Source organism: Mesorhizobium silamurunense (genome assembly GCF_014843905.1).
Taxonomy (GTDB): Bacteria; Pseudomonadota; Alphaproteobacteria; order Rhizobiales; family Rhizobiaceae; genus Mesorhizobium; species Mesorhizobium silamurunense.
Genome location: NZ_LPVS01000055.1, coordinates 1 through 44,472, shown reverse-complemented (window position 1 = coordinate 44,472; position 44,472 = coordinate 1). Strand labels below are relative to the sequence as shown.

The 44,472-nt window shown below is 60.6% G+C and carries 54 protein-coding genes and 2 pseudogenes; 37 read left to right on the top strand and 19 right to left on the bottom strand.

Annotated elements, in window-relative coordinates:
• On the bottom strand, positions 1–238 hold a 238-nt coding region (locus AU465_RS16330), incomplete at its 3' end, for a hypothetical protein (RefSeq protein WP_192249539.1).
• A 367-nt stretch (positions 239–605) separates the two neighbouring features.
• On the opposite strand from AU465_RS16330, the gene AU465_RS16325 reads away from it, so the two are divergent.
• The 4 genes from AU465_RS16325 to AU465_RS16310 all read left to right on the top strand — a co-directional run bounded on the left by AU465_RS16325 (position 606) and on the right by AU465_RS16310 (position 3,561).
• The gene (locus tag AU465_RS16325) at positions 606–1,433 is read left to right on the top strand and encodes a bis-aminopropyl spermidine synthase family protein (RefSeq protein ID WP_312891268.1); all 828 of its coding nucleotides are present in this window, start codon (positions 606–608) and stop codon (positions 1,431–1,433) included.
• A complete protein-coding gene (locus AU465_RS16320) occupies positions 1,430–2,020 on the top strand; it encodes a hypothetical protein (protein ID WP_192249536.1) in 591 nt (196 codons plus the stop codon). Before AU465_RS16325 ends, AU465_RS16320 begins: the two co-directional genes overlap by 4 nt.
• Positions 2,021–2,143: 123 nt before the next feature.
• Complete coding sequence (locus AU465_RS16315; RefSeq protein ID WP_192249533.1) at positions 2,144–2,980, top strand: bis-aminopropyl spermidine synthase family protein; 837 nt, start codon at positions 2,144–2,146, stop codon at positions 2,978–2,980.
• Entirely contained in the window at positions 2,977–3,561 is a 585-nt protein-coding gene (locus tag AU465_RS16310; protein ID WP_192249530.1) for a hypothetical protein, read from the top strand. The genes AU465_RS16315 and AU465_RS16310 overlap by 4 nt, the downstream gene beginning before the upstream one ends.
• Here AU465_RS16310 and AU465_RS16305 read toward each other — a convergent pair.
• The 3 genes from AU465_RS16305 to AU465_RS16295 all read right to left on the bottom strand — a co-directional run bounded on the left by AU465_RS16305 (position 3,541) and on the right by AU465_RS16295 (position 5,958).
• Positions 3,541–4,203: a hypothetical protein gene (locus AU465_RS16305; RefSeq protein ID WP_192249527.1), complete on the bottom strand. Its 663-nt coding sequence runs from the start codon at positions 4,201–4,203 to the stop codon at positions 3,541–3,543. The genes AU465_RS16310 and AU465_RS16305 overlap by 21 nt on opposite strands.
• Entirely contained in the window at positions 4,196–5,143 is a 948-nt protein-coding gene (locus tag AU465_RS16300; RefSeq protein ID WP_246506167.1) for an ImmA/IrrE family metallo-endopeptidase, read from the bottom strand. The genes AU465_RS16305 and AU465_RS16300 overlap by 8 nt, the downstream gene beginning before the upstream one ends.
• A gap of 68 nt (positions 5,144–5,211) precedes the next feature.
• Entirely contained in the window at positions 5,212–5,958 is a 747-nt protein-coding gene (locus tag AU465_RS16295) for a hypothetical protein (RefSeq protein ID WP_192249524.1), read from the bottom strand.
• A 316-nt stretch (positions 5,959–6,274) separates the two neighbouring features.
• On the opposite strand from AU465_RS16295, the gene AU465_RS16290 reads away from it, so the two are divergent.
• The gene (locus tag AU465_RS16290; protein WP_192249521.1) at positions 6,275–6,658 is read left to right on the top strand and encodes a hypothetical protein; all 384 of its coding nucleotides are present in this window, start codon (positions 6,275–6,277) and stop codon (positions 6,656–6,658) included.
• A 434-nt stretch (positions 6,659–7,092) separates the two neighbouring features.
• Here AU465_RS16290 and AU465_RS37460 read toward each other — a convergent pair.
• A pseudogene (locus AU465_RS37460) lies at positions 7,093–7,308 on the bottom strand (IS481 family transposase); the annotation flags it as partial.
• Positions 7,309–7,682: 374 nt separating this feature from the next.
• On the opposite strand from AU465_RS37460, the gene AU465_RS37455 reads away from it, so the two are divergent.
• The 5 genes from AU465_RS37455 (at position 7,683) to AU465_RS16260 (ending at position 9,669) form a co-directional block, all read left to right on the top strand.
• Positions 7,683–7,889 (top strand): ribbon-helix-helix domain-containing protein, encoded by a 207-nt coding sequence (locus tag AU465_RS37455; RefSeq protein ID WP_192249518.1) that lies wholly within the window; start codon positions 7,683–7,685, stop codon positions 7,887–7,889.
• Between the two features lie 96 nt (positions 7,890–7,985).
• On the top strand, positions 7,986–8,399 hold the full coding sequence (locus AU465_RS16275; RefSeq protein ID WP_192249516.1) for a hypothetical protein: 414 nt from the start codon (positions 7,986–7,988) through the stop codon (positions 8,397–8,399).
• Between the two features lie 140 nt (positions 8,400–8,539).
• A complete protein-coding gene (locus AU465_RS16270) occupies positions 8,540–8,836 on the top strand; it encodes a hypothetical protein (protein WP_192249513.1) in 297 nt (98 codons plus the stop codon).
• On the top strand, positions 8,836–9,009 hold the full coding sequence (locus AU465_RS16265) for a hypothetical protein (protein ID WP_192249510.1): 174 nt from the start codon (positions 8,836–8,838) through the stop codon (positions 9,007–9,009). The genes AU465_RS16270 and AU465_RS16265 overlap by 1 nt, the downstream gene beginning before the upstream one ends.
• Positions 9,010–9,273: 264 nt before the next feature.
• Entirely contained in the window at positions 9,274–9,669 is a 396-nt protein-coding gene (locus tag AU465_RS16260) for a hypothetical protein (RefSeq protein WP_192249507.1), read from the top strand.
• Here the strand turns inward: AU465_RS16260 and AU465_RS16255 are convergent.
• From AU465_RS16255 to AU465_RS36580, 3 genes are all read right to left on the bottom strand, one after another.
• Positions 9,659–9,871 (bottom strand): hypothetical protein, encoded by a 213-nt coding sequence (locus AU465_RS16255; protein ID WP_192249504.1) that lies wholly within the window; start codon positions 9,869–9,871, stop codon positions 9,659–9,661. The two genes, AU465_RS16260 and AU465_RS16255, sit on opposite strands and share 11 nt — an antisense overlap.
• Before the next feature lie 45 nt (positions 9,872–9,916).
• On the bottom strand, positions 9,917–10,369 hold the full coding sequence (locus AU465_RS16250; RefSeq protein WP_192249501.1) for a YybH family protein: 453 nt from the start codon (positions 10,367–10,369) through the stop codon (positions 9,917–9,919).
• A gap of 445 nt (positions 10,370–10,814) precedes the next feature.
• Positions 10,815–11,057 carry a hypothetical protein gene (locus AU465_RS36580; RefSeq protein ID WP_246506162.1) on the bottom strand — a complete coding sequence of 81 codons (243 nt, stop codon included), beginning with the start codon at positions 11,055–11,057 and terminating at the stop codon, positions 10,815–10,817.
• A 293-nt stretch (positions 11,058–11,350) separates the two neighbouring features.
• On the opposite strand from AU465_RS36580, the gene AU465_RS16240 reads away from it, so the two are divergent.
• Positions 11,351–11,536 (top strand): hypothetical protein, encoded by a 186-nt coding sequence (locus AU465_RS16240; RefSeq protein ID WP_192249498.1) that lies wholly within the window; start codon positions 11,351–11,353, stop codon positions 11,534–11,536.
• On the opposite strand, the gene AU465_RS16235 is transcribed toward AU465_RS16240, so the two are convergent.
• On the bottom strand, positions 11,533–11,892 hold the full coding sequence (locus tag AU465_RS16235) for a hypothetical protein (protein WP_192249495.1): 360 nt from the start codon (positions 11,890–11,892) through the stop codon (positions 11,533–11,535). The genes AU465_RS16240 and AU465_RS16235 overlap by 4 nt on opposite strands.
• Before the next feature lie 100 nt (positions 11,893–11,992).
• Here AU465_RS16235 and AU465_RS16230 point away from each other — a divergent pair, with 100 nt between their 5' ends.
• Complete coding sequence (locus AU465_RS16230; protein ID WP_192249492.1) at positions 11,993–12,370, top strand: hypothetical protein; 378 nt, start codon at positions 11,993–11,995, stop codon at positions 12,368–12,370.
• 333 nt (positions 12,371–12,703) lie between these two features.
• Here the strand turns inward: AU465_RS16230 and AU465_RS16225 are convergent, their stop codons facing one another.
• The 3 genes from AU465_RS16225 to AU465_RS16220 all read right to left on the bottom strand — a co-directional run bounded on the left by AU465_RS16225 (position 12,704) and on the right by AU465_RS16220 (position 14,834).
• The gene (locus tag AU465_RS16225; protein ID WP_192249489.1) at positions 12,704–13,087 is read right to left on the bottom strand and encodes a DUF768 domain-containing protein; all 384 of its coding nucleotides are present in this window, start codon (positions 13,085–13,087) and stop codon (positions 12,704–12,706) included.
• A gap of 178 nt (positions 13,088–13,265) precedes the next feature.
• Positions 13,266–13,514 (bottom strand): DUF6894 family protein, encoded by a 249-nt coding sequence (locus AU465_RS37830; protein WP_376774861.1) that lies wholly within the window; start codon positions 13,512–13,514, stop codon positions 13,266–13,268.
• 420 nt (positions 13,515–13,934) lie between these two features.
• Positions 13,935–14,834, bottom strand: a complete 900-nt coding sequence (locus AU465_RS16220; RefSeq protein ID WP_192249486.1) for an ATP-dependent DNA ligase — start codon at positions 14,832–14,834, stop codon at positions 13,935–13,937.
• 82 nt (positions 14,835–14,916) lie between these two features.
• On the opposite strand from AU465_RS16220, the gene AU465_RS16215 reads away from it, so the two are divergent.
• Together AU465_RS16215 and AU465_RS16210 are read left to right on the top strand one after the other, a co-directional pair.
• The gene (locus AU465_RS16215) at positions 14,917–15,102 is read left to right on the top strand and encodes a hypothetical protein (protein WP_192249483.1); all 186 of its coding nucleotides are present in this window, start codon (positions 14,917–14,919) and stop codon (positions 15,100–15,102) included.
• Positions 15,103–15,185: 83 nt separating this feature from the next.
• Positions 15,186–16,016 carry a thermonuclease family protein gene (locus AU465_RS16210; protein WP_192249479.1) on the top strand — a complete coding sequence of 277 codons (831 nt, stop codon included), beginning with the start codon at positions 15,186–15,188 and terminating at the stop codon, positions 16,014–16,016.
• 220 nt (positions 16,017–16,236) lie between these two features.
• On the opposite strand, the gene AU465_RS16205 is transcribed toward AU465_RS16210, so the two are convergent.
• Positions 16,237–16,500 (bottom strand): hypothetical protein, encoded by a 264-nt coding sequence (locus tag AU465_RS16205; protein ID WP_192249476.1) that lies wholly within the window; start codon positions 16,498–16,500, stop codon positions 16,237–16,239.
• Between the two features lie 525 nt (positions 16,501–17,025).
• Between AU465_RS16205 and AU465_RS16200 the strand changes: the two genes are divergently transcribed.
• Positions 17,026–17,703 (top strand): aldo/keto reductase, encoded by a 678-nt coding sequence (locus tag AU465_RS16200; RefSeq protein ID WP_210325126.1) that lies wholly within the window; start codon positions 17,026–17,028, stop codon positions 17,701–17,703.
• A gap of 30 nt (positions 17,704–17,733) precedes the next feature.
• Here AU465_RS16200 and AU465_RS16195 read toward each other — a convergent pair whose 3' ends face one another.
• Positions 17,734–18,099, bottom strand: coding sequence for a nuclear transport factor 2 family protein (locus AU465_RS16195; protein ID WP_192249474.1), 366 nt, complete (start codon positions 18,097–18,099; stop codon positions 17,734–17,736).
• On the opposite strand from AU465_RS16195, the gene AU465_RS36575 reads away from it, so the two are divergent.
• The 3 genes from AU465_RS36575 (at position 18,098) to AU465_RS16180 (ending at position 19,996) form a co-directional block, all read left to right on the top strand.
• Positions 18,098–18,646, top strand: a complete 549-nt coding sequence (locus tag AU465_RS36575; RefSeq protein ID WP_246506159.1) for a hypothetical protein — start codon at positions 18,098–18,100, stop codon at positions 18,644–18,646. The two genes, AU465_RS16195 and AU465_RS36575, sit on opposite strands and share 2 nt — an antisense overlap.
• A gap of 137 nt (positions 18,647–18,783) precedes the next feature.
• On the top strand, positions 18,784–19,431 hold the full coding sequence (locus AU465_RS16185; RefSeq protein ID WP_192249471.1) for a helix-turn-helix domain-containing protein: 648 nt from the start codon (positions 18,784–18,786) through the stop codon (positions 19,429–19,431).
• 49 nt (positions 19,432–19,480) lie between these two features.
• Positions 19,481–19,996, top strand: coding sequence for a GNAT family N-acetyltransferase (locus AU465_RS16180; protein WP_192249468.1), 516 nt, complete (start codon positions 19,481–19,483; stop codon positions 19,994–19,996).
• Positions 19,997–20,002: 6 nt separating this feature from the next.
• Here the strand turns inward: AU465_RS16180 and AU465_RS16175 are convergent, their stop codons facing one another.
• Together AU465_RS16175 and AU465_RS16170 are read right to left on the bottom strand one after the other, a co-directional pair.
• Positions 20,003–21,199, bottom strand: a complete 1,197-nt coding sequence (locus AU465_RS16175) for an acetate/propionate family kinase (protein ID WP_192249465.1) — start codon at positions 21,197–21,199, stop codon at positions 20,003–20,005.
• A 63-nt stretch (positions 21,200–21,262) separates the two neighbouring features.
• Entirely contained in the window at positions 21,263–23,644 is a 2,382-nt protein-coding gene (locus AU465_RS16170) for a phosphoketolase family protein (protein ID WP_192249462.1), read from the bottom strand.
• A gap of 290 nt (positions 23,645–23,934) precedes the next feature.
• Between AU465_RS16170 and AU465_RS16165 the strand changes: the two genes are divergently transcribed.
• Positions 23,935–24,150, top strand: a complete 216-nt coding sequence (locus AU465_RS16165) for a DUF1858 domain-containing protein (RefSeq protein ID WP_192249549.1) — start codon at positions 23,935–23,937, stop codon at positions 24,148–24,150.
• Here the strand turns inward: AU465_RS16165 and AU465_RS16160 are convergent.
• Complete coding sequence (locus tag AU465_RS16160; RefSeq protein ID WP_192249459.1) at positions 24,147–24,851, bottom strand: Crp/Fnr family transcriptional regulator; 705 nt, start codon at positions 24,849–24,851, stop codon at positions 24,147–24,149. The genes AU465_RS16165 and AU465_RS16160 overlap by 4 nt on opposite strands.
• 205 nt (positions 24,852–25,056) lie before the next feature.
• Here AU465_RS16160 and AU465_RS16155 point away from each other — a divergent pair, with 205 nt between their 5' ends.
• From AU465_RS16155 to AU465_RS16130, 6 genes are all read left to right on the top strand, one after another.
• A complete protein-coding gene (locus AU465_RS16155; RefSeq protein WP_192249456.1) occupies positions 25,057–26,274 on the top strand; it encodes an NnrS family protein in 1,218 nt (405 codons plus the stop codon).
• A 126-nt stretch (positions 26,275–26,400) separates the two neighbouring features.
• The gene (locus AU465_RS16150) at positions 26,401–26,847 is read left to right on the top strand and encodes a pseudoazurin (RefSeq protein ID WP_192249453.1); all 447 of its coding nucleotides are present in this window, start codon (positions 26,401–26,403) and stop codon (positions 26,845–26,847) included.
• 267 nt (positions 26,848–27,114) lie between these two features.
• Complete coding sequence (gene nirK / locus AU465_RS16145) at positions 27,115–28,218, top strand: copper-containing nitrite reductase (protein WP_192249450.1); 1,104 nt, start codon at positions 27,115–27,117, stop codon at positions 28,216–28,218.
• 66 nt (positions 28,219–28,284) lie between these two features.
• Entirely contained in the window at positions 28,285–29,148 is an 864-nt protein-coding gene (locus AU465_RS16140) for an SUMF1/EgtB/PvdO family nonheme iron enzyme (protein ID WP_192249447.1), read from the top strand.
• Between the two features lie 216 nt (positions 29,149–29,364).
• Entirely contained in the window at positions 29,365–29,622 is a 258-nt protein-coding gene (locus AU465_RS37450) for a group III truncated hemoglobin (RefSeq protein WP_312891266.1), read from the top strand.
• Positions 29,623–29,699: 77 nt separating this feature from the next.
• Entirely contained in the window at positions 29,700–30,131 is a 432-nt protein-coding gene (locus AU465_RS16130) for a potassium channel family protein (protein ID WP_192249430.1), read from the top strand.
• A gap of 21 nt (positions 30,132–30,152) precedes the next feature.
• On the opposite strand, the gene hemN is transcribed toward AU465_RS16130, so the two are convergent.
• Positions 30,153–31,532, bottom strand: coding sequence for an oxygen-independent coproporphyrinogen III oxidase (gene hemN / locus AU465_RS16125; RefSeq protein WP_192249427.1), 1,380 nt, complete (start codon positions 31,530–31,532; stop codon positions 30,153–30,155).
• 106 nt (positions 31,533–31,638) lie between these two features.
• Here hemN and AU465_RS16120 point away from each other — a divergent pair, with 106 nt between their 5' ends.
• The 9 genes from AU465_RS16120 (at position 31,639) to ccoS (ending at position 40,675) form a co-directional block, all read left to right on the top strand.
• Complete coding sequence (locus tag AU465_RS16120; RefSeq protein ID WP_192249546.1) at positions 31,639–32,352, top strand: Crp/Fnr family transcriptional regulator; 714 nt, start codon at positions 31,639–31,641, stop codon at positions 32,350–32,352.
• A 251-nt stretch (positions 32,353–32,603) separates the two neighbouring features.
• Positions 32,604–34,214, top strand: coding sequence for a cytochrome-c oxidase, cbb3-type subunit I (ccoN, locus tag AU465_RS16115; protein WP_192249424.1), 1,611 nt, complete (start codon positions 32,604–32,606; stop codon positions 34,212–34,214).
• Between the two features lie 10 nt (positions 34,215–34,224).
• Positions 34,225–34,956: a cytochrome-c oxidase, cbb3-type subunit II gene (ccoO, locus tag AU465_RS16110; protein ID WP_192249421.1), complete on the top strand. Its 732-nt coding sequence runs from the start codon at positions 34,225–34,227 to the stop codon at positions 34,954–34,956.
• A gap of 12 nt (positions 34,957–34,968) precedes the next feature.
• A complete protein-coding gene (locus AU465_RS16105) occupies positions 34,969–35,118 on the top strand; it encodes a cbb3-type cytochrome oxidase subunit 3 (RefSeq protein WP_192249418.1) in 150 nt (49 codons plus the stop codon).
• Positions 35,119–35,120: 2 nt separating this feature from the next.
• The gene (ccoP, locus tag AU465_RS16100; RefSeq protein WP_192249415.1) at positions 35,121–35,984 is read left to right on the top strand and encodes a cytochrome-c oxidase, cbb3-type subunit III; all 864 of its coding nucleotides are present in this window, start codon (positions 35,121–35,123) and stop codon (positions 35,982–35,984) included.
• A gap of 170 nt (positions 35,985–36,154) precedes the next feature.
• Positions 36,155–37,714: a cytochrome c oxidase accessory protein CcoG gene (gene ccoG / locus AU465_RS16095; RefSeq protein WP_192249411.1), complete on the top strand. Its 1,560-nt coding sequence runs from the start codon at positions 36,155–36,157 to the stop codon at positions 37,712–37,714.
• Positions 37,711–38,226, top strand: a complete 516-nt coding sequence (locus AU465_RS16090) for a FixH family protein (RefSeq protein WP_192249408.1) — start codon at positions 37,711–37,713, stop codon at positions 38,224–38,226. Before ccoG ends, AU465_RS16090 begins: the two co-directional genes overlap by 4 nt.
• Positions 38,223–40,508, top strand: a complete 2,286-nt coding sequence (locus tag AU465_RS16085) for a cation-translocating P-type ATPase (protein ID WP_192249403.1) — start codon at positions 38,223–38,225, stop codon at positions 40,506–40,508. Before AU465_RS16090 ends, AU465_RS16085 begins: the two co-directional genes overlap by 4 nt.
• Positions 40,505–40,675, top strand: a complete 171-nt coding sequence (gene ccoS / locus AU465_RS16080) for a cbb3-type cytochrome oxidase assembly protein CcoS (protein WP_192249400.1) — start codon at positions 40,505–40,507, stop codon at positions 40,673–40,675. Before AU465_RS16085 ends, ccoS begins: the two co-directional genes overlap by 4 nt.
• A 33-nt stretch (positions 40,676–40,708) precedes the next feature.
• Here the strand turns inward: ccoS and AU465_RS16075 are convergent, their stop codons facing one another.
• Positions 40,709–41,257 (bottom strand): hypothetical protein, encoded by a 549-nt coding sequence (locus AU465_RS16075; protein ID WP_192249397.1) that lies wholly within the window; start codon positions 41,255–41,257, stop codon positions 40,709–40,711.
• Positions 41,258–41,619: 362 nt separating this feature from the next.
• On the opposite strand from AU465_RS16075, the gene AU465_RS16070 reads away from it, so the two are divergent.
• The 3 genes and pseudogenes from AU465_RS16070 to AU465_RS16060 all read left to right on the top strand — a co-directional run.
• Positions 41,620–43,107 carry a PAS domain-containing sensor histidine kinase gene (locus tag AU465_RS16070; protein WP_192249543.1) on the top strand — a complete coding sequence of 496 codons (1,488 nt, stop codon included), beginning with the start codon at positions 41,620–41,622 and terminating at the stop codon, positions 43,105–43,107.
• Positions 43,097–43,708, top strand: coding sequence for a response regulator FixJ (gene fixJ / locus AU465_RS16065; protein WP_312891264.1), 612 nt, complete (start codon positions 43,097–43,099; stop codon positions 43,706–43,708). The genes AU465_RS16070 and fixJ overlap by 11 nt, the downstream gene beginning before the upstream one ends.
• Positions 43,709–44,232: 524 nt before the next feature.
• A pseudogene (locus AU465_RS16060) lies at positions 44,233–44,472 on the top strand (5-aminolevulinate synthase); the annotation flags it as partial.

The following is a 44,472-nucleotide window of genomic DNA, read 5'->3' as shown; positions in this document are numbered from 1 at the left end:
CGCGATCGGCAACCTCGCGCCGGTCCGGGTTTTTCGGCCGCGCGGCCGAAACGGTGCCGCCGTCCGCCATCTCTTGCCAAGTCGCGACGAATTTCTCAGCCCGCCGAAGCTCAACGGCGTCGACGCGGATTTGCTCCTTCAGTGTGGCGATCGAAGCCTCCGCCGCCGCGATCGCAGCGCGCAGTTCCACGACCCGCCGCGTGGCGTTCGCCAGAGCATTGTTTCGCTTCTTGCCCATCGAATCCGTGCCACCTAGCCAGATACATTCACGCTTGTATCTTGATGATGATCAAGATACAACACATAGACCGGCAGCTACCGCTGCCGGTCCGACCGGGGTGGGCCCGGCCGGGTAATTTGAACGGAATATCACGCAGCGGGAGCGACTGATCCCGCAGACTGGAGCGCCCGGGATGACAATCCCCGTCGGCGTCGAGGACTGGCGGCTGCCACCGTCAGCTCCGACGCGCTGGCTCTTGTTATAGGAGCCGCGTCCCGCGCGGCCTTTTGGCCGCGCTGGACGCCCATAGCACCGTTCGCGGGCTGTGTCAGCCATGCGGTGTTTTTCGAACGAGCGATTGTTTGGCTTTAGGAGACCGGCCGACGTGAACGACGATCAATGGGTTGACGCGATGAACGCGATTTCCGAGGTGGTGATGAACCGCCCGGCGCCTATTCGCGCCTTCGACCAGATCTACATGCGAGCCGGCGACATGGTTCGCCAAGCCGTGCGCGTAGCCGAATGGGCGAGCGGCTCGTCACTTGCCTTCATCGGTGACGGCGACGGCATTGCCCTGTCGGTCGCCATGCTCTGCAAGCTCGGCATCGTCACGCCCGGCCCCGCGCGCATCAAGGTGTTCGATTTCGACGAGCGCATCGTCAACTCAGTTCGCCGCCTTGCGAACAAGACCCGGCTCCCCAACATCGAGGCGTCCTTGTACAACTGCCTAAAGCCGTTTCCCGAAAAGGGCGCGTTTGAAAAGTTCTACACCAACCCGCCTTGGGGCGAGAGCAACGATGGCAGCAGTGTAGTCGTCTTCGCGCGCCGCGGCATCGAGGCTATCAACTACGTTGGCGAAGGCATGGTAGTGATCGCAGACGACCCCGAACTCGAATGGCCTCGCAAGGTCCTGCAGAAGGTCCAGGCCTACGCCATCGGTCGCGGCTTCTACGTCGCCTCTATGGAACCCCGGCTCCACGGCTACCATCTTCCTGAAGCCGAGCACTTGCGCTCGTGCAATCTGGTCGTGGGTTCGGTGCCCGGCATGGCCCGCGCGCACGACCAAGACACGATCGAGGAGGCGCAACTCTCCAATTTCTATGGGCGCTCGAAGGAGCCCCGGGTCCGCTACGTTCTAGATCGCGCTCGGCCGGGTCGCGACCGGGCGGTCGAGGAGGATTACGAACTCGATATGTGGGAGAAGTTGCGTTGACGGTGCTCGAGCAAGGCGCAGGCCTCGTGTTCATGCGGGTCGGTACCCACGCCGGCGAGACGATCGAGGAGATTGTCGCGCGCAAGCGTAAGGAGATCGAAGATGCCGGTCAGGCCTTCTGGGGCTACGGCGGCCAAAACTGCCATCCCCGCGCGATCGTGCAGCCCTATGCCGAGGGCGTCGCAGCGGCGGGCAATGTCGTCCGGCTTTGCCTCGAAACGGTCGCGCCCGAAAAGGAGACCTATTGGGCCGAGGCGAGCGAGGCGCGCGAATGGTCGATCGATGGCGTGAACTTCCGGCCGCTGCCCAAAGGCATCAGAGTGACCGGCTCGCGCTACGCCTTCGTGATCACGGGGTTGCGCGCGGAGCGCTTCGAACTGCCGCTCACAAGCGCACGGGTGGCGGTCGGGCCAAGCCGCGGCCGGCTCGGCGCACGCTACATCGACGAGATCGGCGGGCCTGTCGACAAGGCCGTCCTGCGTGTAGAGGATCCGTCCGACCAGCGCCTCGAGAAAGGCGACGTCGAGACCATTTTGATCCAGTACGTCGCCGAACTGCATCGGCCTTATGCCGTGTTTCTCAGATAACCGCAGCCCGGGAACGGGACTAAGAAGGCGAAGATACTCACCAGCGGCCCGGCCTGACCATACGAGGCACCAGAACGAGTGCAGAAGCGATAGATAAAATAGCCGCACGCGAAGGGGGATTACATGCGCAGGCAGGTGGACTTGCAGGAGGCGGTCAACGCAGTTTCGGATGTCGTTCAGAACCGCCCGCGACCGATCCGCGACTTTGACCAGATCCACATGAAGGTTGGGGACATGGTTATGCAAAGCGAGATCGTCGCGGATTGGGCCGATGGCAAGCGCCTCGCATTTATCGGCGATGGCGACGCTATCAGCGTGTGCACCGCTTATCTCAGGACCCGCGAGGTCCTCGATTTCGGTCCCACCCGGATCACAGTCTTCGATTTCGACGAGCGGACGGTACAGTCGGTGAAGCGCTTCGCCGACAAGGAGCGCATCGAGCATTTGGACGCACAACTCTACAACGTCCTAGATCCGTTCCCGGACACAACGCAGTTCGACTGCTTCTACACGAATCCGCCTTGGGGTGCTTCCAACCAAGGGGAAAGCGTCAACGTTTTCGTTGATCGCGGTATCGAGGCGATCAGGGGCACAGGCGAGGGCATGATCGTCATTGCCGATGACGACGATAGAGACTGGCCGAAAATCGTGCTCGCCAACGTCCAGCGCCACGCAAACCGGCAAGGGTTCTTCGTTTCCCGTATGCAGCGCAAGCTGCACCAGTATCACCTAGACGACGACCCCGACCTCCGGTCATGCAATTTGTTCGTCACTTCACTGCCCGAAAACCCCGCTCCCTCGGTGCCTAGCCAGCCCATCGTCGCTGAGCGGCTCGCCAACTTCTACGGCATGGCGCAGCCGCCGAAGGTTCGATACATACGGGAGAGGAAAAAACCCGACTACGGGAAGGCACCCGACGAGGAATACTACGTGGAATACCTGAATGGAGAGAAGCCATGAATGATATCTTCAGACCCGGGTCCGGCGTCCTCTTCATGAAGGTCGGCACCCATGCCAACGAGGGGCTGGACGACATCATCGCGCGCAAGGCGAAGGAGATCGATGATGCCGGCTACGCTATGTGGGGGTATGGCGGCAATACCTGTCATCCCAGCTCTATGGTGCAGCCGTTCGCTGGCGCCTTCGAGGCCAAGGGAACACCCATCCATCTAGTGATGGAGCAGATGCAATCCAACCATTTTGCCGAACCTCTCGAGGCCGCAGAGTACTCTCCCAACAATGTAAATTGGATGGAGATCCCGCCTAAGATCCGGGTGCGTGGCTCAAGGTTCGCCCTGGTGATTGAAGACCTCAAGCAAGTCGACATGACTCTGCCGCTTGACCAGACCCGGGTCCCCGTCGGCCCGAGTACCGGCAGGATTGGAAGCAAGTACATCGCGGGGAAAGTGGATAAGGCCTGCCTCGAGATCCTCGACGCGCCTGTGTTGCTGAACGATCAGGAACCCAAAGAGCGCAAGATCAGCTTGGTGGCAACGCTACGCGCACCCTACGCTGTCTTCTTACGCAACTTCCGCACTTGACATGCCGGCGCTCTTGACCAGCAGCCGGCCCGTTTCCGACCGGAGCGATCTCAAGTAGCTCTCAAGAGCCTGTAGGACCGACGGTGCCTCGACCTGCTGCGACGAGCACTGAAAGCAATTGGTCACCGCACGGTCCGATGACTTCTCGCGGCACACGGATGAACGCAACGGTTCGAGGCCAAACCGGGCGATGATCGAGTGCAAAACTTGTTCCAGGCAGACTAGTCGCCTCTCCAACTCGGGCACGACCACGCTCATCGCCTTCGCTGCTCGCTTGTCCCCGCTGACCAACGCTACCCCACCGCGGGCCATAAGCATGGCCACCAGCTGGCTCTCGCCCGCATCGAAAGAGAGGTTGGCTTTTGTTGCCGCCGCCTCGAAATCCGCAGCAATCTCGACCTCTTCGGGTGTCGGTTCCAGAAACCGGAGCTGGGCGAGTATCGCATCAAGCTGCGCCGAGGCGTTTTGGGCGTCGACCAGAACCCTAGACCGCTCGACCCTTGACCTAAGCGTGAAGCGGGCCAGCGCTAGAATCGCGGGGGCGAGATTCCCAGTGGTACTCAACTCGACTAGCTCTGCGCCGGCCCCATAAGAGCAAGTCTTCAGGACCACGTCGTTGTCGAGATAGAACCCGTCAGACATCGTCGAGATTGAGAAGCGCGTACACGAAGTCCCTGTCGTCTTCCATCAGGGCGCTCCAGTCGATTTGGGTGCGAGCCAATGCGTTGACCGCCTTCCAGACCGCCACAGGCTGCGGGTAGATGAAACTCAGCGCAGACATGACTATCGGCCAGTTGCGCTGCAGGTGTCCGACACAGAGCGCTAGTGTGCCCGGCTCGATACGGTGCTGCGGACCTGCCCTGACGACCGCAGCGGCCAAGGTGGGCGCATTGTACTTCTTGAATTCGGTAGTGATCTCCGGCTTGGGAGAACCTGTGAGAAGCGTCAGAGCGTATGCATCTGCCTCCTGCTCCTCCTCATCACGGTCTTTGGCCAGAGCTGGGTCCTCGACGTCGACCAGCGCATTGCCGGGTCGTACATGCCCAAGCGCAAGGTGGCCGATCTCGTGCGCGAGTGTGAAGGCCAATGGCGCCGGGTAGCTCGCATCCCGTCCAAGCATGATTGCGCCAATGTCCCCTTCGGCGATCACCATCGCATGCATGGCCTTCACCGCTAGGGGAAAAACTCGAAGATGCACCGCCGGCACGCTAAGCGCCCAACACGCACCTAATAGGGTACGGAGGTCGACGTATTGGGACGACTTGAGGATCGAACTCCGGAGCTCCTCGGCAGCGATACCCTGGAAGCCCTTTCCCGCCGGGACCGTCCGGGTCAACAGCCGACCTACGGACATCGCAAAGGAACTGAGCACCATCTGGTCCGCTTCGGTCTCGGCGCCGAGATGCTTGAATCGAGCCTTATCCATCCAGACGAATTCTACGCGCTCGCCCAGCAGTGGCTTTGGAGCCAGGCCGAGCTTGCGGGCCAGCGCAAAGCGAAGCTCGGCATGGGCAGACGGACTCTCGGAAAGATCGTCATTCCACCAGGTCGGCCAAGCAGCATCGATCGCAGCGGAGCTCAACCCCGACCGGCGCAATTCCTTCCGAAGCCTAGTGGAGGAATTCTCCGCCAAAGTCGATCGCGCCTCCCTCAGATAAAGCTCTGTTGCAACGCCTGGCGTTCGATCTCGCAGGCTCCTCTTCGCAGGTCGGCGACCATCCGGATCCACTCATTGGTCGTGGCGACGCGGGCTGACTGCTCGACCCTGGCGATTTCTCCGGTCCACAGTGCGACGGGATCGGTCAACCTGACCCAGTAGCTACAGGTTAGCTCGGCTGTCAAATTGGCCTCGTAGTCGCCAGAGGTCGCTGGGGCAACGCGTTGCAAGAGCGCGGTCACCTGCGAGGCCCCCACAGGGCCGGCGTTGCCGCCGACGTTGCGATAGGCCGTGGGATCGAAGCCGACGCCATGCTCAATGCGCAATGGCGTGGCGCTGCGGCACATCAGGGCGTAGTGCCGCTTCTTCTCACCGCCCTCCGTTACGCCGCGGCTAGTGACCAGTGCCTGGGGCGGGAGTTCGCGCTCGACGCCGTACATGTCGAGGTAGCGGCGCCAGACCAGCAAGCTGCTCGGAGCCACATCGGCCACTCGTGGGCGACCTTTCATGATTGAGAAGACGACCTTCACCGGCACTCGAAGGCGGGCATAGGCGGACGTGCTGACGGCGGGAGCATTTCCCACACCCCAGAGGAACACGCCATTGCCGGCCCGGCGCTCCATCTCTTTGCGCGCGACGATGTCTGCAAGGCCCTGGCCCGCTTCGGATTGCATGCGTGTCCAGCAGATCAGGTCCTGCATATCGTCAAGCGCAGAGTGGTGCTTGGCGGCGAGCGACATCGATTTTCCGTAGACATTATCCCAATTGATCCCAATGTGCCATTTAGCACGCGGCTTCGCAAGCGAAGCTACGCCAATATCTTGGCCTTACCTTTGAGGAAACCCTGTGGAAAACGTGTGGGTATCCTGTTAGTGTGTTTCGCCCGACTTATTCCCATTTCGGCCCATGAAGTCTGGAAGACCGCCCACTTGGAACCCAGTCGCCTCGTTGACCGCGTCGACGTGGACGGAGGTTGTCGCGCTAACGAGTAAGTCTCGCTTGCAGCTACCGGCGGCGGTCAGGAGGCGATTAAATTGGTCCCGGACAGACCGTCCCGTGGGCCTGCTAGCCAGGATCGAACCCGGTGGCCATGCGGAACTCGTGCCTTGGGACCCGGTGGGCGACGCGATCATGCGGGGCCTCGATAGATTGCTGTTCGAGGAGGACGAGGTGGACCGTGCAGGGCTCGCCCTGATCGCTATGGATCGATACCTACGGCTGACTTTAGATCCGGATGGTCGTATGTCCTTGCCAGTGAACCTGGCGCATCACCTAGATGCCATCGCACACGATGCTGTCAGACTGGTGATCGATGCCGGTCGATTGCTGCTTTGGTCAGAGAGGGTTTGGCAGGACGACCGATCGAGCCGATTGGAGTCGGTCGCCGAGAAATTGCGCGCCATGGAGGCGGCTGCAGTTCTCGAGTCAGAGAACGGTTGAAGCGCCAGACGACGTGTGGCGTTCCCTCGTAGCGCAAAAGTGTTCTCTGGCGAGGTCTGGTGTTGGGCGGTGGCAAGGCCGCACTGTACGTCCGACATTAGGCGCAAAGCAGTCGTTCAGGATTTTGCCCGCAGAGCTCGACTCTGGCCAACTTGCGCCATCGCGTTGGCAAATACGTGTGATCCGATTGTCGACGAGATCGGTGATAAGTAGCTGCGATGCTCGACTGCATCTAAGATACGGCGCCGTCGGACCGATAGGCAATGTTCGGGAACCGAACCAATCCACAGAAATATTTTGTTGGTATTTTTGTTGGTCCGCGCTGCTGTTGCTCCATGCCCAGGCGATTGAAAACAAAGTCAGATTTTCCCTACTTGGATTCCGCCTCTGGGCACCATCACTTCATGGTCCATTCTGGACACATAGGTTACGGTTCATACCGGAGACATGGGTAACACTTTTGGCCCGAAGGGGTTTTGGAGTGGTTCGAGCCTGCATGTCTCATCGTCGAAATATCCCAGATCATAGTCCATGAAGCTGGCCAGCCAGATGTGGTCCTCGACCTGTTTGATGCCGACGGTCTGGCCGGCGAAGACGAGGCTGAGGTTGATCTTCTTGCGATTGTAGCAGATGCGGCCGCAGGTGGTGACGTGCGCGACCCATTGCGGCTTGTCGCCGGGCAGTGTCATGAAGCCGTTCATTGCCTCCGACAGTTCGCTCGCAAGGCGAACGGCGCGCTCGTCTGGCGTCTCGGCGGCCGACAGCACGGGCGAAGCATCCGCGGGTTGTGAAGTGGCGGACGAGGCAAGCGCGCTTGCTGCGCCTCGCATGGCCGGAACAGAGGCGATTGAGCCGAGCAGGGCGCGGCGGGAAAAACGGCCGATGAAGGCGGTGGGCTTGGCAGCGGGCATGCCTTCGGCGGCTGCCCGAACATAGGTGTTCGGCATCGGATCTTCTCCAATTCGGGTTTTGTGTGAGGTCCTAGCGCTTCCGCAAGAACGGGAATTCTGATATCAGAGTTTTTATGCCAAAGCAAGAAACCGTGATATCAAAGAAACGGCGGGGACCGGCGCCAACTGGAAAGGGTGTGCCGATCATGGTCCGCCTTCAACCGAACATGCTCGCGGGCGTCGATCAATTTGTTGCCGAGCATGATGTTTCACGACCTGAAGCCGTCCGATTGATCATTCGTGATTGGCTGACCAGACACCAGGTACTGAAGGCTGAGTGAAGAACCGGCGACGTCCGCTTGGCCTTGAAGGGGCCGGCGTCGAGTTCATCCCCGAAAACGGCGGCGGCGCCGGGGTGAGGCTGCGGAAGGCATAGCTTGCCTGTACGCAACTATTGCGCGATGCTGACAGCGGCTTGGGAGGCCTTCAGCAACATGCGATACATGGGACTGTTACTTGCGCTCGTTGCCACGAGCGCCTTCGCACAAGATAAGCCGATTGATCCGGTGGATTTCCTGGTCGACTGGCAATCGGAGATTGGGCAGCGATTTCGCATCCACGATATTACGATCTATGGTGCGACGCCGGAGGTTGCGACAGGCGTCCTCGACAAGCAGTATGTCACCCTTCATGAGCCATGGCAGGACATGAACGATATGCGCTTCATCCTGCGCAACTGTGCGGCGTTGCTCCCTTCCGACACATGCAAGATGACCATCACGGCGACTGTAGCGAAGGATTTTATCGGCAAGCTTCAGCTCGTCGATGTGGATTTCGAAATCCCGAAATAAGGAAGCCCCGCTGGCGCGCGTCCTAGCCGGCCGCTGTCCTACACCGCCCGCATCGTCAAGCGCGCCCTTCCGGGGCCCGTTAGCGTGCACGCCTAGTTTGCGCAATTGTGAGGAGAGAAATAAACAGGGGGGATTACACTATGCCGCACATAGAGCGCATCGAGAAACGCGAGCGCAGTTTCTTCGGGATGCTGTTTTGGTGGATGTTCTTGGCCTTCAACGTCCCTATGGGCCTGTGGATGTTCATGACGATCAAGCTTTCGAGCGAACAATTCCAGTCGTCGACCGATGCCGCCTACCAAGCCGGGACTGCTGTCGGCGGAACTATCGCCGTCGGCGTATTGCTCTGGATTTGGCTATTCGGTGACATCATTCTAGGGCTGCTTGTGGCTCTCTCTCGCGGGAAGAAAGTGACGATCGAGAGGACGGTCCCGTGATGGCCACGAAGATCGAAATCCAGAGCCAGCAAAATTTCACTAGCATCGGCAGCGCCGGCGTCCTGATGTTCTTGGGTGGGCCGATCGCCAGCGCCATAGGCTACAATGGCGTGATGCGAAACGCCCTGCTTGAATACGCTGGCGACACATCGGGGTACTGGATCCTCCTCTGACTCGGTGCGATCGCGTTCCAGGTCGGTTGCGTCTTTATGCTGGTTGGGAGAACCTGTGACCATCAAGTGGTCGTGCATCCGGTGCAAGGGTCCGCAAAAAAGCAGAAGCTGAATGGACCTAAGCGGGAATCCGCCGGCGTCGAGTTCATCCCGGAGAATGGCGGCGGCGCGCTGGGGTGAGGCTGCGGAAAAGATAAGTCGCCAGGTCGTAACAATAGGAGTACGATCGACCGGATGCTGGCGGTTGATCGGAGGACGTTTGGTATGATTGCAACTGCCGACCAAGAAAACCTCACCAGAGATCAGCAAGTCGCACTGACGAATGCTCGACTTGGCCACTATATGGCGGTAATGGGCATAACATTCGCGGTCACGGTCGTGAACCTATTTCTGATATTCAGCTTCGCTCACACAGCGCCAGCTTCAGCAAAGCTGGCGCTAGCCTTGTCAGTTTTTAACATATCCTGTTTTGGCGCTCTCGCAGGAGGGTCAACTCTCCAGGAGATCAAGGCACTCAACCAAGACTATAACGAGGCGAAACTGGCAACCCACCACGCGAAGTACGTCGCCGAGGTCCCGACAGATTTGTTCGCCGCGCTGACGGTAGGTCTCATCGTCTTGATTGGGTTTGTACAACTCTGGATGGTGTTTACTGTTTGAGGTGACTGAATGGGTCGTAGAGCAGCAACACCTGATAGTCCATCAGCGGCTCGATCTTTGGCCATTCATCCGCCCCTGGCCTGGCCTTTAGGCCGTTCGGGCTGGTGTCGAGCGTGTAAATCAGCCCGACGCGCTTGCCGCCGCATTTGGCGCATTTCAGCTTGGGAATGATGCCCCATTCCATGGCCGCCGGCCGGTACATCCGCGGCGCGACAGGGTGCCGCGCCCTAGTACGGGGGCAATGCCTTTATTTCGCGGGATCGGAGTTCCAGATATCGCGATAGATCTGCCAGTTGCCGTCCTGTGCCTTCTTCCAGACCACTATAGACTTGCCGGTGCCGTCCACGGGTTTGGAGTCTTTGCCCGGCATCTTGAACGAGAAAGCGCCTGATTCAAATGCGAAATCTCCGCTCTCTTCCACCTCAACCGTTGTGAGCTTGAGGTCGGAAACGCCGTACTCAATCGCGCCCTGCCAAAACTTTTGAATGTTCTCCCGCCCGTCGACTCGCTTCATATCCGGTGGGAATATGACCGCGTCCTCAGCATAGTGCGACGCCACGCCCGCGGCATCCTTGCTGTTGAGCGATTTCATGTACTCGGCATTGCTGGCTTCAATGGCGTCTTTGGCCGACTGGGCATTGGCTGGTCCGAGACACAGCGCGGTGATGGCGACGACCAGCATGCAAAGCTTGAATGTCATTTCATCCTCCCTTGCTGGATGTTTCTAATTGCCCCCGCGACAGGTTATATCGCCGTGCTGTTGCTTGGCAATCTAACTACAGGAGCCCAAACATAGCTGCCTGGTGCGCTAACCGGCTACTCTCGCTTTCGTCTTTATGGATGGCGTCCCGCTTATAATGGATGTGTTCACCCTGCATTAGCAGGAGCGTATATTTCCATCAGCCGGTACCGAGTTTTTCTCTATGTCCCCGCCGGTTAGGCCCGGCCGATCCATGGCCTCCCCCCGAGGTCCGCCGGGCCGCTCCCGTGGTAGGCTTCCTACTCCTCATCCCGCCAAATAACTCGACGCTCCCACCGGATTTCGACAAGGCGCCGGAAACGGATCTTGTGTGCCTGCTCTCCCGTCGGGTGGAACAGTTCCGCAACCATCCACTCGCGGCTCTTGCACTGCTGGCAGCGACCGATCACAACTCGATCGGCTTGTAGTAGCGCGCGACGTTGCAGCGAGCGCAGCGGATGCCAGCCACCTGCCCCGTGTCACCGCGCCAGCGTGCCGGCGGCAGGAATTGGCGGGCGTGGTCAGAAGGGGTTTCCGCCGGCCGCTGTCCCGTACGGAAGTCCGCAAAGACGATGCGCCGGCGATCACTGGATGCGTCGGGTCCGCTGTCGACGGCTCCAAAGCGCAAAAGTTGCGCATCTGAACGCATCCGGGAGACAGCGGACTCCAACTCGGACCAAGAGGGGACATGGCCCTTTATAATCCCTATGCGGGGATCGTGGTGATAACACCGGGCGGATACAAACGTTCCGTCGGCTAAAAGATATATCCGCCACCTGCGACGTGCTTGTCGGTTGCCTCGCCGAGATCGCTGTCAGCGTCAATTGCCACCGCGGGCACTGCCGAAGCGCCTTGCGCCCCCTGGCGCTTCCCTGCGGCCATTAAGCAGTAGGTCGCGCGGGGGGCTGAGTGCTATGCTATCGCAAAACACGGGAGTAACCGTTGGCCTACACTGTCATCTGGTACGGAAGACAGGGCATCGTCGACAAGCAGACTTTCGACGCCGAGAGGACCGCAAAGGACTACGCGACCTCCATGTTCCCGACCCGAAAGGGCGACGACGGGATCGTGTCCGTTGAAGTTCGCAAGGACGACGGCGCTGTCGTCTTCAGCCACGCCGAGAATTAGCAAGGATCCGGCGCGCTCTGGCGCCTGCCTGTGCGTTCGAGGGTGGCAAGCATCCGCTGCCGGGCGGTAATGCGATGCCGCTCAATGATTTCTTCCCGCTCGCGCTCGCGTTCCACCCGGTAGACCTCGGGCAATGGTTGCCAGTCGGCCGGCTTCAGTTTCATGCACCACTTCTCGCCGCGGTAGCCCCAGTGGGCGATGGCGACGAGCTCGGATCCATCGAACCAGCACGAGAGCTTGGCGAAATGGAGCACCCGCGCCGCCCACCAGACGCGATCGATGTCGCTCTCGCCCTGGCCTGGCTCCCATGGCGTCCAGCCCTTGCCGGGACGCTCAGTAAGCTCGTCATCGCGCATCGGCCCACTCTCAAGTTTGGCGATCTCTGATGTATAGACTCGATCGTCGAATAGAAGCATTCTCACATTGGGAATAAGGGGTGCAAGTGGGCAAAATCCGATGATCGATGAAGAAGAGATCGAACAACTTCGCACTGCTGCCCGAGCCGGGGTTGTGACAGAAGCGCGAAACGCCAAGCTGCTAGATGCAGCGTTTGCAATTATTTCTTATAACAGCTCTCATCGACAGTTCGGTCCACTCCGGCCGCTTCCAATTGACTTGCGTGTCCTGAGAGATCGCTTTTCAGAGATTGAAATCGATGACGCACGTCGCCGGGTGCGCGCACTTTTTCATGACGCCTACCAAGCCGGCGAGGATGCACTCGCGCATAGACCTAGCCATCCGGAGATCGTCGACAAGCTCCGCCAGCGTCATCCCGGATTTTCCGACAAATGCTACGAGGATACCATCCGTCAAGGATGCTTTTTGGCGCGCTGACTGGACTAGCAGCTTTTGTCATGCATTCGGCCGCCCGCGCTTCTCGGGCGTCACCGCATGGTTCGTAAACTGTTCCGATCGTCTCGGCCGGCGCCGCGGCACTCGTGGCAATAGAGGATCTTCAACAAGTCCCAATGCAAGCATGGCTGATCAGGCCCGAATCGTTTGACCAGTTCGGCGACGTCCAGGACAGCTTTCCGCCGACAGGTGAGGCAGTCGACCGACAGTCCAGTACCGGCCTCGAGCTTCTTACCGAGAGTGTCCTCTGTGAAAGGAAACTTCGTCGTCATGGCGATCCTCGTTGTGAGATGGGTCGCCGCACCGTTGAGGGATTTATTCCTGCCCCCGTTTGCCTTCAAGCTCTTTCAGGAAATGAGCTTCGTTGAGAAGTGACTCCCAGTCGGTGCCGATGCGCTGGATCAGCTCGCCGGCCTGCTCTTCCGAGATGCCAGCCTCCCTTGCCAGTCGTCCAGCTAGCAGATCCAAAACGACTTCATCGCCTTCAGGCAAGTTGCCCTCCCGGTGCTGCATTGCCTCAAAGATCGCCTCGAAGACGCTGACCTCCTCGTTGATCTCGCTGGCAGCAATGCCTTCGCGCCCCGCAGCCTTCAGCATTTCGTCGGCAAGATCGCTCACGGCCGCCGGGTCGTCGGTCATCGCATTCGGCAGATGCTCTGCCATCCATTTGTCGAAGAAATTGATGCCGCGCGTGCTCATCCTGCCATAAGCGAGAAGCGCATATTAGGTTCCGCTTGACCAAGCCGCAGGCCGAGCCTGTCGGACGGCTTGCGTCTGGCAAGTCCTGAATTCACCCTTCGTTCACGATATTAGCGCAAGCTGATAAGCGGACATGCTGGTAAGCGTACGTGCCTAAAGGCCCCGGTGCTGATCCCCCTCAGCGCTGGGGCTTTTCAACCTCTTGCGGTGTCCCAAATTCAATTCTGACCTCCATGAGCCGACTGCCGGTGATGTCGCGGACTGTGCACGCCAGATCGCGGTATCCAGTGGGAGGAGGCCCCGCCGGTAGTTTGCGAACCATTTCGAATGCCCGTTCCTTGGTCGCCTCAGCGCCGTGAAGCATGATCCCGTGCGAATCGTGGTACACGTCTCCGGTATCGGAAATTTCAAAGAAGAACCGAGGCATAGTGGCTCATAATCTCGCGTCTGCGAGAAAGGTCCACTCACTAATTCATGATTTGGTAAAGGATTGATACGCTCAGGCTCGTGACAGCCTACAAGCCACCGGCGAGGAAGAGGCCACTCGTCGACAAGCCGATCTGACAACCCGGCGCTATGCCCATCTATGGTCGAAGTAGGGTCTCTCCATACTTCGACCACAACTGCTCACAATCTCTGCGCCGAAGGCTATGCAATTCCGTGCCATAGAAAACCATCGCGGCTCGGACATCGTAACCCAGGATCGAAGCGTTTGCCACAAACTGGATGGCCTCCCCTAAGCGGCAGGATTCGATCTTGGCATCCGATCCAGTGGTAGTATCAACAATACCTAGGATCTGCGCCTCTTCGTTCTTGGCTGCCAAAGCGGCAGCCATGGCCTCTTCTGTCACATCTCTTGCTCTCTTGGGTGAATTTGCTCCTCTCGAAAATCCTGCAACGAGGCATGGCGTAGGTCTTCCTCGCCGCGCAGATGCTTCACCCGGCCGATGAGCCCCGGCTTGACCCATTGTGTCGCCGGCCGCTTCATGCCCTTCGGCGCCGTACCTGCGTGCTCCTGGACGCGCTGCCAGAGCCGCTCGCGCATCTCGCGGTTCAAGGTGATGAAGGCGCTGCCGACATAGCGCCCTGTGCCTCGCTCTGCCATGAGCGCGAAGGCCGGCTTGCCAGCCTCCCGCTCGACGCCTAGCAGCTCGTACTCGTCGATCGAATAGCACTTGGCCTTTAGCCAGTTGGTCGACGGTCCGGAGCGATATTTGCTGTCCTTCCGCTTCGAGATGACACCTTCTAGCCCTGCCTGCTCGACCAGATGGAAAACGGCCGCTCCCGTGCCTGGCAGAGCCTCGCTGAACTGGATTCGCTGACCGGCAGGGATCATCGCCTGCAGCACCTCGCGGCGGTCCTCCAGTGGCATGTCGCGCAAGTCGTGGCCGTTGAGGTGCAGGAGATCGAAGGCGACGAAGTAGAGGTCGTGTTGACGCCGAGTGATGGCCTTGCGCAACTCGCCGAAGTCTGAAACTCCGGCCTCATTCGGGACGATGATCTCGCCATCGATGATAGCCGCGTCGGCCTGCAGCTCGCCGGCTGCCTTCGCGAGGTCGCGATACTTGGCCGTCCAGTCGAGGCCTCGCCGGGTGAAGATGCGGACTCCGTCGGCATCGATGACGATCTGCGAGCGGTAGCCGTCGAATTTTACCTCGTGGATCCATCCGTCGCCCTCGGGAGACTTCTCGACGAGCGTAGGCTCAAGCGGCCGGATGAACTTCAAACGCTCTGAGGCGTTACGCATGCACAATACCCCAACCGCGATTCAAGCCGTGTGAGGTCATACGGTTCCGGGCATTTTAGCAAAATTGTATGTGAGAAGGGTTATGACGAGACTTTCTGATATCCCGCCACTTAGCCGACCTGGCAAGCGCGTCGGCGGCGAACCGGCCGACGAGAGCGACCATTTCTACACCTGCAAGGTGTGCGGTCAGCGCGTCGACAAGCGGGATCTGCGGCAAGTCGCCTGGCACAAGCAGCCCGAGCACGAGCCGCTGGAAATGGATGCCTAAGACGAAGAGCTTGGGTGTGCCAGAATGGGCTTGTAGACTTTCCCGCGGTTTTGGGCGCATTCTCCCCTCGGGGAGAGAGGGGCTTGAACAGGTCGCGTTACGACAACCGCTCTGATCAATGGCGAAAGCGCATCGGCGCAAGGCGCTCACGCGCGCAGCGCTGGGCAAGCGTGCCGCTGCGCCTAATCCTGGTGACGGCAGCCGCAGCCGGGGCTTTGGCCGCGCAGACCGCCTTCCAGCACAACGACAGCTTGCCAGAATTCAACCTGTCAAACCTGCTAGGCCCGAAGCCGGCGTCGATCGCTGGCGTCGCATCGGTGGTCGACGGCGACACGATCGAGATCCACGGCCAGCGCATCCGCTTCAACGGCATCGACGCCCCGGAGAGCAAGCAATATTGCGACGACGCCAAGGGCTTCGAATACCCCTGCGGCCGGCGATCGGCCGAAGCGCTGGATGCGTTCCTGGCTGCATCGAGGCCGGTACAGTGCACGTTCGTGACCTGGGACCGCTATCATCGCTTCGTTGGCGACTGCAGGCGTGCAGACGGCGCCAGCGTGGCCGCTTGGATGGTCGAGCATGGTCAAGCGCTCGACTGGCCCCGCTACAGCCACGGCGCCTATGCAGAGCAGCAGGCGCAGGCGGAGGCGGCAAAGCTTGGCATATGGGTCGGTGCCTTCCAGGCGCCTTGGGAATGGCGCGTAGAGCATGCCGACAACGCGCCGCCATCAAGCCAGCCGCTTGGCATCATAAGCCGCCGGCAGGTCGCGCAGAGCGGCTATTCCTGCGAGCCTCGCCGGACCTGTTCCCAGATCAGCTCCTGCGATGAGGCCAATTGGTATCTGCAGAATTGCTCATGGGGCGGGAAGCTCGACCGCGACAAGGACGGAATTCCCTGTGAGAGCCTTTGTTAAGGGGTTTGACTATGGAAGCCGTTTGTTTACGTCCCCAGCGCGTTCTGTGTGTTGTCGTTCATGGTCAGCGCCGCGATGGCGTTTCTCGTCATGACGCTGTTTGCGGCGTCGTCTTGAGGATGCGCAAGCACTCTATCGGAGTGCTTGAGCCGGCGTAGTTGGAAGGCCGATGCGCCCAGCCACGTGCTGCCGGCGAGAAAGAAACGCCTCGTCGATAAGGCTACGGGCCGATGACGAATGCTGCCGTGAAATGGTGGAAAACGAAAATCAGCGTCGTGAACATTGCGGCGCTGAAGACACCGAGAACCGTCGCAAGAAAAAGCCTCTCGATCCGCTGGGACTGAAGTTGCTTCTCAATGCTTCTTCCGAATGTCGGCTGAGAGAGAATTTGAGATTCCGGCAACGCGCCGTGATGACCGCATTGCGGGCATTTTGGCGTCTTCGAACTAATCAGCCTCGTGCAGCCAGCACAGATGACCGGCATTTTGACTATACCCCGCTCCCTATTAATTAGATTAGCACGAGCGAAAGCGGTGCGCTGAAAGGTTTGCGCCGACTGGTTAACGCGGCTCTGGATTCGGGCCGGCTTTTGTTCAAGGCAGACGGCGGCGCGTGCCCTGTCTCACTTCGGGACCAAAATGCTGGCACCTGTCTTGCATGGAAGAGATTGCCGGTGTCCTCCCACCGGACCTGATCGGGGGATCAGGAAGTACTTTCGCCGGGCTTGAGGTAAAAGGGGTTCCTCGCCCGGCGAGTTTTCCTCCGATGTTTTGCTAGCGCCCAAAGATGGTGATCGACCCGCCGGTCAGGTTGCCGCCGGTGTTGTTGCTGAACCGCAAGGCGTTGATCGGCGAGGTTGACTGTACGAACAGGGTCGCGATCGCGGTCGTCTGGTTTTCTATGATCTTCGATACACCGTTCAGGCCGGATTGCGGGATCTTGACGATGCTCGATCTTGCGAGAGCGGAATTGGCTGTGCCCAAACCAACGGCGGTGGTGGTCGTCTCCGTTGGCGGATGTCGGAGCCGCCGTCCGCGCGGCGGGGATCGCGCGGTCCCAGATTTTCATCACCACCAAAGTTTGGGTCAGCAATTACTCCGGCTCACGATTCATGGCATCCGTCGATCAGAGCCTGGCGGATCTCCAAACGGACTACATCGACCTGCTGCTCGTGCATTGGCCGCACGGTGGAGCATCTATTGCCGAGCAGATAGAGGGCCTGAACAGGGCAGTGGAATCAGGCAGAGTGCGCCATATCGGCGTCAGCAACTACAACAGCGAGATGCTTCGCGCAGCCACGGCGCTGTCGAAGCATCTGCTCATCACCAACCAGGTGGAATATCATCCATTTCTGGATCAATCCGCTGTCCTGGCGCAACTTGCCGCCGAGCGGTCCAGCCTCATGGCATATTGCGGCATGGCGGTCGGCCGAGTCTTCGAGACAGATTTGCTCGCGTCCATTGCCGCCCGCCGCCAACGAAGCGTCGCACAAGTGGTCCTGCGCTGGCTGATACAGCAGGAGCGCGGCGTGGCGCTCTCACGGACGGAGAATATCGAACGCATCCGGTCCAACACGCGGATTTTCGATTTCTTGCTGACGGACGACGAGATGGCAGCGATTTCCGCGCTTGGCGCTCCCGGCAGCCGGATCGTTAATCCTCCGCATCTCGCGCCGGATTGGGATTAGCTTCCGACGGCAATGCTGCCGCCTCAGCGTTCAATCCGGGAGCTTGTCGAAGAAGAGATAGATAACGGCGATCTTGCCGTCGTGGGCGACTATGAAATCGGTTCCGGCCACCTCAGCCGGCTTGCCCGGGCTACCCTCCACCCACCGAACCCGGCCGCCATTGCCTACCTCCTCGGGCGGCGCGATCAGTTGATACTGAAAGTCGGGATGCATGGCTTTGATCACGCCTGCGATGCGGTTGATTTCGTCGTGGCCACGGTAGGTGCCGCCCGGTTCGTAGAAGACGGCGTCTTCGTGGAAGATCTCTTCGATCGTGGCCCGCCGGCGCGCGGGGTCGATCTCACCGAACACCTCGTGGAGATTGCGAAGCAACAGGGTTGATGACGTCGGGGACATGGCTTTCTCCATTGGAGTGTCAACGTTTACACGCATCTTCAGTGTCAGCCGCCACGAGGAAGCGCACGGAGAACTCAGCAAATTTCCGAATGTTTGGGGAGTTACAGACCGGCGCGAAACGGCATGGATGCCTTCAACCCGGCTCTCTCTGCCGGCTAATCCGGACAATATCCTCGATGGCCGAGCGGATTTGGGGCCAGGGAAACTCGGCATCGTCCTCAGACGACTGACCTTCCTTAAGCACTGCATCAAGCTTGGCTCCTACGCCGGCAAGGGTAGTGGCAGGCGTTTCAGACAATTCTTCGAGCAAGGCCCCCGCTCGGTTGGCCGCCTCTTGCTCAGCGCGCATAGCGGCGGAGTACCCTATTTCCCTGTCGGCGGCATCCCAGTGAGCCTGATGGGCCGCGAAGTTCGCTTCAGCCTTCGCGCGGACCGCTGCGTAGTGGTCCTTTCCGACATGCCGAAATGCCCGCTTCCAGAACTCGTGAAACTGTCTGACTGGGGCGGGCTCCAGCTTTGGGTGCAACCTCCCGGATCCCGCCTATAGCGCCTAGCTTATCGACTGGACAGCCGGTCCGGATAGACGTCCGCCACTCTAAGTAGTTTCCCGTAGGGACATAACCGAATTTCGGTATAGCGGGATTTGCGCGATTGCTGTTGTCACAATTCACCGGGACCACAGTCATGTACGCTCAAGCTTCCGCCAAGATCGAACTGCCGTCATATCTCCCTCATCAGAGCCCTGCGCCCATGTTTGAGGGGGCCGCAGTGCAGCCGGTCAGCTTCTTCCGTGCGGGCGCCGAGATCTATGCCCAAGGCGAAAAGGCGGGCGCTCTCTATCAGGTCGAGTTCGGCGCCGTCCGTATCTACCGCTTGCTTGCCGACGGCCGCAGGCAGATCAGCGCGTTCCATCTGGCGGGAGAAACTTTCGGCTTCGAAGCCGACGCCACTCACCATTTCTTCGCCGAAGCGATCAACGCAACCGGCGTGCGGATCTTCCGCGCCCCTGTGGGCACGGACATGTCTCGCCAGCTTCTGCCCCTTGCCCTCAAAGGCCTGACCCGTGCGCAGGAACATCTTCTCGTGCTCGGCCGTCAGAACGCCATCGAGCGCGTCGCGGCGTTCCTGGTCGAAATGTCGGAGCGTCAGTGTGGGTTGAGGCAGGTGGAATTGCCTATGTCGCGGAACGACATCGGCGATTATCTCGGCCTCACCATCGAAACCGTCTCGCGGGTCTTCACCCGCTTAAAGGAGAAAGGCGTGATCCGCCTGCTCAGCCTGCGCAGCATCGAAATCCTCAAGCGGGACACCTTGCTGGCGATGGGGGAATGAGGCCATTCGGGTCCAATCGCCCGCGCATCGATCCTGAAAGGGCACGACAATGAAAGCCACGCTTACAACCCACACCGGATTTCGCTTCGAAGTGCGCCGTGCACGTCCTGATGACGAGCCACTCGTCGCCGAATTCTTCACCCATGTGACGCCGGAGGATCTGCGCTTCCGCTTCCTGGGAGCAGTGCGGGAAGTTTCGCATGAGCGGCTGGTGGCGATGACCCGGTCCGACGATCCGCATATCCATAATTTTCTCGCCTTCTCGACCGACGGAATGTTGATCGCGGTGGCAACGCTTGCCAGCGATCCGGCCGACCGCCGTGGCGAAGTCGCTATCTGCATTCGCGAGGATCGCAAGCATCTCGGCGTCGGCTGGGAGTTTCTCGGCTATGTCGCGCACTATGCGGACGACCAGGGCATCGAGTCGATTGAGTCGATCGAGAGCCGCGAAAACCGCGCAGCGATCGAACTTGAACGTGACATGGGTTTCATCGTCACGACGGATCCCGATGACCCGACACTTGTCCTGGTTCAGCGGAAGATCGGCGCCAAGCTGCCGAGCTAGTTCCTGCTATCCTGCCACGCGGCAAATCGGACCGTTTCGAGGGTCGAGGAGTTCCGTGGCCACCGCATGTTCCTCGTCGGTTGGGATGACAAGAACGTCAATGTGGGAATCCGGATCGCTGACCAGTTCTTCGCCGCCGCGATTCAAACCGTCATCTATAACGACACCAAGCCATGCGGCGGCCTCGCAGATCCTTTGCCGGATTTGAGGCGCATGCTCGCCGATACCCGCGGTGAACACCAGCGTGTCGAGGCCTCCAAGCGCGGCGGCAAGCGAGCCGATCTCGCGCCCGACACGGTAGACGAACAGATCGACTGCGCGGGCCGCCGCTGGCTCGCTCGACGCAAGCAGCGTCTGCATGTCCCCGGAAATGCCGGATACGCCGAGCAGGCCGGAACGCTCGTAAAGCAATTCGGTCAATCGGTCGGGCGACAGCTTCCACTCCTGCAAAAGATGCAGGATCACGCCAGGATCGATGGCGCCGCAACGCGTGCTCATGACGAGGCCGTCAAGCGTCGAAAAGCCCATAGTCGTGGCGAGGCTTACCCCTGCCTTCATCGCGCACAGGCTGGCGCCGCTGCCGAGATGGGCCACAATCGTTCGGCCACCGGTACCGTCGCCGTAGCGCTCACGGAGCTTCGCGGCGATGTGGCTGTAGGAAAGCCCGTGGAAGCCATAGGAGACGATGCCCTGCTCCGACATTTCGTGCGGCAAGCCGTACAGTCTGGCGAGTTCCGGCCGCGCCGTGTGAAAGGCCGTATCGAAGCAGCCGACCTGACTGGCCTCAGGCAGAAGCTGACCGGCCATGTGGACGATCTCCAGGTTGATCGCCTGATGGATAGGCGCGAGCGGCTCAAGCCCATGCAAGGCATTGAGCGTACGCTCATCGAGCAGGGTCGCATGGGTAAATTCTTGCCCGCCATGGACGATGCGGTGGCCGACCGCGCCGATCCGGCGCAAAAGAGCGTGGTCGGCGAGATAGGACGCTATGGCCTCGAATGCCTTGGCGATGTCGGTCGGCCCGTCCCCCAAGCTTCTGTCTATCTCGGTCGAGAAAGCCGTTGACGCTATGCGTAGTCGTGGACTGCGCACTATCGACCAGACGCTGCCACGCACCAGCAGGTCAAGTTCGTCGCGCTGCTGAAACACGGCGAACTTCAGGCTCGACGAGCCGCCGTTGAGGACGAGAATGGCATCGGTCATCGTCGGCCCGCCCCAACCAATCTCGGAGCGCTCATCCATTTGGCCTGGCGCTTCGGCATCGAACTACTGCTCCCACTTCCAGGCGAGGATCTCGGGCATATCCTGGCCGTGCTCGCGGATATAGGCCCGGTGCTCAATCAGCTTGCCTTCCATGGCCTGCTTCAGCTTGATATGCGCGCCGGCCGGTTCGGGAATGCGGTCGAGCACACCCAGCACGAGGTGGTAGCGGTCCAGACCGTTCAGCACGGTCATGTCGAAGGGCGTGGTCGTCGTCCCTTCCTCATTGTAGCCGCGCACATGGATGTTGTCGTGGTTGGTTCGCCGGTAGGTCAGGCGATGAATGGTCCAAGGATAGCCGTGATAAGCGAAGATGACGGGCTTATCGGCTGTGAAAAGCGCGTCGAACTCGCGATCCGACAGGCCGTGCGGGTGGTGTTCCTTTGGCTGCAGGGTCATCAGGTCGACGATGTTGACCAGCCGGATCTTGAGGTCGGGAATGTGGCGTTTCAGGATTTGGACGGCGGCCAGCGTCTCGAGCGTCGGCACATCGCCGGCGCAGGCCATCACCACATCCGGCTCGGCCCCGCCGTCGGTCGATGCCCACTCCCATATGCCGATGCCGGCATTGCAGTGGACTTTCGCCTCGTCGATGGACAGCCACTGCCAGGAATTGGCTTTGCCGGCGACGATGACGTTGATGCGGTTCCATGTCCGCAGCACATGGTCGGTCACGCAAAGCAGGCTGTTGGCATCCGCCGGCAGATAGACGCGCACGACGTCCGCCTTCTTGTTCAAGGCAACGTCGATGAAGCCTGGATCCTGATGACTGAAGCCGTTGTGCTCCTGCTGCCAGACGTGGCTGGACAACAAATAGTTCAGCGACGCGATCGGCCGTCGCCATGGCAACTTGCGGCAGGCATCCAGCCATTTCGCGTGCTGGTTGAACATGGAATCGACGATGTGCGTGAAAGCCTCGTAGCAGGAGAACAGGCCGTGGCGGCCGGTGAGAAGATAGCCTTCCAGCCAACCCTGGCAGGTGTGCTCGGATAGGATCTCCAGAACCCTGCCTTCCCGGCCGAGGTGCACGTCCTCGGGTAGGATCTCTTCCATCCAGGCACGCTCCGTCACCTCGAATACATCCTGCAGCCGGTTCGATGCCGTTTCGTCGGGACCGACGATGCGAAAGTTCCTGGTGCTTTGATTCAATGCCATGACGTGACGCAGGAAATTGCCCATCACACGAGTGGACTCTGCTTTCACGCCGCCGGGCTGCTGGACCGAGATTGCGTGCTCTTGCAGATCCGGCAGTTCGAGAGATCGGCGCAGCAGGCCGCCATTGGCATGCGGGTTGGCGCTCATGCGCATGGCGCCTTCCGGCGCGGTGGCACGGATCGTGGCCACAGGCGCGCCGGCGGCATCAAAGAGTTCTTCAGGCCGGTAGCTCCTCAGCCAATCCTCGAGCATCTTCAGATGCGCCGGGTTTTCGGCGAGGCCGGAGAGCGGAACCTGATGCGCGCGCCAGAACCCTTCGGTCTTCAGCCCGTCGACCTCCTTGGGACCGGTCCAGCCCTTCGGGCTTCGCAGCACGATCATCGGCCACTTCGGACGAGGCTGTTCGGTCTCCGCGCCGCTGCGCGCGGTCTGTTGAATCGCCCGAATGCGATCTAGTGCATCGTCGAGCACGGCGGCCATCCGCTCATGCATCGGGGCCGGATCGTCACCCTCGACGAACAGCGGGTCGTAGCCATAGCCGACGAACAGCGCACGCAATTCTTCTTCAGGGATGCGGGCGAGAATCGTGGGATTGGCGATCTTGTAGCCGTTGAGGTGGAGGATCGGCAGCACCGCGCCGTCAAGCGCCGGATTAAGGAACTTGTTGGAGTGCCAGGAGGTTGCCAGCGGCCCGGTTTCCGCCTCGCCGTCGCCGACGACGCAGGCGACGATCAAATCGGGGTTGTCGAAGGCCGCGCCGTAGGCATGTGAGAGCGCGTAGCCGAGCTCGCCGCCTTCATGGATCGAGCCTGGCACGTCGGGCGCGGCATGGCTTGGGATGCCGCCGGGAAACGAGAACTGCCGGAAGAGCATCTTCATTCCGGCCTCATCCAACGAGATATCCGGATTGATCTCGCTGTAGGTGCCTTCGAGATAGGTATTGGCAACCATGGCAGGTCCGCCATGGCCAGGGCCGCAGACATAGATGACGTTGGCATCGCGCAGTCTGATCGCGCGGTTGAGATGCGCGTAGATGAAGCTGAGACCTGGCGAGGTTCCCCAATGGCCGAGCAGCCTGGGTTTGACATGCTCCAGACGAAGCGGCTCACGAAGCAGCGGATTGTCGAGCAGATAGATCTGCCCGATCGTCAGGTAGTTGGCGGCACGCCAGTAGGCGTCGATGTTGCGCAGTTCCTGTGCGGACAAGCGATTGGTGCTGGGATGCTCGGTCATTTCCGACTCCTTCGTTGGTTCCAAACCGACCCGGCTGAAGCACAACGCATCGACGCGGCCACCGGTTCATGACCCGTCGGTGTCAAGACTGGGCGCCATCGATCTACCCGGCGAAACGCGGTCGAGCTTTGATCCATCGCAAATGCCAAGTCGCCAGGCGGCCGCAGCTTCGAAACGCACCTCAACTGCGGTTTCGTCGAGCAAGGCGGAAAGCGCCGTCTTTGCTTCAGAGCAACGAACGCACTGAAAAGGCCAGGCAGGATAGTTGTTTGCAAATGCGGACAAGCAACATGAAACGCAAATTGAACGACGATGCGACGATGGATGGGATCATGCGCAAGGCGCCGGCGGCAATCCGTGTCGTTCTCCAGCACGGAATGCTGTGCGTCGGCTGCCCGATCGCTTCCTTTCATACCGTTTCCGATGCGGCACGCGAGCATGATCTTGACGAGGACCAGCTTCGCTGCGATTTGGAGGCGGTCATTGACGCCGGTGAAACGGACTAGCCCTTTGCCACGCGACCTTCGGCGATGACAAGGAGGCGATGCGGCTCGACCACGACTACCCTTTGCCGTCCGCTCTTGACGAACCCTTGGTCCTCCCAAGCGGAAAGCAGCCGGCTTACCGTGTGGAGCGTGGTGCCCGTCATTTCCGCGACATCCTGACGTGAAATCGGGAAGTCGATCAGAATCCCTTCCTCGGTCTTTTTCCCCGACTGCTTGATCAGCTTAAGCAACGCATGCGCGACGCGCTGCTCCACCTGCTCGGTGGACATCTCGATGATACGCGCGTGGGCATCCTGCAGCCTGCTTCCCACCGCCTTGTAGGTATTGGCGCTGAAGCTCGGGAACGTTGTCGCGAATGTCGGCCAGAGCTGGCCGGGCCAGGCAAGCACAACGCAATCGACAACGGCAATCGCGCTTGCCGGATAGGTGGTCCGACCCAGAGCGTGGGCGATCCCCATCAGCTCGCCCGGGCTTATGTATCGCACGGTCACCTCGTGTCCGTCCGGAGTCGACTTCACCACGCGCACATGGCCGTCGAGCAGCAGGAAGAACGAATGCGCCTCCTGTTCCTGCTCGAACACCGGCTGATCCTTCGCGATCCGGACCGACCTCGCCTGCCCGATCATGCGATCGAGATCCGCGGCAGCGATGCCCTCGAAGAGGGAAAGCCCGGCAATCAGTGATCGGTCAAGGCTTGTCAATTGCCTTTTCTCCCCAACTTCAACTGCGCAAACGCGCTCAGGTCCCCTGGCCAGACTGTGTCACGGACGACCGCCTGTCGACAAGTGAAGCCTCCTGTCGCCGTCAATCAGTCGGCTGTTTGCGCTGAGGCAAATTCCCTCCTTCAGGGGCGGGATAAAAGAGCCCCAAACAGGAAATCCTGCCCGGTTTCCAATGAGGCATGTCATGGCAATTCCGCGGACGCGGCCAAGCGCTTATCCGGCAATCTTCTCCTACGGGTTCCGACCCTTCTTTCTGCTGGGCTCGCTGCAAGCCGCCACCGCGATGCTTTTGTGGTTGCCTCTCTACTACGGCAAGCTTGGAACCCCTAGCCTGTTCCTGCCTGTGGACTGGCACATCCACGAGTTGCTCTTCGGCTACCTGCCCGCGGTCGTGACAGGCTTCCTGCTGACCGCAATTCCGAATTGGACCGGACGACTGCCGGTTCAAGATTTTCGCCTTATGATCCTTGTGCTGCTGTGGATCGCTGGCCGAGTGGCCGTGTTCCTTTCCGCGGAAACGGGTTGGCTGGCAAGCGCGGTCATAGACTGCTCTTTTCTGCTGGCGGTGGTGGTTGCTGCGGCAATCGAAATCATCGCTGGGCGAAACTGGCGAAACCTCAAGGTGCTTCTGCCGGTCGCGACCCTGTTGGCTGCAAATGTCATGTTTCATGCCGAAGCGCATTACCAGGGCGTCTCCGACATGAGCCGGCGCCTCGGCCTTGGAGCGGTTGTCGTCCTCATCATGATCATTGGCGGACGCATCGTTCCGAGCTTCACCCGCAACTGGCTGGTTCGCGAGAAGCCGGGACGGCTCCCGGCATCGTTCGGCAGGTTCGACATCGGAACGATCGCGCTGTCCGCTGTCGGACTCGCTGCGTGGAGTTTTTTCCCCGACAGCATTGCAACCGGCGTGCTGCTAATCGCCGCCGCGGTCTTCAACGCTGTTCGGCTCGCCCGCTGGGCCGGCGACCGGACGTTGTCCGACCCCTTGGTTCTGATCTTGCATGTTGCATTCGCGTTTGTGCCGCTTGGGCTGCTGCTCGCCGGACTGGCCGTCTTCTCTCCAGCAAGGATCCCTCCGGTTGCCGGCATTCATGCCTTTGCGGTGGGCGCGATCGCCTGCATGACACTTGCCGTCATGACGCGGGCCACTCTCGGCCACACCGGCCGTGCGCTGAAGGCAAGTGCCGGAACATGTGCGGTTTTCGTTGCGATCCTCATTGCTGCCGTTCTGCGCGTGGCCGCCGCAATCGCGCCTGCCGAGACAATTCTCCTCCACGTGTCAGCGGCGTTCTGGATTGCCGCTTTCGCCGGCTATGCGGTGCTGTTTGGCGGGTTTCTCACGCGCGCCCGCCTGCGCGCACGTGCCGCCAATCGTTCTTTGAAGAGCGGGCCTTCTTGAAGAACGGGCGGGGCAGCCGCTCATTTTCGTCGAGCAATTTGCGCCAGCGCAAATCGCCGGGTCGCCCAACGATCTACAAGGACGCAACGGTTGATGCCGTGGTGAAACAAAGAAAGGAACTCTCCAATGAAACTGCCCCTGATTGCCGCGGCGATCGCCTTGATCTCAATCGCCGGTGCTGCAAATGCCGAAGAACATGTCGTCCAGATGCTGAACAAGGGTGAGAAGGGCGCGATGGTCTTCCAGCCCGACTTTGTCCGGGCCGCACCCGGCGACACCATCAAGTTCGTGCCGACCGACAAGAGCCACAATGCCGAGGTCATCAAGGGCATGATCCCGGACGGCGCCGAAGCCTTCAAGGGCAAGCCTAGCGAGGAAATAACGGTCACCCTTACCAAAGAGGGCGTCTATGGCGTGAAGTGCGCCCCCCACTACGGCATGGGCATGGTGGCCCTGATCGTCGTCGGCAAGCCTGTCAACCTGGAAGCGGCGGAAGCCGTCAAGCAGATCGGCAAGGCAAAGCCCGTCTTTGCCGAGCTTTTCGCCGAAGCGACCAAGACCGCTTCGAACTGATCCGACAGCATGCGAGGCTGCCTCCGGCAATGGCGGGCTGGAGGCACTGGCCGGACAGACCAGGGGAGAGGTCTGTCCGGCCATTTTTTGTGCCGGCCGCGCGTTGCGCCGGCGCTGGCAAGCTCACCAGACCGTTACGCGTCTCTTTCGAGTCAAGGTTCTCAAAAATGGTCGGGCGACCTGCAGCAGATTTGCGCAAACGCAAAGACGAGCACGGCAAAGATACTATTCTGGCTTCGTCGAAACGTTGAGGTCGAGGAGATGAAAATGCTTACGAGACGCGAGGCTTTGCTGAGTTCTGTTCTTACCGCCGCTGCCATTGCCACCATCGGCTCGGCGCCGGCGATGGCGGCCGCGAAGGATGTGGCCGGACTGCCACGCGAGAAGGTGACCCTGGTCGCGCCACCTTTCGTGCACGCTCACGACCAGGTGGCCAAGGGCGGCCCCAGGGTTGTCGAGTTCACCATGACGATCGAAGAGAAGCCGATGGTCATCGACGCCGACGGCACGCAGCTCAACGCCATGACCTACAACGGCTCCATTCCGGGCCCTCTCATGGTCGTACATGAAGGCGACTATCTCGAGCTTACGCTCGTCAATCCCGATACTAACACGCTTGCCCACAACATCGACTTCCATGCGGCGACAGGCGCGCTCGGCGGCGGCGGGCTGACCCTGGTCAATCCGGGCGAACAGGTGACGCTACGCTTCAAGGCGACCCGGCCGGGGACGTTCGTCTACCATTGCGCGCCCGGCGGAGCGATGATCCCCTGGCATGTCGTGTCGGGCATGAGCGGCGCGGTGATGGTGCTCCCGCGTGATGGGCTGAAGGACGAGAAGGGCAAGCCCGTACGCTACGACCGCATCTATTATATCGGCGAGAACGACTTCTACATCCCGCGCGACGAGCAGGGAAAATTCAAGAAGTACGACTCGGCCGGCGACAACTACGACGACACCGTAAAGGTGATGCGCGGTCTGATCCCGACGCATGTGGTGTTCAACGGCACGGCCGGATCGCTGACCGGCGAAAACGCCATGAAGGCAAAGGTCGGCGAAACGATCCTGATCGTCCATTCCCAAGCCAACCGCGACACCCGCCCACATCTGATCGGCGGCCATGGCGATTTCGTCTGGGAAGGCGGCAAGTTCGCGAACCCGCCCGCCAAGGACATGGAGACCTGGTTCATCCGCGGCGGATCGGCGGGCGCAGCGCTCTACACGTTCCGGCAGCCGGGGATTTACGCCTACGTGAACCACAATCTGATCGAGGCAGTCGAGCTCGGCGCGACCGCGCACTTCATGGTCGACGGAAGCTGGGACGACGACCTGATGATGCAGGTCGAAGCTCCCAAGGTAATTGCTTCATAGGCAGAGGGCCGCTCTGCAGCCCGCCGGCACCTGCCGGCTGGCTGCACCGGCAAGCGGGGTTCGAGTATGTCCTTCGATCCTGTATTCACATTCGGAACGATCGCGGCCGCCGCGCTCATCGGTTTGGGTGTCAGCCACGCGATCGATGACACGTCATCGCAGCTGGGAGGTCCAGACGCGGTAAACGAGTTGGTGACGCTGACACCCGGCTCATTCGACCACGCGCAGCCTGGCGAATTCCTGAAGGACAACCATCCCGCACCGGCACCCGTGGTGGGAGAGACCATCGACGCGCCGCTGGAGATCATGAAATTCCAGGTGACCGCATCGGACTATGACCGTTGCGTTTCGGATGGCGCCTGCAAGCCTGCGGACTCGCGCCTTGCCGGCAACGTTCCGGCGACTGGCGTCAGCTTCATTGATGCGCAGGCCTATGCGAACTGGCTGTCGGCGCGAACGGGCGAAACATGGCGGCTGCCGACCGACGTGGAGTGGGCCTATGCGGCAGGCGAACGGTTCCGGGCCGACATTGAGGGCGGTGAAGGCGACCCGGCCGATCCGGCGAAGCGATGGCTCACCCAATATCGCAACGAGACCGCGCTCGGTCGCAAACCAGATCCTGAACCGAGGGCGCGCGGGTCCTTCGGCTTCAACGCAAAGGGTGTTGCGGACATTGCCGGCAATGTCTGGGAGTGGACTTCCACATGTTACGCCCACGCGACGGTGTCCAGCGGCCGCGTTGCCAGATCGATCAGCAATTGCGGCGTGCATGTTGTGGAGGGTTTCCACAGGACCTACATGTCGAACTTCGTCCGCGACGGCAAAAGCGGCGGTTGCGCGGTCGGCACGCCGCCCGACAATCTGGGCTTCCGCCTTGTCCGTGACCGTGGTGGCTTCGCGCAGGCGCTTCGTCGCCTGGGCCTAACCTGATTGCGTAGACAACAAGGAATATGAATGACCTCGAAGTCAGTCTTGCCTGACAGGGTTCGCCCTGCTGCCGAACAGCCTCTGATCCGTCCCGGCGTCGATCGGACATCGATAGGAGCACTGGTCCGCAAATTCTATTCCAGGGTGAGAAAGGATAAGCGCCTTGGCCCCATTTTCGCCCGCGAGATCGTTGGTGATTGGGAGCCTCACCTGGAGAAGATGACGGACTTCTGGTGTTCCGTCATTTTGAAAAGCGGCGTCTATCAGGGGCGGCCGGTGCCGGCTCACCTGAAGCTCAAGGATGTCACCGAAGCCGACTTCGAGATCTGGCTGGCTCTCTTCCGCGAGACGGCGGCAGAGCCGTTCGCGCCCGAAACCTCGGTAGTGTTCGTCGAGCGGGCGCAACGAATAGCCGCGAGCCTGAAGCTCGCCATGTTCTTTCGCCTTGATCGTACCGCGCCTGCGGGCAGCCAGTAAGGCTTCTCCAGAACAGCCGGATCGGCAGGTTTGATCTGGCGCAAGGAATACGGTTCTTCGGACCGTAGTGTCCCCGAATGATCCTCAATCTTTTCGTCGGCACGATCGTCATCAGCCTGACGGTCCTGATCCACACTTTCGGCCTTATCGCCGTCACTCATGCGATGGCGCGCCTCGTGGCGCTCTTCCGCATGCACGGCCGCCGCAGCCGGGTCATCGCCATGATTACAGTCGTGATGGGCCTTTTTGCGGTCATGACGGCGGAAGTCTGGCTATGGGCCGGCGTGTACCGGCTGCTCGGAATCCTGAGCGACTTCGAGACGGCGCTCTACTTCTCGACCATCACCTTCTCGACGGTCGGCTATGGAGACGTGGTGCCGGCCCATGGCTGGCGCGTCCTGGCGGCTTTGGAAGGCATCAACGGGTTTCTGCTGATCGGCTGGTCGACGGCCTATCTGATCGCGGCCGGCACCCGTGTCGGCCCATTCAGGATCGGCGAGCATTTTTGATGCGCAGCCTTAAGCCGTTGCTCAAACGGCCACCGAATGCCTGGCGTTTCCATTCCTGAGATATCTGTCGAATTTCGCCGCCACCGTCCTGACCAGCGGGTGGCTTTCCGCCGGCACGACGAAGTTCTCGCCTTCGAGCCGGAGAAGCTCGCCGGCACCGCTGATGGCGAGGCGGCTTGCCTCGCAGAGCAGCTTTTGGCCGACAGCTCCAAAGCGCTCGACCAGGTCCACCGCCGAGAAGGCGAATTGGCACATCAGGCGCTCGATGACCCAGCCTCGCGCCTGATCATCGACGCTGAGTTCAATCCCGCGGGCTATCGCCAGTTGTCCGGAGTCCACGGCCCTTTCATATTCACCGGTCGCGACGATGTTCTGGGCGTAGCCCTGCCGATATCGGCTGATGGAGGAGGGACCGAGACCGATCAGGGTTTCGCACTGGTCCTCGGTATAGCCCTGGAAGTTGCGGCGGATCTTGCCGCCGCGCGCAGCGACCGCAAGCGTGTCCTGCGGCTTTGCGAAATGATCCAATCCCAAGGCCTCGTAGCCGGCGCCGACAATCGTTCGCGCGGCAAGTTGCGACTGTGCCAGGCGCGCGGTGGAATCGGGCAGCCAGGCCTCATCGATCATCGTTTGATGTTTCTTGAACCACGGCACATGCGCGTAGCCAAACAAGGCAAGCCTGTCCGGCGCCAGTGTCAGCGCTTGGCCGACAGTCGCCGCAACACTCTCGCAGGTCTGATGTGGCAGGCCATAAAGAAGGTCCAGGTTGACGGAAGTGACGCCCCGCGCGCGCACTGCATCGACGATGCTTTTGGTCAGCGCGAAACTCTGCTCGCGATTGATCGCCTTCTGAACCTTGGGATCGAAGTCCTGAACGCCGAGACTCGCTCTCGTCATGCCGATCGCGGCGAAGGCATCGAGCCGACCCTCATCCATGTCGTTCGGGTCGATTTCGACGCTGAGACTGGCATTGTCGAGGAAGTCGAATCGATCCCGCAGCGCTTTTCCGAGCAAGAGGATGTCTTCGGGCTTCAGCATCGTCGGGGAACCGCCGCCGAAATGAACGGCGCGGACCTTGCCCCGGCCGCTCACCAGCCCGCCGACCGTTTCGATTTCCCTGTGCAACGAGCGCAGGAAGGTGACCACGGGCGCATAGTGTCGGGTCTGCTTGGTGTGGCAGGCGCAGAACCAGCACAGCCTGTCGCAATAGGGGATATGCAGATACAGCGATATCTCGTCATCGCCCTCAAGCGCGTCCATCCAACCGCGAACCGTTACCGCGTCGACGCCCGGGTGAAAGTGCGGGGCCGTCGGATAGCTCGTATAGCGAGGTACGCTATCGCCAAGGCCTGGGGTGGGCGTTGGGCGAGTTTCTTGGATGGTGGCCGCTGCGTTGCTCATGGCAGGCAAACTGCCGAAACTACTCCGACAAAGCCTTGATTTCGATCAAGGCGGCACAGGACGCAACCGGCGCAAATTGCTTTCCTATTTTGTTGCGAGCGTCGTAATGGCCGTCAAACAGGATGCCAAACATGCCGACGTTCCCCCGATTTGCAGATCCTGCAAAGCGCGGCGCGGCGGATTATGCGGTGCGCTCAACACCAGCCAACTCGCCGAGCTGGCGAAAGCCTCGTCAAGACATGAGGTTTTGGCAGGGACGGAACTGTCCGACGATGAAACCTACTCGACCCTGTTGTCCGGCGTAGTCAAGCTGACGAGAAATCTGTCGGACGGTCGTCAGCAGATTGTCGGGTTCCATTTTGCGCCCGATTTTCTGGGCAGGCAGTTCGAGGCAAAATGGCCGATCAAGGCCGAAGCCTTGACGAAGGTGGCGCTCTGCTCGTTTCCAAGCACGATCATCGAGCGAATGACGAACGACACCCCGGAGCTTGGGCATAGGTTGCTTGAGCACGCGCTGAACGAACTCGACGAGGCGCGCGACTGGATGGCGGCTCTGGGGCGCAAGACTGCGTCCGAAAAAATCGCAAGCTTCCTTCTCATGGTCGCCAGAAACATCGATCGTGCCAACCATCCGGCTAGCTCGACGAGCTTCGACCTACCGCTTACGCGCGCCGATATCGCCGATTTTCTTGGACTGACCATCGAGACGGTTAGCCGCGAATTGTCCAGACTGCGATCGGACGGTGCAATCCAGATTGTCAACAAGCGGCATATCAGTCTCGCAAGCACGAGTGAGCTCGAGGAACGTTGCGGGGACTGAATAGCAACCTCCGACACTCTGCCAAACAGTATCGAGCTTCGGCCTCATCGAATCGGTCCCGAGTCGGCCCGCTTCTTTGCGGTCTTTGCATGATCGCCCCACCGCGCGCGAACTCGTGGCGACACGGATGCCTCCCAAACAAAACAGTACGCGTTTGACCTGAATCAAGGCCGGAGGATGGAAAAACCCGAAATGGTGCCGCGAGCGGTCAACTTCCGCAGAAATTTTTGAGACGAGATCGGGGACTTGCGATGAGATTTGGCACGGAGATCGTCCTTCTAACCCTGTTTGCCTTTGCCGCCCTTGTGGCTGCCGGCTTCGGTGCAGATGAACCTTTTCGCCAGCATATGTGGGTTTTGTTCTTCGCCGTGGCTGGCTTTACCGCGATCCTGCTGCGCAACACGGATTTCAAGCCGGCAGCTCCGATAGACCCCACCGCCTACATGGATGGCCCGATCCGCTACGGAGCCATCGCCACGGTGTTCTGGGGCGTCGTCGGCATGCTGGTTGGCGTTGTCATCGCTCTCCAGCTTGCCTACCCTGACCTCAATTTCGGGCCTTGGCTCAATTTCGGCCGACTGCGACCTGTCCATACCTCCGGCGTCGTCTTTGCCTTTGGCGGCAACGCCCTGCTTTGCACGTCGCTGTACGTCGTCCAGCGCACATGCAGGGCGCGACTTTTTGGCGGCAACCTCGCCTGGTTCGTGTTCTGGGGATATCAGCTTTTCATCGTCATGGCCGCGACAGGCTATCTGCTGGGCATCACCGAGAGCCGCGAATATGCCGAGCCGGAATGGTATGTCGACATCTGGCTGACAATCGTCTGGGTCGCCTATCTGATCCTTTTCCTTGGCACCATTCTGAAGCGCAAGGAACCGCACATTTACGTCGCCAACTGGTTCTATCTCTCTTTCATCGTGACCATTGCGATGCTGCACGTGGTCAACAACCTGTCGATGCCCGCCTCGTTGGTCGGCTCGAAAAGCTACTCCGCCTTCTCAGGCGTTCAGGATGCGCTGACGCAGTGGTGGTACGGGCATAATGCCGTGGGCTTCTTTCTGACGGCCGGCTTCCTCGGCATGATGTACTATTTCGTGCCGAAGCAGGTGAACCGGCCAGTCTACTCCTACCGCCTTTCAATCATCCACTTCTGGGCCCTCATCTTCCTGTACATCTGGGCGGGCCCTCATCACCTTCACTACACCGCACTGCCCGATTGGGCGCAGACGCTGGGCATGGTGTTCTCGATCATGCTGTGGATGCCTTCCTGGGGCGGCATGATCAACGGCCTCATGACCCTCTCCGGGGCCTGGGACAAGATTCGCACGGACCCAATTGTCCGCATGATGGTCGCGGCTATCGCCTTCTACGGCATGTCGACCTTCGAAGGCCCGATGATGTCGATCAAGACGGTCAACTCGCTCTCGCATTACACGGACTGGACCATCGGCCACGTTCACTCGGGCGCGCTCGGCTGGGTCGGCTTGATCACCTTCGGCGCCATCTACTACATGGTGCCGAAGCTCTGGAACCGCGAGCGGCTCTATTCACTGCGGCTCGTCACCTGGCACTTCTGGCTGGCAACGCTCGGCATCGTTGTCTACGCGGCGGTGATGTGGGTTTCGGGCATCATGCAGGGGCTCATGTGGCGGGAGTACGACGAGCAGGGATTCCTCGTCTACTCCTTCGCCGAGACCGTCGCCGCCATGCATCCCTACTATGTCATGCGCGCCGCGGGCGGCGCCATGTACCTCACCGGCATGCTGATCATGGCCTGGAACGTCACCATGACCATTCTTGGCTACCAGCGCGAGGAACAGTCCTCGCCGGGTTCCGCCCCCGCCCTCCAGCCTGCCGAATAAGGAGCCAGACATGGGCCTGATGGATAAACACGCGCTGATCGAGAAGAACGCCACGCTGCTTCTTGTCGGATCCCTGCTGGTCGTGACCGTCGGCGGTATCGTCGAGATCGCGCCTCTATTCTATCTCGACAACACGATCGAGAAGGTCGAGGGCATGCGCCCCTACTCGCCGCTCGAGCTCGCCGGACGCAACATCTATGTGCGCGAGGGATGCTACCTCTGCCACAGCCAGATGATCAGGCCGTTCCGCGACGAGGTGGAGCGCTATGGCCATTACAGCCTGGCGGCCGAGTCGATGTACGATCACCCGTTTCAATGGGGGTCCAAGCGGACCGGCCCCGATCTCGCTCGCGTCGGCGACCGCTACTCCAACAGCTGGCACGTCCAGCACCTTACGGACCCGCGTTCCGTCGTGCCCGAGTCGATCATGCCTAGCTATGCGTTCCTGAAGGACACGCCGATCGAGGTGAAGGATTTCTCGACGCACCTCGTCGCCAACCGGCGTGTCGGCGTCCCTTACTCCGATGACATGATCGCCAATGCCAATGTCGATCTGATGGCGCAGGCCGATCCCAATGCCGACACCTCCGGCCTGGAAAAGCGCTATCCAAAGGCCAAAGTCGGTGACTTCGACGGCAATCCGCAACAGGTCACCGAGATGGATGCCCTCGTGGCCTATCTCCAAATGCTCGGCACACTGGTCGATTTCAAGAATTACGACGAAGCCGCCGGCTATCGCTGAGGAGGGCAAACGATGGACTACAACCTGATGCGCGAGTTCGCGGACAGCTGGGGGCTGCTGGCCATGGCCCTGTTCTTCATCGGCTGCGTGGCCTTCGCGTTTCGCCCTGGCGGCAGGACGCATGCCGACCAGGCTGCACAGATCCCACTCAAGGACGATTGATCATGAGCAACGAGCATATCGACGAAATCTCGGGCGTGATGACGACCGGCCACGAATGGGATGGAATCAAGGAGCTCAACAATCCCCTGCCGCGCTGGTGGGTGATCACCTTCTACGTCACCATCGCCTGGGCGCTCGCCTACACGATCGCCTACCCCGCCTGGCCGATGCTGAGCTCGGCCACCAACGGCGTCCTGAGCTTTTCCAGTCGCAACGACGTCAAGAACGAACTGGCCGCCGCGGAAGCCGCCAAGGCTAAGTACGTCGCGGCAATTCAATCCAAGAGCGTTTCCGAAATCGCCGGCGACGACGCGCTGCGCGAGTTTGCCGTCGCGGCCGGTGGTGCCGCATTCAAGGTCAACTGCGTGCAATGCCACGGATCCGGCGCACTGGGGTCGAAAGGATTCCCAAACCTCAACGATGACGATTGGCTCTGGGGGGGAAAGACGGAGCAGATTCATCAGACCATCACCCACGGAATTCGTTTCGCTGCGGATGCCGATACCCGCCAGTCGGAGATGACTGCTTTCGTCGATGTGCTTAAACCGGAACAGATCGCCCAGGTCAGTGCCTATGTGGCGAGCCTTTCCGGACCAATGCACGACAAAAGCTTGATTGAGCCCGGCGCTAAGGTCTTTGCGGACAATTGCGCCGCCTGCCATGGCGAGAACGCAAAGGGCAACAGGGAACTTGGAGCTCCCGACTTGACTGACGCGATCTGGCTCTACGGCTCCGGCGAGGCAGCCATCGCCGCACAGGTACGTGCCCCGAAGAACGGGGTGATGCCCGCCTGGGTCGGCCGCCTCGGCGAGACGACAGTCAAGGAGCTGGCTGTCTACGTCCATTCGCTTGGCGGTGGAGAATAGGAAGCGGGGCCTATTCTCGGCCCTCGGCCGTTCAAGCGACGAGGCCCGGCTGTGCCGGGCCTCGATTTTTTTGATCCCTCAATTTGACCTGCATCAACGCGACACGACGTGAGCGATTGCAAGATTGCAGGACAGAAGCGGCGTCATTTTCGGCGCGATTGGAGAACGTCGTGCTGGATCAGACACAGGTAGAACGGCTTGAAGCCGAGGCGGTCAACTCCGCCAAGTTGCGACAGCCGCTCTACGTGGCGCGCAAGAAGATCTTCCCGAAGCGCGCGTCCGGCCGTTTCCGCCAGTTCAAGTGGCTGGTGATGGCGATCACACTCGGTATCTATTATCTCACACCCTGGCTGCGCTGGGATCGCGGAGCCTTCGCTCCCGACCAGGCCGTGCTCCTCGATCTGGCGAACCGCCGCTTCTATTTCTTCTTCGTCGAGATCTGGCCGCAGGAATTCTACTATGTCGCCGGCCTGCTCATGATGGCAGGCGTCGGCCTTTTCCTGATCACATCGACGGTCGGGCGCGCCTGGTGCGGCTATACCTGCCCGCAGACCGTCTGGGTCGACCTGTTCCTTGTCGTGGAACGCGCGATCGAAGGTGACCGCAATGCCCGCATCAAGCTCGACGCCGCCCCGTGGACCGCTCGCAAGCTCTTCCTGCGCGTATCCAAGCATGCCGTCTGGCTCGTCATCGCAGTGGCCACGGGCGGCGCCTGGATCTTCTACTTCGCCGATGCCCCGAAGCTGCTCGGCGAAGTCGCCACTGGCACGGCGGCGCCAGTCGCCTATGTCACGATCGCCGTCCTGACCGGCACCACTTACGTTTTCGGCGGACTGATGCGCGAGCAGGTCTGCACTTACATGTGCCCCTGGCCGCGCATCCAGGCCGCTATGCTCGACGAAAATTCGTTGACGGTGACGTACAACGACTGGCGCGGCGAACCGCGGTCACGGCATGCCAAGAAGGCCACGGCCGCCGGACAACCGGTCGGCGATTGCGTCGACTGCAATGCCTGTGTCGCCGTCTGTCCCATGGGGATCGATATCCGTGACGGCCAGCAGCTGGAATGCATCACCTGCGCGCTGTGCATCGATGCTTGCGACAGCGTCATGGACAAGCTCGGCCGAGAACGCGGGCTGATTTCCTATGCAACGCTGGCCGACTACAACGCCAACATGGCGGTGGCGACCTCCGGCGGGGCCAGCCCGGTCAATCCGGCGCTCGTACGGACGGCGAGCGGCAGCTTCGTCGATGGCTTGGCACATTTCCACCTGGGCAAGATCTTCCGGCTGCGCACCTACATCTATCTCGGCGCGTGGTCGGCGATCGGGCTGGTGCTCGTCTATTCGCTGCTGACGCGCGAGCGGCTGGAGCTGAATGTCCTGCATGACAGAAATCCACAGTTCGTGACGCTTTCGGACGGCTCGATCCGGAACGGCTACACCGTCAAGCTGCTCAACATGATACCCGAGCCGAGGACGATTGAGGTGACGCTGGAGGGTCTCGACGGCGGTGAGATGAGCGTTGTCGGCATCGACCAGCCTCCGAGCCGCTCATTTTCCATTTCGGTCGAACCTGACCGGCTGAAGACGCTGAAGGTCTTCGTTCGGCAACCCGCGGACCAGATCAAGAAGCCGGTGCAAAGCTTCGAATTTCGCATCAACGACCAGGCGAGTTCCGAATCCGCCGAGTACACCGCCAGTTTCAACGCACCGGAGAGCGGCAAATGAGCGCCGAAACGCGGAAGCCACGCGAGTTCACCGGCAGGCACATGTTGATCTCCATCGTCGCCTTCTTCGCGGTGGTCATCGGAGTGAATGTCACCATGGCAACGCTCGCCGGCAGGAGTTGGACCGGCCTCGTCGTCGAGAACACCTATGTTGCCAGCCAGCAGTTCAACGAAGAAGCAAGGAAAGGAAGGGCGCAGGCGGCCCTCGGTTGGACGGGCAAGCTGACCATCGCCTCTGGCGAAGTCCACTACAGCCTTATCGACAGCCACGGCAAACCGGTGCCGCTGCACGGCGTCAGAATGCTGTTTCGCCATCCGGCCTACGAGGCCGAGGATGAAGCCGTGACACTCGCTGCGGCGTCCGGCGCTTCTCCTGGCAATACGCAGGAGTTTGCCGCCCGGCACGCGCCGAAGGATGGCGTCTGGATCGTGGAGATCGATGCAAGCGCGGGACTGATGTCAGCGTTTCGCGATGTCCGCCGCATCATGATCGTGAAAGGAGCCCTGCAATGAGCTGCTGCGCGCCGGGCGCCGAAATGGCGTTGGAGGTCGCCAACGCGGCGTCCGCTTCGCCATCGAGCGAGGAGATCAAGCTGGCCAGCCGCTCTCTGGGCGGCGACATTCGCCAGACCGAACTGTCGGTGCCGACGGTTCATTGCGGGGCTTGCATTCAGGCGATCGAGGCCGCGCTCGACAAGGTCGAGAATGTTGAGTCCGCTCGCGTCAACCTGTCGACGAAGCGCGTGTCAATTCGCTGGCACGGAGACAGTGTCCCGCCATTCTTTGCAGTGCTCGGCCGGCTCGGCTATCAGGCGCACCTGTTCGACCCGGAAATTCACGAAAAGGACAAGACGCTCTCAGAACTGGTCCGAGCCGTCGCCGTGGCAGGCTTCGCTGCCGGCAACATCATGCTGCTGTCGGTTTCAGTCTGGTCCGGCGCCGAGGGCGCGACACGGGATCTGTTTCATTGGCTGTCTGCGCTGATCGCCATTCCGGCTCTCGCTTTTGCCGGCGGTATCTATTTCCGCTCTGCTGCGAACGCACTGAGCCATGGCCGGATGAACATGGACGTGCCGATCGCGGTGGGCGTTTCCCTCGCTTACGCGATGAGCCTCTATGAGACCATCAACCACGGTGAGCACGCCTATTTCGACGCCTCCGTATCGCTGCTTTTCTTCCTGTTGATCGGCCGCACCCTGGACCACGTGATGCGCGAGCGGGCGCGAACGGCCGTCAACGGCCTTTCAAGGCTGGCCGCACGCGGCGCCTTGGTTCTGCGCGACGACGGTAGGCGCGACTACTTGTCCATAGGTGACATCGAACCCGGCATGCGCCTGCTTATCGCGGCAGGCGAGCGGATACCTGTCAACGGAGATATTTTGATCGGCAACTCCGATCTCGACTGCTCGCTCGTCTCCGGCGAAAGCACGCCCAAGGCCGTGAGCGCCGGGGCGCATGTCCAGGCCGGGACGCTCAACCTCACCGGTCCGCTGACGATGCGGGCGACCGCCGCCGCAAAGGATTCCTTCCTAGCCGAAATGGTCCGGTTGATGGAGGCCGCCGAAGGCGGGCGCTCACAATACCGAAGGATCGCCGACCGGGTATCCGCACTCTATGCGCCGGTGGTTCATATTGCAGCGTTCATGACCTTCCTGGGCTGGATGGTGGCGTCCGGCGATTGGCACCGGGCCATGACCATCGCCATCGCCGTGCTTATCATCACATGCCCCTGCGCTCTCGGCCTTGCCGTGCCGATCGTCCAGGTCGTGGCAGCCCGGCGCCTGTTCGAGGCCGGCGTAATGGTGAAGGACGGCTCGGCTCTGGAGCGCCTCGCTGTAATCGACACCGCCGTCTTCGACAAGACCGGAACACTGACACTGGGACAGCCAAAGCTTGTCAATGCCTCGTCAATAGATCCGACCATGCTCGCAATGGCTGCCGATATCGCAGCTCATTCGCGCCACCCGTTCTCGAAAGCCGTTGCGGCCCACGGGGGTTTTGCCGCCCAGCCCAAGCTCGACTCCGTGCGAGAGGAGCCCGGCTTCGGCGTCGAAGCGCTCACCGGCGGCGACATTTGGCGCCTCGGGCGGCGCGGATGGGCCGGGTGGAAAGCTCGCACCGGCGGTGAAGGCAAGATCGGCGGTTATGGCGGCACGGTGCTTTCGAAGAACGGCAGCATCGTCGCATGTTTCGCCTTCGAGGACGCGACCCGATCAGACGCCAGGGAGGCAATCCAGCAACTGAAGGACGCCAGTGTATCGGTCGATATGCTGTCCGGTGATACCGAGAGGGCCTGCAGCCAAGTTGCGAGCACACTCGGGATCGAGAGCTTCGTGCCAGCGTTGCTGCCCTCGGGAAAAGTTGAGTGGATCGAGTCGCTGACCCGTGCGGGACACAAGGTGCTGATGGTAGGCGACGGTCTCAACGACACGCCGGCGCTGCGGGCGGCACATGTCTCGATCGCCCCGGCGACCGCGGCCGATATCGGCCGCAAGGCCGCGGACTTCGTCTTCCTGCGCGAGAGCCTGTTCGCAGTCCCACTTGCGCTGGAGATATCGCGAAAGGCTGGTGGGCTCATTCGCCAGAACATCGCGATCGCGATCGCCTACAATGCCTTCGCCGTTCCAATCGCCATCCTTGGACATGTGACGCCGCTCATCGCCGCGATCGCCATGTCCGCCTCCTCGCTGATCGTGATCGCCAACGCCATGCGGCTTCAGGCCACGGTGAAAGCGGTTCCCGAAGTGACTCCGTCCAGGCGCCGCTCCGATGTCGTGGGAGTGGCCCACCCATGACCACGCTCGTCTATCTCATTCCCGTCGCCCTGTTCCTGGGAGCGCTCGGCCTGTCGGGCTTCCTTTGGGCGCTGCGCAGCGGCCAATACGAGGATCTCGATGGAGCTGCCGAGCGGATATTGATCGACCCCGATGACCGGCCCGGCGAAGCCGTGCGGTCGAGATGACGTTGACGATGCAAATCCTTGGCTCATCCAGCCCTAGATCGCCGCTGCGGCTATAAGCGGTCGAAGCAGCATCAGGGCGAATCCAACAAGCGCCGCGCCGGTAACCTTGTCCGCGGTCCACCTGCCTGCCCGAAGTCGCTTGCCGAACAAAAGCCAGAGCGATCCTGTAGTTGCTGTGATCCCAAGCAGTACAATCCAGAAACCGCCCAAAACGTGCGGCTTGGCATTCATCGGCACCATCGCCAGGCAATAGATGAACGCCTTCGGATTGAGGACGGTGGTCGCCAGCACGGAAAGCCCATCACCGCTTTCGGATGCATCGATCGGCTTGCAGCCCATCAGACGCAGGCCTAGAACCACAAGCCACCCGGCTGCGATCAGTCTGAGTATCTGGACAGCGTCAGGCGGCATCAAGGGGCGTAACGAAAGCCAAAGCGCCGCTGCGATCCCGTATCCGCATGCTTGCGCGACCAAGAGCGTAATCGCCTTCTCTCGCTTGACCGCACCCGCCATCAAGAGGGCATTGGTTGGCCCTGGCGCGACAAAGAGCAGAAATGCTTCCAGAAAAAATTGGCTATTCAATCTGCTTGATCCCGAGGATGCGTATATTTCAACTCCAAAACTCCGTTTGCCTTGACGATCGCCGCCGGGTTTGCATCAACGGCCAGGTTGACGATCGTTTTGTAGGACATGCGGGCACCTCGCCTGGAGAGCGGAACGCATCGTCATTTGCATTCTGCGGCGGGCGGCGCCTTGATACCGATCAAATGGTCACAGCAGCTGTTTGGCGGCAGGCGGATGAGTGCTAGATCAGCGACCACTGCTGTTCCCCGATCCGGAGATCACTCGTGAGCAAGAAGGGGCAAGCTTCGCCCGAAACCGTTGCCAAAGCGGCTCACCTGGCCGGCAGTGACAATTTGCCGGAGCATGATCTTCTTTCGCTGATGTTCAATCAGGCTCCCGGTTTCATGACCTTGCTCAGCGAGCCTGATCACGTTTTCCAGTTGACCAATGAGGCTTACCAGCGACTGATCGGTCAAAGGCAGGTTATTGGCAAGTCGGTTCGCGAGGCCCTGCCCGAGCTTGAGGGCCAAGGATTCTTCGAATTGCTCGATCGTGTCGGTGAAACGGGCGAGCCTTACGTTGGCCGCAATGCCAAGATCGTCCTTAGCAACGCTGAGACCGGCATTGCCGAAGAGCGTATCCTGGACTTCGTCTATCAACCCATCCGAGGCAAAGACGGCCGCATCGCCGCTATCTTCGTGCAAGGCACCGACGTCAGCGATCTGTCGTTCGCCAACGCCGCGCTGCAGTTGCGTGAGGATCACCTGCGTTCGATCCTGGCGACAGTGCCCGATGCGATGATCGTCATCGATGAAAGCGCTCTTATCCAGTCCTTCAGCACGGCAGCCGAGACATTGTTTGGCTACAAAGCCAGCGAAGTCATCGGTCAAAACGTCAAATTGCTGATGCCCTCGCCATACCGGGAACAGCATGACGCATACATGCAGCGTTATCTGACGACAGGAGAGCGCCGCATCATCGGGCTTGGGCGCACGGTAACCGGGATGCGCAAGGATGGATCGACCTTCCCGATGGAACTCGCCGTCGGCGAAATGCATCCGGGAACCGGCCGCTTCTTCACCGGCTTCTGCCGCGACCTGACGGAACGCCACAGAACGGAAGCCAGGATGCAGGAGCAGCAGCAGGAGCTGCTTCACATGGCAAGATTCACCGCGCTCGGCGAAATGGCCTCGACATTGGCGCATGAGATAAACCAGCCGCTGACAGCCATCACGAACTACCTCAAGGGCAGCCGCCGTCTCCTTGAGAAGAGCAAGGACGAGAATGCCGCCATGTTGCAGGAGGCTGTCGAGAAGGCTGCCGAGCAGGCCCTGCGCGCCGGCGATGTCATCCGTCGCCTCAGGGATTTTGTCGCCAGGGGCGAAAGCGAGCGTCAGGTCGAATTTCTGCCAGCGCTCATCGAGGACGCCTCATCGCTGGCTTTGGTTGGGGCCAGGGAGGCGGACGTGCGTGTCAGTTACGATCTCGATCCGGCGGCCGAGCTTGTTTTGACCGACCGAATCCAGATCGAGCAGGTGTTGCTCAACCTGATGAGAAATGCCGTTGAGGCCATGCAGGGCGCGCCTCGCCGGGAATTGCATGTCGTTACCGGGGCAAGACAAGACGGCATGGCGGAAGTTGGCGTAATTGACACGGGCCCGGGACTGGCGCCTGAGGTCTCAGCTCAGCTCTTCCAGCCTTTCGTCACCACCAAGAAGCATGGAATGGGCGTCGGCCTGTCTATTTGTCGGACTATCGTCGAGTCGCATGGCGGTCATATATGGGCGGAGCCAATGGCTGGCGGCGGGACCGCGTTTCGGTTCACTTTGCGCGCCGTGGAGAAGGAAGAGGTCGCCAGTGGGCAGTGATATCGTTCATGTGGTTGACGACGATGTCGACGTTCGCAAGTCTCTGGGTTTCCTTCTCGCGACAGCCGACTTTGCGGTGCGCCTCTATGAATCGGCGACAGCATTCCTGGCAACGGAACCGAAGGATATCGACGGTTGCATCGTCACCGATGTGCGCATGCCCGGCATCGACGGCATAGAGTTCCTGCGGCAGCTGAAGGCTAACGGCCATGCCGTGCCAGTCATCGTCATGACGGGACACGCGGATGTCGCATTGGCAGTGCAGGCGATGAAAGAGGGAGCCGCCGATTTCATCGAGAAGCCATTCGATGACCAAGTGCTGATCGACGCAATTCGCTCGGCTCTGGACACCCGCAACCATGCCGCTGCGTCACACCCGCAAACCGCCGACATTCGGAAGAATCTGGCCATGCTCTCGGAGCGGGAACGCCAGGTGCTCGACGGTCTCGTTTCGGGTTTGCCGAACAAGACGATAGCCTACGATCTTGGGATCAGCCCGCGCACCGTCGAAATCCACCGGGCGAACCTTATGAGCAAGATGGGCGCCAGCAGTCTTTCACACCTTGTCCGAATGGCATTGATCGCCGATCCTAAACACTAAAGCTCGTCACGCTGAAACGGATTCAGGCAATGGGCTTTAAGTCTTTGTTTTGACGCAATTCCGGACGGAAAACCGTTTCACACTTTTCCTGGAATTGCTCTAGGACGGGTTCTGAGGAGGATCCTCCCGGTCTTTCTCCAGGTGCCAGTCGCGCCAATGGGTCGGCCGGATATCTACGCGGATACCGGTAATGGCATGCCGCCATCCCTCACTGCCTTTTTCGCAAGGAAATACAAGCGCGTGCAGGCCCTCCTCGTCCAGAACGGCTAGTTCTAGGCTGCGGCCAAACGGAGCGCTTGCTATTGGATTCCACATCCGACCAGCGTGCGCCGAATTGGAACTCCGCGCTTTGATTTGAATCAGTTTTGGACGGGTTTGCGTCGAGGAAACCTGCCTACCCGGAGGCATCCACGCGTCTCCAATTTGACATAGCTCAAAGCGGAGCCTTCCCCTGGTTCGTAAGTTGAGCCCAGCGGATCGAACCGCCGCAGTCCGCGGCAGCACTTCCTGCACAGGAGCTCGACATGAATTACCAGCGGTTCTTCGAAGACGCGATCGACCAGCTCCATGCCGAGCGGCGCTACCGCGTTTTCGCCGACCTCGAGCGCATGGTGGGCAAGTTTCCGCGCGCCATCTGGCGTTCCAACGGCCGCGCCCAGGAGATCACCGTATGGTGCTCCAACGACTATCTCGGCATGGGCCAGAACCCGGATGTGATCGCCGCCTTCCAGACCGCGGCGGGCAAGATGGGCTCGGGCGCCGGC

Coding starts and splice junctions, on each gene's coding strand:
- AU465_RS16230 (WP_192249492.1), top strand. CDS start 11,993: ATGATCGATGAAGAAGAGATCGAACAACTTCGCACTGCTGCCCGAGCC.
- AU465_RS16085 (WP_192249403.1), top strand. CDS start 38,223: ATGAGCTGCTGCGCGCCGGGCGCCGAAATGGCGTTGGAGGTCGCCAAC.
- AU465_RS16225 (WP_192249489.1), bottom strand. CDS start 13,087: ATGAGCACGCGCGGCATCAATTTCTTCGACAAATGGATGGCAGAGCAT.
- AU465_RS16215 (WP_192249483.1), top strand. CDS start 14,917: ATGACGAGACTTTCTGATATCCCGCCACTTAGCCGACCTGGCAAGCGC.
- AU465_RS16120 (WP_192249546.1), top strand. CDS start 31,639: ATGGCCGTCAAACAGGATGCCAAACATGCCGACGTTCCCCCGATTTGC.
- AU465_RS16175 (WP_192249465.1), bottom strand. CDS start 21,199: ATGACCGATGCCATTCTCGTCCTCAACGGCGGCTCGTCGAGCCTGAAG.
- AU465_RS16255 (WP_192249504.1), bottom strand. CDS start 9,871: ATGTACCGGCCGGCGGCCATGGAATGGGGCATCATTCCCAAGCTGAAA.
- AU465_RS16155 (WP_192249456.1), top strand. CDS start 25,057: ATGGCAATTCCGCGGACGCGGCCAAGCGCTTATCCGGCAATCTTCTCC.
- ccoO (WP_192249421.1), top strand. CDS start 34,225: ATGGGCCTGATGGATAAACACGCGCTGATCGAGAAGAACGCCACGCTG.
- AU465_RS36575 (WP_246506159.1), top strand. CDS start 18,098: ATGGCTTTCTCCATTGGAGTGTCAACGTTTACACGCATCTTCAGTGTC.
- AU465_RS16220 (WP_192249486.1), bottom strand. CDS start 14,834: ATGCGTAACGCCTCAGAGCGTTTGAAGTTCATCCGGCCGCTTGAGCCT.
- ccoP (WP_192249415.1), top strand. CDS start 35,121: ATGAGCAACGAGCATATCGACGAAATCTCGGGCGTGATGACGACCGGC.
- AU465_RS16250 (WP_192249501.1), bottom strand. CDS start 10,369: ATGACATTCAAGCTTTGCATGCTGGTCGTCGCCATCACCGCGCTGTGT.
- AU465_RS16315 (WP_192249533.1), top strand. CDS start 2,144: ATGCGCAGGCAGGTGGACTTGCAGGAGGCGGTCAACGCAGTTTCGGAT.
- AU465_RS16185 (WP_192249471.1), top strand. CDS start 18,784: ATGTACGCTCAAGCTTCCGCCAAGATCGAACTGCCGTCATATCTCCCT.
- AU465_RS16295 (WP_192249524.1), bottom strand. CDS start 5,958: ATGTCGCTCGCCGCCAAGCACCACTCTGCGCTTGACGATATGCAGGAC.
- ccoS (WP_192249400.1), top strand. CDS start 40,505: ATGACCACGCTCGTCTATCTCATTCCCGTCGCCCTGTTCCTGGGAGCG.
- AU465_RS16090 (WP_192249408.1), top strand. CDS start 37,711: ATGAGCGCCGAAACGCGGAAGCCACGCGAGTTCACCGGCAGGCACATG.
- AU465_RS16070 (WP_192249543.1), top strand. CDS start 41,620: ATGTTCAATCAGGCTCCCGGTTTCATGACCTTGCTCAGCGAGCCTGAT.
- AU465_RS16130 (WP_192249430.1), top strand. CDS start 29,700: ATGATCCTCAATCTTTTCGTCGGCACGATCGTCATCAGCCTGACGGTC.
- AU465_RS37455 (WP_192249518.1), top strand. CDS start 7,683: ATGCCAAAGCAAGAAACCGTGATATCAAAGAAACGGCGGGGACCGGCG.
- AU465_RS16310 (WP_192249530.1), top strand. CDS start 2,977: ATGAATGATATCTTCAGACCCGGGTCCGGCGTCCTCTTCATGAAGGTC.
- AU465_RS16150 (WP_192249453.1), top strand. CDS start 26,401: ATGAAACTGCCCCTGATTGCCGCGGCGATCGCCTTGATCTCAATCGCC.
- AU465_RS16265 (WP_192249510.1), top strand. CDS start 8,836: ATGGCCACGAAGATCGAAATCCAGAGCCAGCAAAATTTCACTAGCATC.
- AU465_RS16105 (WP_192249418.1), top strand. CDS start 34,969: ATGGACTACAACCTGATGCGCGAGTTCGCGGACAGCTGGGGGCTGCTG.
- AU465_RS16170 (WP_192249462.1), bottom strand. CDS start 23,644: ATGACCGAGCATCCCAGCACCAATCGCTTGTCCGCACAGGAACTGCGC.
- nirK (WP_192249450.1), top strand. CDS start 27,115: ATGCTTACGAGACGCGAGGCTTTGCTGAGTTCTGTTCTTACCGCCGCT.
- AU465_RS16195 (WP_192249474.1), bottom strand. CDS start 18,099: ATGTCCCCGACGTCATCAACCCTGTTGCTTCGCAATCTCCACGAGGTG.
- ccoN (WP_192249424.1), top strand. CDS start 32,604: ATGAGATTTGGCACGGAGATCGTCCTTCTAACCCTGTTTGCCTTTGCC.
- AU465_RS16180 (WP_192249468.1), top strand. CDS start 19,481: ATGAAAGCCACGCTTACAACCCACACCGGATTTCGCTTCGAAGTGCGC.
- hemN (WP_192249427.1), bottom strand. CDS start 31,532: ATGAGCAACGCAGCGGCCACCATCCAAGAAACTCGCCCAACGCCCACC.
- AU465_RS36580 (WP_246506162.1), bottom strand. CDS start 11,057: ATGCGTTCAGATGCGCAACTTTTGCGCTTTGGAGCCGTCGACAGCGGA.
- AU465_RS16235 (WP_192249495.1), bottom strand. CDS start 11,892: ATGCGCGATGACGAGCTTACTGAGCGTCCCGGCAAGGGCTGGACGCCA.
- AU465_RS16260 (WP_192249507.1), top strand. CDS start 9,274: ATGATTGCAACTGCCGACCAAGAAAACCTCACCAGAGATCAGCAAGTC.
- AU465_RS16165 (WP_192249549.1), top strand. CDS start 23,935: ATGAAACGCAAATTGAACGACGATGCGACGATGGATGGGATCATGCGC.
- AU465_RS37450 (WP_312891266.1), top strand. CDS start 29,365: ATGACGGACTTCTGGTGTTCCGTCATTTTGAAAAGCGGCGTCTATCAG.
- AU465_RS16205 (WP_192249476.1), bottom strand. CDS start 16,500: ATGCCGGTCATCTGTGCTGGCTGCACGAGGCTGATTAGTTCGAAGACG.
- AU465_RS16305 (WP_192249527.1), bottom strand. CDS start 4,203: ATGTCTGACGGGTTCTATCTCGACAACGACGTGGTCCTGAAGACTTGC.
- AU465_RS16270 (WP_192249513.1), top strand. CDS start 8,540: ATGCCGCACATAGAGCGCATCGAGAAACGCGAGCGCAGTTTCTTCGGG.
- AU465_RS16140 (WP_192249447.1), top strand. CDS start 28,285: ATGTCCTTCGATCCTGTATTCACATTCGGAACGATCGCGGCCGCCGCG.
- AU465_RS37830 (WP_376774861.1), bottom strand. CDS start 13,514: ATGCCTCGGTTCTTCTTTGAAATTTCCGATACCGGAGACGTGTACCAC.